The organism is Pedobacter nyackensis, assembly GCF_032678475.1.
GTDB lineage: Bacteria > Bacteroidota > Bacteroidia > Sphingobacteriales > Sphingobacteriaceae > Pedobacter > Pedobacter nyackensis_A.
This window is the reverse complement of record NZ_JAVTSF010000006.1, coordinates 230,687-288,357: the sequence shown is the minus strand read 5'-3', so window position 1 is coordinate 288,357 and position 57,671 is coordinate 230,687. Positions and strand designations below refer to the sequence as shown.

General features: G+C 39.6%; 51 protein-coding genes (2 of these 51 running past the window's edge). 20 read left to right on the top strand and 31 right to left on the bottom strand.

The window, feature by feature from the left end; genetic code table 11:
- The 3 genes in view from chrA to cysQ are tightly spaced (at most 33 nt apart) and all read left to right on the top strand, a layout consistent with a single transcriptional unit that may run on beyond the window.
- Nucleotides 1–85: the end of a chromate efflux transporter gene (chrA, locus tag R2Q84_RS19245; RefSeq protein ID WP_316818223.1), read on the top strand. Its footprint begins 1,139 nt before the window's first position; the window shows 85 of its 1,224 coding nt (coding positions 1,140–1,224); its start codon lies beyond the left edge, outside the window; it ends in the stop codon at nucleotides 83–85.
- A 33-nt stretch (nucleotides 86–118) separates the two neighbouring features.
- Nucleotides 119–1,141, top strand: coding sequence for a sulfotransferase (locus R2Q84_RS19240; protein WP_316818222.1), 1,023 nt, complete (start codon nucleotides 119–121; stop codon nucleotides 1,139–1,141).
- Nucleotides 1,142–1,143: 2 nt separating this feature from the next.
- The gene (gene cysQ, locus R2Q84_RS19235; protein ID WP_316818221.1) at nucleotides 1,144–1,908 is read left to right on the top strand and encodes a 3'(2'),5'-bisphosphate nucleotidase CysQ; all 765 of its coding nucleotides are present in this window, start codon (nucleotides 1,144–1,146) and stop codon (nucleotides 1,906–1,908) included.
- On the opposite strand, the gene cysC is transcribed toward cysQ, so the two are convergent.
- Nucleotides 1,905–2,456, bottom strand: coding sequence for an adenylyl-sulfate kinase (cysC, locus tag R2Q84_RS19230; protein WP_316818220.1), 552 nt, complete (start codon nucleotides 2,454–2,456; stop codon nucleotides 1,905–1,907). The two genes, cysQ and cysC, sit on opposite strands and share 4 nt — an antisense overlap.
- Nucleotides 2,457–2,628: 172 nt before the next feature.
- Here cysC and R2Q84_RS19225 point away from each other — a divergent pair, with 172 nt between their 5' ends.
- The 5 genes from R2Q84_RS19225 (at nucleotide 2,629) to R2Q84_RS19205 (ending at nucleotide 11,141) form a co-directional block, all read left to right on the top strand.
- Nucleotides 2,629–3,201 (top strand): RNA polymerase sigma factor, encoded by a 573-nt coding sequence (locus R2Q84_RS19225; protein ID WP_316818219.1) that lies wholly within the window; start codon nucleotides 2,629–2,631, stop codon nucleotides 3,199–3,201.
- A gap of 71 nt (nucleotides 3,202–3,272) precedes the next feature.
- On the top strand, nucleotides 3,273–4,454 hold the full coding sequence (locus R2Q84_RS19220) for a FecR family protein (protein WP_316818218.1): 1,182 nt from the start codon (nucleotides 3,273–3,275) through the stop codon (nucleotides 4,452–4,454).
- 236 nt (nucleotides 4,455–4,690) lie between these two features.
- Complete coding sequence (locus R2Q84_RS19215) at nucleotides 4,691–7,948, top strand: TonB-dependent receptor (protein ID WP_316818217.1); 3,258 nt, start codon at nucleotides 4,691–4,693, stop codon at nucleotides 7,946–7,948.
- 22 nt (nucleotides 7,949–7,970) lie between these two features.
- Nucleotides 7,971–9,599, top strand: a complete 1,629-nt coding sequence (locus R2Q84_RS19210; RefSeq protein WP_316818216.1) for a RagB/SusD family nutrient uptake outer membrane protein — start codon at nucleotides 7,971–7,973, stop codon at nucleotides 9,597–9,599.
- Nucleotides 9,600–9,713: 114 nt separating this feature from the next.
- Nucleotides 9,714–11,141 (top strand): aryl-sulfate sulfotransferase, encoded by a 1,428-nt coding sequence (locus R2Q84_RS19205; RefSeq protein ID WP_316818215.1) that lies wholly within the window; start codon nucleotides 9,714–9,716, stop codon nucleotides 11,139–11,141.
- Here R2Q84_RS19205 and R2Q84_RS19200 read toward each other — a convergent pair.
- The 15 genes from R2Q84_RS19200 to R2Q84_RS19130 form a co-directional block, all read right to left on the bottom strand.
- The gene (locus R2Q84_RS19200; RefSeq protein ID WP_316818214.1) at nucleotides 11,123–11,476 is read right to left on the bottom strand and encodes a hypothetical protein; all 354 of its coding nucleotides are present in this window, start codon (nucleotides 11,474–11,476) and stop codon (nucleotides 11,123–11,125) included. The genes R2Q84_RS19205 and R2Q84_RS19200 overlap by 19 nt on opposite strands.
- Nucleotides 11,477–11,543: 67 nt before the next feature.
- Nucleotides 11,544–12,989: an NADH-quinone oxidoreductase subunit N gene (locus R2Q84_RS19195; RefSeq protein WP_316818213.1), complete on the bottom strand. Its 1,446-nt coding sequence runs from the start codon at nucleotides 12,987–12,989 to the stop codon at nucleotides 11,544–11,546.
- On the bottom strand, nucleotides 12,986–14,506 hold the full coding sequence (gene nuoM, locus R2Q84_RS19190; RefSeq protein WP_316818212.1) for an NADH-quinone oxidoreductase subunit M: 1,521 nt from the start codon (nucleotides 14,504–14,506) through the stop codon (nucleotides 12,986–12,988). The genes R2Q84_RS19195 and nuoM overlap by 4 nt, the downstream gene beginning before the upstream one ends.
- Nucleotides 14,503–16,392 (bottom strand): NADH-quinone oxidoreductase subunit L, encoded by a 1,890-nt coding sequence (gene nuoL, locus R2Q84_RS19185; RefSeq protein ID WP_316818211.1) that lies wholly within the window; start codon nucleotides 16,390–16,392, stop codon nucleotides 14,503–14,505. Before nuoL ends, nuoM begins: the two co-directional genes overlap by 4 nt.
- 5 nt (nucleotides 16,393–16,397) lie before the next feature.
- Nucleotides 16,398–16,709, bottom strand: coding sequence for an NADH-quinone oxidoreductase subunit NuoK (gene nuoK / locus R2Q84_RS19180; protein ID WP_316818210.1), 312 nt, complete (start codon nucleotides 16,707–16,709; stop codon nucleotides 16,398–16,400).
- A complete protein-coding gene (gene nuoJ / locus R2Q84_RS19175; RefSeq protein ID WP_316818209.1) occupies nucleotides 16,706–17,278 on the bottom strand; it encodes an NADH-quinone oxidoreductase subunit J in 573 nt (190 codons plus the stop codon). The genes nuoK and nuoJ overlap by 4 nt, the downstream gene beginning before the upstream one ends.
- Nucleotides 17,238–17,753 carry an NADH-quinone oxidoreductase subunit NuoI gene (nuoI, locus tag R2Q84_RS19170; RefSeq protein ID WP_316818208.1) on the bottom strand — a complete coding sequence of 172 codons (516 nt, stop codon included), beginning with the start codon at nucleotides 17,751–17,753 and terminating at the stop codon, nucleotides 17,238–17,240. The genes nuoJ and nuoI overlap by 41 nt, the downstream gene beginning before the upstream one ends.
- Before the next feature lie 12 nt (nucleotides 17,754–17,765).
- The gene (gene nuoH / locus R2Q84_RS19165; RefSeq protein ID WP_316818207.1) at nucleotides 17,766–18,725 is read right to left on the bottom strand and encodes an NADH-quinone oxidoreductase subunit NuoH; all 960 of its coding nucleotides are present in this window, start codon (nucleotides 18,723–18,725) and stop codon (nucleotides 17,766–17,768) included.
- Entirely contained in the window at nucleotides 18,722–21,364 is a 2,643-nt protein-coding gene (nuoG, locus tag R2Q84_RS19160; protein ID WP_316818206.1) for an NADH-quinone oxidoreductase subunit NuoG, read from the bottom strand. Before nuoG ends, nuoH begins: the two co-directional genes overlap by 4 nt.
- Before the next feature lie 6 nt (nucleotides 21,365–21,370).
- Complete coding sequence (gene nuoF, locus R2Q84_RS19155) at nucleotides 21,371–22,642, bottom strand: NADH-quinone oxidoreductase subunit NuoF (RefSeq protein WP_316818205.1); 1,272 nt, start codon at nucleotides 22,640–22,642, stop codon at nucleotides 21,371–21,373.
- An 8-nt stretch (nucleotides 22,643–22,650) separates the two neighbouring features.
- Nucleotides 22,651–23,118, bottom strand: coding sequence for an NADH-quinone oxidoreductase subunit NuoE (nuoE, locus tag R2Q84_RS19150; RefSeq protein ID WP_316818204.1), 468 nt, complete (start codon nucleotides 23,116–23,118; stop codon nucleotides 22,651–22,653).
- 9 nt (nucleotides 23,119–23,127) lie between these two features.
- Nucleotides 23,128–24,876, bottom strand: a complete 1,749-nt coding sequence (gene nuoC / locus R2Q84_RS19145; RefSeq protein ID WP_316818203.1) for an NADH-quinone oxidoreductase subunit C/D — start codon at nucleotides 24,874–24,876, stop codon at nucleotides 23,128–23,130.
- Between the two features lie 50 nt (nucleotides 24,877–24,926).
- On the bottom strand, nucleotides 24,927–25,478 hold the full coding sequence (gene nuoB, locus R2Q84_RS19140) for an NADH-quinone oxidoreductase subunit NuoB (protein WP_410478433.1): 552 nt from the start codon (nucleotides 25,476–25,478) through the stop codon (nucleotides 24,927–24,929).
- Between the two features lie 83 nt (nucleotides 25,479–25,561).
- Entirely contained in the window at nucleotides 25,562–25,996 is a 435-nt protein-coding gene (locus R2Q84_RS19135; protein WP_316818201.1) for an NADH-quinone oxidoreductase subunit A, read from the bottom strand.
- Between the two features lie 39 nt (nucleotides 25,997–26,035).
- Complete coding sequence (locus R2Q84_RS19130; RefSeq protein ID WP_316818200.1) at nucleotides 26,036–26,467, bottom strand: CBS domain-containing protein; 432 nt, start codon at nucleotides 26,465–26,467, stop codon at nucleotides 26,036–26,038.
- Nucleotides 26,468–26,737: 270 nt separating this feature from the next.
- Here R2Q84_RS19130 and R2Q84_RS19125 point away from each other — a divergent pair, with 270 nt between their 5' ends.
- Nucleotides 26,738–28,024 (top strand): nodulation protein NfeD, encoded by a 1,287-nt coding sequence (locus tag R2Q84_RS19125; protein ID WP_316818199.1) that lies wholly within the window; start codon nucleotides 26,738–26,740, stop codon nucleotides 28,022–28,024.
- A gap of 27 nt (nucleotides 28,025–28,051) precedes the next feature.
- Complete coding sequence (locus R2Q84_RS19120) at nucleotides 28,052–28,867, top strand: slipin family protein (protein WP_316818198.1); 816 nt, start codon at nucleotides 28,052–28,054, stop codon at nucleotides 28,865–28,867.
- Here the strand turns inward: R2Q84_RS19120 and R2Q84_RS19115 are convergent, their stop codons facing one another.
- The gene (locus tag R2Q84_RS19115; protein WP_316818197.1) at nucleotides 28,868–29,617 is read right to left on the bottom strand and encodes a murein L,D-transpeptidase catalytic domain family protein; all 750 of its coding nucleotides are present in this window, start codon (nucleotides 29,615–29,617) and stop codon (nucleotides 28,868–28,870) included.
- 228 nt (nucleotides 29,618–29,845) lie between these two features.
- Between R2Q84_RS19115 and R2Q84_RS19110 the strand changes: the two genes are divergently transcribed.
- Nucleotides 29,846–31,654 carry an alpha-L-fucosidase gene (locus R2Q84_RS19110; RefSeq protein ID WP_316818196.1) on the top strand — a complete coding sequence of 603 codons (1,809 nt, stop codon included), beginning with the start codon at nucleotides 29,846–29,848 and terminating at the stop codon, nucleotides 31,652–31,654.
- 42 nt (nucleotides 31,655–31,696) lie between these two features.
- On the opposite strand, the gene R2Q84_RS19105 is transcribed toward R2Q84_RS19110, so the two are convergent.
- The 6 genes from R2Q84_RS19105 to R2Q84_RS19080 form a co-directional block, all read right to left on the bottom strand.
- Nucleotides 31,697–32,956 (bottom strand): OmpA family protein, encoded by a 1,260-nt coding sequence (locus R2Q84_RS19105; RefSeq protein WP_316818195.1) that lies wholly within the window; start codon nucleotides 32,954–32,956, stop codon nucleotides 31,697–31,699.
- Nucleotides 32,957–32,974: 18 nt separating this feature from the next.
- Complete coding sequence (locus R2Q84_RS19100; protein WP_316818194.1) at nucleotides 32,975–33,193, bottom strand: hypothetical protein; 219 nt, start codon at nucleotides 33,191–33,193, stop codon at nucleotides 32,975–32,977.
- Nucleotides 33,183–33,665, bottom strand: coding sequence for a hemerythrin domain-containing protein (locus tag R2Q84_RS19095; protein ID WP_316818193.1), 483 nt, complete (start codon nucleotides 33,663–33,665; stop codon nucleotides 33,183–33,185). The genes R2Q84_RS19100 and R2Q84_RS19095 overlap by 11 nt, the downstream gene beginning before the upstream one ends.
- A gap of 130 nt (nucleotides 33,666–33,795) precedes the next feature.
- A complete protein-coding gene (locus R2Q84_RS19090) occupies nucleotides 33,796–35,559 on the bottom strand; it encodes a 7TM diverse intracellular signaling domain-containing protein (RefSeq protein ID WP_316818192.1) in 1,764 nt (587 codons plus the stop codon).
- Between the two features lie 46 nt (nucleotides 35,560–35,605).
- Complete coding sequence (locus R2Q84_RS19085) at nucleotides 35,606–36,241, bottom strand: response regulator transcription factor (RefSeq protein WP_316818191.1); 636 nt, start codon at nucleotides 36,239–36,241, stop codon at nucleotides 35,606–35,608.
- An 18-nt stretch (nucleotides 36,242–36,259) separates the two neighbouring features.
- On the bottom strand, nucleotides 36,260–38,077 hold the full coding sequence (locus R2Q84_RS19080; protein ID WP_316818190.1) for a 7TM diverse intracellular signaling domain-containing protein: 1,818 nt from the start codon (nucleotides 38,075–38,077) through the stop codon (nucleotides 36,260–36,262).
- Between the two features lie 13 nt (nucleotides 38,078–38,090).
- Here R2Q84_RS19080 and R2Q84_RS19075 point away from each other — a divergent pair, with 13 nt between their 5' ends.
- Entirely contained in the window at nucleotides 38,091–38,498 is a 408-nt protein-coding gene (locus tag R2Q84_RS19075) for a Dabb family protein (protein ID WP_316818189.1), read from the top strand.
- 23 nt (nucleotides 38,499–38,521) lie between these two features.
- Here R2Q84_RS19075 and R2Q84_RS19070 read toward each other — a convergent pair whose 3' ends face one another.
- Complete coding sequence (locus R2Q84_RS19070; RefSeq protein WP_316818188.1) at nucleotides 38,522–39,277, bottom strand: carbonic anhydrase family protein; 756 nt, start codon at nucleotides 39,275–39,277, stop codon at nucleotides 38,522–38,524.
- A gap of 407 nt (nucleotides 39,278–39,684) precedes the next feature.
- Here R2Q84_RS19070 and R2Q84_RS19065 point away from each other — a divergent pair, with 407 nt between their 5' ends.
- Nucleotides 39,685–40,200 carry an azurin gene (locus R2Q84_RS19065; RefSeq protein WP_316818187.1) on the top strand — a complete coding sequence of 172 codons (516 nt, stop codon included), beginning with the start codon at nucleotides 39,685–39,687 and terminating at the stop codon, nucleotides 40,198–40,200.
- 52 nt (nucleotides 40,201–40,252) lie between these two features.
- On the opposite strand, the gene R2Q84_RS19060 is transcribed toward R2Q84_RS19065, so the two are convergent.
- Nucleotides 40,253–40,894 carry a hydrolase gene (locus tag R2Q84_RS19060; RefSeq protein ID WP_316818186.1) on the bottom strand — a complete coding sequence of 214 codons (642 nt, stop codon included), beginning with the start codon at nucleotides 40,892–40,894 and terminating at the stop codon, nucleotides 40,253–40,255.
- Nucleotides 40,895–41,086: 192 nt separating this feature from the next.
- Here R2Q84_RS19060 and R2Q84_RS19055 point away from each other — a divergent pair, with 192 nt between their 5' ends.
- Nucleotides 41,087–41,674 (top strand): YceI family protein, encoded by a 588-nt coding sequence (locus R2Q84_RS19055; protein ID WP_316818185.1) that lies wholly within the window; start codon nucleotides 41,087–41,089, stop codon nucleotides 41,672–41,674.
- Nucleotides 41,675–41,768: 94 nt separating this feature from the next.
- Here R2Q84_RS19055 and R2Q84_RS19050 read toward each other — a convergent pair whose 3' ends face one another.
- From R2Q84_RS19050 to R2Q84_RS19030, 5 genes are all read right to left on the bottom strand, one after another.
- The gene (locus R2Q84_RS19050) at nucleotides 41,769–42,590 is read right to left on the bottom strand and encodes a universal stress protein (protein ID WP_316818184.1); all 822 of its coding nucleotides are present in this window, start codon (nucleotides 42,588–42,590) and stop codon (nucleotides 41,769–41,771) included.
- Between the two features lie 135 nt (nucleotides 42,591–42,725).
- Complete coding sequence (locus R2Q84_RS19045) at nucleotides 42,726–43,958, bottom strand: RNA polymerase sigma factor (protein ID WP_316818183.1); 1,233 nt, start codon at nucleotides 43,956–43,958, stop codon at nucleotides 42,726–42,728.
- Nucleotides 43,959–44,009: 51 nt separating this feature from the next.
- A complete protein-coding gene (locus R2Q84_RS19040; protein WP_316818182.1) occupies nucleotides 44,010–44,348 on the bottom strand; it encodes a YciI family protein in 339 nt (112 codons plus the stop codon).
- Nucleotides 44,349–44,361: 13 nt separating this feature from the next.
- Nucleotides 44,362–44,835, bottom strand: a complete 474-nt coding sequence (locus R2Q84_RS19035) for a carboxymuconolactone decarboxylase family protein (protein ID WP_316818181.1) — start codon at nucleotides 44,833–44,835, stop codon at nucleotides 44,362–44,364.
- Nucleotides 44,836–44,918: 83 nt separating this feature from the next.
- Nucleotides 44,919–45,377, bottom strand: a complete 459-nt coding sequence (locus R2Q84_RS19030; protein ID WP_316818180.1) for a MaoC family dehydratase — start codon at nucleotides 45,375–45,377, stop codon at nucleotides 44,919–44,921.
- Between the two features lie 131 nt (nucleotides 45,378–45,508).
- On the opposite strand from R2Q84_RS19030, the gene R2Q84_RS19025 reads away from it, so the two are divergent.
- The 4 genes from R2Q84_RS19025 (at nucleotide 45,509) to R2Q84_RS19010 (ending at nucleotide 52,960) form a co-directional block, all read left to right on the top strand.
- Entirely contained in the window at nucleotides 45,509–46,984 is a 1,476-nt protein-coding gene (locus R2Q84_RS19025; RefSeq protein WP_316818179.1) for an FAD-binding oxidoreductase, read from the top strand.
- 76 nt (nucleotides 46,985–47,060) lie between these two features.
- Complete coding sequence (locus R2Q84_RS19020) at nucleotides 47,061–47,432, top strand: hypothetical protein (RefSeq protein ID WP_316818178.1); 372 nt, start codon at nucleotides 47,061–47,063, stop codon at nucleotides 47,430–47,432.
- 51 nt (nucleotides 47,433–47,483) lie between these two features.
- Nucleotides 47,484–51,815, top strand: a complete 4,332-nt coding sequence (locus R2Q84_RS19015) for a CusA/CzcA family heavy metal efflux RND transporter (RefSeq protein WP_316818177.1) — start codon at nucleotides 47,484–47,486, stop codon at nucleotides 51,813–51,815.
- A gap of 2 nt (nucleotides 51,816–51,817) precedes the next feature.
- A complete protein-coding gene (locus R2Q84_RS19010) occupies nucleotides 51,818–52,960 on the top strand; it encodes an efflux RND transporter periplasmic adaptor subunit (RefSeq protein WP_316818176.1) in 1,143 nt (380 codons plus the stop codon).
- 56 nt (nucleotides 52,961–53,016) lie between these two features.
- Here R2Q84_RS19010 and R2Q84_RS19005 read toward each other — a convergent pair whose 3' ends face one another.
- On the bottom strand, nucleotides 53,017–53,448 hold the full coding sequence (locus R2Q84_RS19005; RefSeq protein WP_316818175.1) for a hypothetical protein: 432 nt from the start codon (nucleotides 53,446–53,448) through the stop codon (nucleotides 53,017–53,019).
- A gap of 104 nt (nucleotides 53,449–53,552) precedes the next feature.
- Between R2Q84_RS19005 and R2Q84_RS19000 the strand changes: the two genes are divergently transcribed.
- Both R2Q84_RS19000 and R2Q84_RS18995 read left to right on the top strand, forming a co-directional pair.
- Nucleotides 53,553–55,940, top strand: coding sequence for a PQQ-binding-like beta-propeller repeat protein (locus R2Q84_RS19000; RefSeq protein WP_316818174.1), 2,388 nt, complete (start codon nucleotides 53,553–53,555; stop codon nucleotides 55,938–55,940).
- A 128-nt stretch (nucleotides 55,941–56,068) separates the two neighbouring features.
- On the top strand, nucleotides 56,069–57,671 hold the 5' portion of the coding sequence (locus R2Q84_RS18995) for an outer membrane beta-barrel protein (protein WP_316818173.1). 767 nt of this gene lie beyond the right edge of the window; only the first 1,603 of its 2,370 coding nucleotides appear in the window; the start codon lies at nucleotides 56,069–56,071; its stop codon lies beyond the right edge, outside the window.

Here is a 57,671-nt window from a genome sequence, read left to right as displayed (position 1 = left end):
CTTAAGTTTCCGTTTTAAATTTAATCCGGTATATTTAATTCTGATAGCCTTAATGGTTGGTGCTGTCCTCCATTTTAGTGTTTAACTGCCAAATATAAATCTCATAGGATAAAGAGGTATGATGAATAATGGAATACAAATTATAGGGACCCAAAGGTCCGGGTCTAATCTTTTAAGAGTGATGCTGGACCAATCAGCAGAAATTGCTTCACCACATCCACCTCATATTCTGGTTACTTTTATGCCACTTTTGGCCTCGTACGGAACTTTAGATGCAGTGTCCTACAGGCAATTGGTAAAAGACGTAGTGGCTTATGTAAATGTTAACCCCGTGCCCTGGGAAGGAGTTGTACTGGACGAGGAGGAAATTTTCAGGCAATCAGAAAGTTATCATCTGTTTACATTGAACAGGCTGATCTACGAGCAGGCAGCGATCAGTAAAAATGCAAAATACTGGTGCTGTAAAAGTATGGCCAATGTGCATTATGCTGCGGAAATGGAGGCCTTCGGACTACAGCCTAAATATGTCTTTCTTTATAGGGATGGCCGGGATGTTGCCTGTTCGTTCAAAAAGGCAATTGTGGGGGAGAAACACATTTATCACCTCGCCCAGCAATGGAAGAAAGATCAGATGGCTTGTATCCGCTTAAGAGAAATCCTTCCGGCGGACCGGTTCTTTTCGCTCAATTACGAAACATTGATTACGGCACCAGAAAATGAGATCCGCAGACTTTGTACTTTTCTGGATATTGACTACCATCCTGATATGTTGCAGTTTCATGGATCTAAAACATCAAAGCTTACAGCCGCTGCAGGAGAGATGTGGAGCAACCTTGAAAAACCCATTATCAGTAACAATACAGGTAAGTTTTTAAACGAGTTTAAAGACAATGACCTCGAGATTTTCGAACTTGTGGCTGGTGAGGTTTTAACGGCCCTCGACTATAAAAGGTATGCGCTTGATGCGGATCAACGTTTGATTGATGCTGCTCAGCTGGCCAATTATGATCAAGAGAATGAAATTTTAAAGCAGGAAGCATTGGCTGTTGCCCGACCAAGTGATCTGGAAAACAGGGCGCCTCAGTTACAAATCCTCAAAGAAATAAAATCAAGAACAACCTGCAAGGTTCAATCAATTTGAAAATGAAAAAAATAGACATAACACAAATTCTTACCATAGCTGTTGAAGCGGGGAAAGCTATACTCGAAGTCTATCATGATCCGAGCCAGGATTTTCAGGTTACGTCCAAAAAAGATAGTTCACCTTTAACGGCGGCGGATAAGGTTTCGCATGAAATCATTATGAAAGGACTTGCTGCATTGCACCCGGACATTCCTGTATTGTCTGAAGAAGGTGCGGAGATTGCTTATGATATCAGAAAAGACTGGAAGCAGTATTGGTGCGTAGATCCCCTGGACGGGACCAAGGAGTTTATTAGCCGGAATGGAGAGTTTACCGTTAACATTGCTTTGATGGAAGATAACGAACCTGTGATGGGGGTGATTTATAGCCCGGTTTTAAACGTAATTTACTACGGAAGTATGGATCTGGGTAGTTTTAAAATGATACCTGGAGCTAATCCGGAGCCTATTTTTGTGGGTAAGGAACTGGATTCCTGGACGGCTATCGGTAGCCGGTCCCATGCAGATCAGGAGGAGGAGGAAGTGTTGAAACAATTTCCGGTAACTCAAAAACTATCTATTGGTAGTTCATTGAAATTTTGCCTGATAGCCGAGGGGAAGGCGCATGTTTATTATAGGAAAGGACCAACGATGGAGTGGGATACTGCTGCCGGACAGGCAATTGCAGTTAGTGCTGGGGCCAGAATGTTAAATGCGGTAAAAGAGAAGTTCTGTTACAATAAGCCTTCACTTTTAAATCCAGGATTTTTTTGCCAGGCCCGTTAAGCAAGCTGTATACTATTTATTTTAGCGCTTACTGTTGTGTATAACTGGTCACAACATTGTTCAGCTGTGAGATTCGCGGTAAGTAAGATAAGGTCTGGATTTTCTGGTTTTTCGAAGGCCGAGCTGATGCCGGTGAAGTTTTTAAGGGTATTGTGCTGCGCCATTTTATAGAGGCCTTTTACATCCCTTTCCTGGCAGATATGTAGAGGGCAGTCGACAAATACTTCAAAGTACATTTCCTGTAATATTTGTTGTGCAAGTGCCCGGTGTTCGTTCAATGGGGTAATAAAGGAGCAAATGACTATTATACCTTTGTTGGCAATAATTTTGGCAGTTTCTGCGGCTCTTCTGATATTTTCTGCACGGTCGTCCATGCTAAAGCCAAGGTTACTGTTTAAACCTTTTCTGAGTTCATCACCATCCAGCTGGATGGAAAAGATATGTTCTTTTTGAAACTGGGCCTCTATTAAATTCGATACCGTACTTTTTCCGGCACCGGATAGTCCCAGCATCCAGATAACCAGTCCTTTTTGATCTGATAATTTCATCTTTCCTAATTTACAGCTTAGTCTTGAATTGGAGTAAATTTAAAAGAATAAATTAGAAAAGATAAGGCAAATGTTCTATTGTAAATTTTAATTTTTAATAGAACAAAGTGTAAATTAAAATAATTATATTCACGTTGTTTCCTTTGGGATAAACTTAGACGCTTTATTGTATATGTTAGAATTGGATGAACAAAATCTTGATGACGACAATTTATTGTTGGAACAGATTGTTTCTGGTGATGAATTTGCTTTTAATCGAATGTATTATCAAACCAACAAGAACATCTATAATGCTGTAATGGCTTATGTAAAAAATGAGCACATTGCGATTGAACTTGTACAACAAGTTTATATCAGGCTTTGGAACAATCGTCAAAAATTAAAAGGCGTAAAAAGTTTGAAGGATTATCTTTTTATCATTGCCAAAAATTTAACGCTTGATCATTTTAAAAAAGTAACCGTAGAAGCGACTTTTTTTGCGGGACTCAGGTTGAAGGAAAATGCATCTGAAAATACAACGGACGAAAAGATCGAACAATTGGAATATGATAAATTATTGAATGATGCGATAGGGCAGTTGCCGCCTCAGCAAAAGGAAACATGGCTTTTGATTAGTGAAGAGGAGCTTAGCTATGCCGAAGCCGCTACAAAAATGAATATCTCCAGGTTAACGGTAAAACGACATTTAGAGTTGAGCCGTAAAAGCATACGCGAATATCTCAAATCCCGTATTTATAGCGGTTAAAATATTTTTTTTCATGGATTGGGCCATTTGGTTTTGTGAATCGTCTTTAGGTAAAACACAATTCCAGGATAATGAGCAAAGTTCGTTTTTATACACTTTTACAATACTTTAAAGAAGACCTCATTTCTGAGGATGAATGGCATGAATTGCGGGGCATGATAAAAAGTGGTCGTTTTGATGATCAGTTGGAAGATGATGTCTTGATTTCCCTGGATAGCAAAGGAAAGAAAGAGAAATGGACAAGGGATATCGAACAGGATATATGGGCCGGTATTTATGCTGAAATTGGTAAAGGTTCGAAAAAAACCAATTATAGATTATGGATGGCCGCGGCGGCTGTACTGCTGTTGGTGCTGACTGCAGGGGTGTTATTCCTTAAATCCAATCATTTACCATCCGGGAAAGTAAATACGATTGCCAAAAATGATGATATTTTGCCGGGAGGAAATAAAGCTACTCTTACGCTGGCAAATGGTGAGCATGTGGCGTTAACCGATTCAACAATGAACCAACTTGCAAATCAGGCAGGCAGTTCTATAAGTAAAACGGCTAATGGCATCCTCATTTATAAGGCAAATGCTTTAGCTAGCAATTCGGGAACTGAAACCGGGGAAGTTGTATTTAATACCCTTAGGACACCAAGAGGAGGACAGTTTCAGATCGTATTGCCTGATGGGACTCATGTTTGGCTAAACGCTGCATCGTCGCTTAAATTCCCTGCTGCATTTAAAGGTAAAAAAAGACAAGTGGAGCTTAACGGTGAAGCTTATTTTGAAGTAGCTAAAAATAAAAAGATGCCGTTTACAGTGCATACCAAAAATCAGGAAATAGAAGTGTTAGGTACTCATTTTAATGTTAGTAGTTATGATGAGGAAACAACAACAAAAACAACTTTGCTGGAAGGCTCTGTTAAAGTTGTAGCTCAGAATAACCAAAGAGTTCTTGTTCCTGGCGAACAGGCTCAGATTAATAACAGTACTAAGAAGATTAAGGTTCAGTTAGCTAATGTTGATGAAGCGATAGCATGGAAAAATGGTTATTTCGTGTTTAATGATGAAAAACTGGAAAGCATAATGCAACGGGTATCCAGATGGTACGATGTTGACTGTCAGTTTGAAGGCGACCTGGGTAATTTGTCATTTTTAGGTGAAGTAGAGCGGTCAAAAAATATATCATCTTTATTAAAGGTGTTAGAATCAACAGGAAATGTTCATTTTAAAATAGAAGGGAGGAAAATTATCGTTATGCCATAAAACTTACAGAACTAACGGTAGTTTAAACGAAGTCAGGGATGCTGTAACACCCCTGACAGATGTTTGAATGTACTATGATAAAATCAGCTAAACAACTAATCAATTATCCACGTCGTTTTTCTCTATAAAAGAGAAGAGACTTCGTCGCGTAACCAAACAAAAACAAATGTATGAAATTTTACGGGCAATTCAGATTTAAGCTATTAGCTTGGAATTCTGGACAAATAATACGTATAATGAGGCTAACCATTCTCATATTAGTAACATGTTTACTCCAGGTAAGTGCTTCAACCAAGGCACAAAGGATATCTTTGAGTGAAAAAAATGCATCGCTGGAAACCATTATCCGGAAGATCAGAAATCAGAGTAATTATTATTTTGTCGGGAATACAAAATTAATCCGGCAGGCGAAGCTCATAGATATTAGTGTCAAAAATGTAACAATTGAAGATGCGCTTAATCAGTGCTTTGCAAACCAGCCACTGATGTATTCCATTATTGATAAGACTGTGGTGATTAAAACCAAAACGGTGCTAAGCCCGACGCAGATTGCCGAGCAAAAGGTACCTGTAAAAGGTAAAGTTATGGACCAGAACGGAATGGGTTTGCCTGGTGCTTCTGTAAAGATAGAAGGCTCATCCGTGACAGCCAGTACCAATGCAAAAGGTGAATTTGAAATCGAAGCCCCAAATAAGGAAGCCTTTATATTGGTCTCTTATGTAGGGTATGAAGTCTCCCGGCTAAAAGTTGAAGAAGGGGCTTTTATGAATATTCGTCTAAAGCCACAATTACGTGATTTATCTGAAATCGTGGTTGTAGGTTATGGTACTAAACTTAAATCAGAAATCTCAAGTTCCATTTCATCGGTAAATGTAAGTCAACTTAGCGCAAATGCATCCAACAATGTAAGTGATGCACTTCAGGGGCGTGTTGCCGGGGTATCTGTTGAATCAAATAATGGTACGCCTGGAGCAAAGGCATCTATCACTATCCGTGGTTCCAGTACGCTTGGTGCCAATGGTCCATTGGTTGTAATTGATGGAATGCCTTTTGGTAGTCTGGACGGATTAAATCCTGCTGATATACAGAATATAGAGGTGTTAAAAGACGCTGCCGCAGCCAGTATTTATGGATCAAGAGCTGCTGGAGGTGTTATTTTGGTTACTACAAAACTGGGTAGAAAAAATACAGAGCCTACAATTCAGGTTAATGGAGTTTATAGCAGCCAATCGATTCCTAAGCGTATGCCCGTATTAAACGGGGAGCAATGGACTAAATTATTTAATTCTCTGGGAGGTACAACCTTTCCTGCCTATAACGGAACAAGTACTGACTGGCAGGAAGCAATTTTCAGAACTGCTCCAATTTACAAGGTCAATGGTGATGTTACCGGTGGATCAGAACATTTTCAATACAGTTTATCGGGAAGTTATTTGAACCAACAAGGTACTGTTGAGAAAACCGACTTCAAAGCGACTAATTTCAGGGCGAAATCAGTTTACGAAAAAGGCCGTATCAAAATTGGCGAGACATTTATATACAATAGAGAAAATGGAAGGTCATTACCTGCAGGGAACGATCAAACCCATAGTGTTATACTGAGCTCATTAGTTCTGCCTCCTACGGTTCCTATTTATGATCCTAAAAGACCATTAGGTGGCTGGGGAGGAATTGTAACAGGTATGAAAAATCTTTCAAATCCAGTGGCTGATTTACATTCGTTTGATAATCAGTTTAATAGCAGTAGTATAACAGCAGATATCTTTGCCGAAATTAGATTGGTTGATCAATTAAAGTATAAAGTAAATGCCGGACTATCGGAAAGTAGAGGATTTAACAATAATTACGTCTTTGCGTTTGACGATGGAAATGGAAAACAGGCTTTACCGAGTTTATCTATGGGGTCAGGCCTTTCAAATTCATGGTTACTTGAACATACCCTGAGTTACGATAAGAAAATAGGTTTACATAATATTTCATTGTTAGCTGGTTATACTGCTCAAAGAGATACCACTACTTCGTTTAATGGAAGTGGAAAACAACTTCCAAATGGGACTTACAATCTAGGTTCTGCAACTACAGATAAGAATGTAGGAGGTAGTTTAGGGGATGTCAGAAGAGAATCTCTTATTGGAAGGGTTTCTTATTCATACGATTCGAGATACCTGATCAGTGCATCTATTCGTAGAGATGGATCATCTATATTTGCTTCAGGTTATCGTTATGGAGTTTTTCCCTCTGTATCAGCGGGCTGGACTCTTAGCAATGAGAAGTTTTATAGCGCTTCAGGAATTTCAGCATTTATGAACTACTTAAAGTTCAGGGGTAGTTATGGCTTGTTAGGAAATGACCAGATCTCGAATTATTCCACCATTAATGGAATTCGCAGTAACTTAAATTTTCTTACCGATGCCGGGATGGTATTGGGATCTATTCCTAGTGGAAATGCTTCTCCGGCAGATTTAGAGTGGGAAGAGACGAAAACAATTGATGCAGGTCTTGATGCGGCATTTTTTAATAATAAACTTTCATTGGTTTTCGACTGGTATAAAAAAGAATCAACCGGCGTATTGTTAGCGGTTCCAATTCCACTTAGTACAGGAACTGGTGGTGCACCAATCGTAAATGCGGGTACCGTTAGTAATAAAGGGATAGAATTATCTTTGGATTACGCAGACCAGGCTGGCGACTTTAATTATAGAATCGGATGGAATATGAGTGCCAACCGAAATAAGATGACAGCCATTACCATAGGAAGTGGTAAACAGCAATTTGGTGATATACAGCGTGCAGTAGTGGGATCTCCATTAGGTAGTTTCTTTTTAATAAAAACTGACGGTCTGTTTAAAACACAAGCTGAGATTGATAATTATAAAGGCCCAAATGGTCAAAAAATACAGGGTAATGCTGCACCTGGTGACATTAAATTTGTTGATTTCAATAATGATGGTATAATTGATAATAATGATCAGCAATATGTAGGAAGTCCGATCCCAACTTTTGAAACCGGTGTGTCGGGTAGTTTGTCGTGGAAAGGTCTTGATCTGAATTTATTAGTACAAGGTACTTTTGGGAATAAAATATTTAACGGAGGCAGATATTGGTTAGAGTCAATGAACGCATATGCTAATTTATTTACAACTGTTTTAGACGCCTGGACACCTCAAAATAGTGGTTCAAGCTTCCCAAGGTTTACTTTAAATGATCCAAATTTAAATGCCAGGGAGAACAGTGATCGTTGGTTGGAAAGTGGTGCCTTTGTTAGGGTGAAAAGGATTGAGGTAGGGTATACGCTTGATGCAAATACCTTGAAAAATCTAAATGTTGGAAAAGTAAGAGGATATGTTTCAGCTCAGAATCTGTTTACGTTTACAGACTATAAAGGGTATAATCCCGACCTGGGAAATGGCGGTGGTCCATTATCAAGAGGTAGGGATGGTGGATATTATCCGCTTCAAAGAATCATCTCCCTGGGCGTTAATGTAACTTTTTAATTAAAATATAATTAGAGAAATCATGTATAAAAATACTATAAAAACAATGATACCGGTGTTACTGGTTACTTTGTTTATGACATATGGTTGTAAAAAGGATTTTCTTAAAACATCGGATCCAAATCGGATTACAGAAGAACAATTCTGGAAAACTGAAGGCGATGTTATGTCTGGGGTCGCATCAATTTATAGCGCTATGCGACAACCTTTGTATGGCTATTGGGGGGCATTTACGGGGATCCAGAACATCAATTCACTTGGGGACGATGTACTTACGTTTCCGGGAGGCGAGGCTGCGACTATGAATATCGCTTTGTTCGCAAATGAACCTAGAAATTCTGATGCGAGATCTACGTTTGAGGTGCTTTATAAATCTATTTATCGTGCTAATCAGGTGCTGGCTAATATTGATAAAGTGCCTTTGTCTGATGATAAAAAAGCAGCCTTTATTGCTGAGACCAAATTTTTGCGTGGATTATGCTACTTCGAACTGGCATCTAATTATGGAGATGTGCCACTGATTATTGCCGCTGCGAAAACAGCAGCAGATCAGTTCGTTAAAAGTTCCCCGGTAAATGAAGTTTATGCGCATGTCATTCTTGATTTTACAGAAGCTAAAAATGGATTACCTCCTACCCGGGCTGCCGGAGCTAAAGGCAGACCAACAAGCGGAGCTGCTATTGCTTATCTGGGTAAAACATATCTTTATATTAAAGATTATCCTAAGGCTGAGGCTACCTTGGCATTATTAAAAGCAAGTCCTTACAGCTACAGTTTGACCCCTGAATTCTCAGATAATTTTACCAGTAAAAATGAGTTTAACAGTGAAGCTGTTTTTGAGTGGGTTTATGGCGCTGCCGGAGATCCAACGAATCCTTGGGGAGCGGAAAATGCAAATGCGGGGATGTACAATTATTTACCTCAATTGATTGGTTCACGTGCTGCAGGTGGCTGGTTTAAATACATGCCGACTAACTATTTTGTTGATCAGTTTATGTTGGAGCAAAGGGTGGCCGGTTCGGATACTAAATTTGATAAAAGGATGTATTTTACTTTATCCTGGAAGCGCTCGGATTACGGTGAAACCAATATAACTTATTATGGTGATAAAACTTTTGATGATCTTTGGGCGGCTGCTCAAGCTAACATATCTAAACTTCCTGCTACCGTACAGCCTAAAAAGTTCTTAATTCAGAAGTTTACTAATGGTTGGGATACCAAGTCAGAAGGAGATAATTATTGGGGTGCAATACCTTCTACCGCAAACAATGTAATTATGCGCTATGCAGAGGTACTGTTGATGCATGCTGAGGCAGCTGCGAAAAATAATAATTTAGGGGCAGCTATTGCCGATCTTAAGTTAATCAGAGATAGGGCAGGTTTAAAAGAGAAAACGTCTGCAGACCTTCCGGATTTAACAAGTGTAATGGCTGAAATTAGCCATCAAAAACTGTTAGAAATGTTTTTTGAACAAAACAGATGGCAGGATTTAAAACGTTGGTATACTCCTGATCAATTAAAAGCACATTTTACAGCCATAGGCAAAGAAAGGGCAGCATATTTAGAACCTAAACACTATATTTTCCCTATTCCGGCAGAGGAGTTACAAACTAATAGCAAAATTGAACAAAATCCTTTGTGGAGAAACTGATTTTAAATTAATCTCTAAATTGATCTCTAAATTTAAGTAATACCCTTAACCGGGTATTACTTAATTTATTTTTAAAGGTTTAGGACTCGAATTTATGATTTATAATTATACTCAATGTTTTCAAAAATAAACCACTCAAAAATATTTGTTACTGGAATAATGCTAATCGCAATCTGCGCTAGTGCATGTGTTGACAGTGTATTTGGTACCTTCAGAAACATTAAATTAAATGAAACTGCAGATAGAAATTCATTGAGAGTTTCTGTTGATTTTTCGTCTGCTAAAGTTGAAGACGCATACGTGGAGTACTGGCTGGATGGGCAGAAAGATAAATTATTTAGGACTCCTGTTACCACTCAAAAAAAGGATTTCAAAATAGTGCTTACCAATTTAAAGTTTAATTCAACTTATCAATATCGTATTGTGTTGGGGAATGGAGATGTGAGGACTGAATCTGAGGTATATTCTTTTATAACAAAGGATATTCCTGACCAACTAATAGGATTGTATCATGTAGATCAAAAAGATGAACAAGCGCTGCCAGCTGAATTTAAAGAAGGCAGCATGTTGGTTTATAACAGGGAAACACCAGGGTGTATTGCTATGCTGGACTATCAGGGGACTTTAAGGTGGTATCAGCGTTTTAACAATACCGGGGTTAAAGTAGCCCATTTTACCAAAAACCAGACTGTTCTCGCGATTTTGGCACCAATGGATTATCCCACCAGTTATGGGAACGAAATTTTGGAATTGTCGCTGACGGGTGATACAATTTTTCATTTAAAAAAAGGAGAGCAGGATTTTAAGCAGACTATTCATCATGAAATATTGCGTAACGAAAAAAATCAATATCTGACCTTATGTGCAGAGGAAAGAATTCTCGACTTAAGATCGGTAGGTGGTAAAGCCGCGGATACTGTAAAAGGAGATGGGATTTTAGTGTTAGATAAGTCTGGCAAAAAAATATGGAGCTGGAGTGTATTCGAAGCACTTGACCCCTTAAAGGAAAAAAATATTTTAAAAGAAGCAAAAGATTGGATGCATGCCAATAGCCTGTTTATTGATACCGATGGGAACTACATCATTTCATTTTATAACAACGGACAAATCTGGAAAGTTAATGCCTTAAATAAAAAAGTGATGTGGAAATTTGGAAAGGGAGGGGACTTCCCGTTACCTAAGGGGGATGAGTTTGATCAGGGACATGCTGTACACGTGAATAATCAAAAAAGCCTTATTCTTTTTGATAATGGTACAAGCAAAAAACGTTCGCGGGTATTAGGCTTTGATTTAAACGAGATTGCCAAACAGGTATCCTTGAAATTACAGGTGCAATTAAAAGATGGAATCTTTACAGATAGAATGGGAAGTGCTTACATGATTAATGCTAATACTATTTTAACCTGCATTTCGAAACAAAACCAGGCTTTATTGACCGATAAAAATGGAGCTGTATTATGGAGTATGATGTGTGCAAATATTCCTTACCGTGTAGAGTTTATTCCATTTAGTGATTCAAAGCCTTACATAGACGAATTGTAGATTAATTCGACTCCTGTTAAACAGTAATAAAGATTTTGCAGCTGGTGAACATATTCTAACTTATAGTCTAACATGGCAATTTCGCCATCCATCGGCTGGAAATCTTCACTTAATACAAACTGATGCCCATTTTTCTTTTCAAGAACATAAGTAGTTTCAAAACCTTCATCGTATTCATATTCAAATTTCTCAAATCCAAATTTAAGCAACCATTCTTCATCTAATCGTATTGGTTCCATTAATCCGGCAGAATCAATGTCAGACCCATATGGTATTTGCTCCGGAGATCCATGATCCATTGTGTAATTCCCTATTCTTAGTTCGCTTGAGTCCATAATTAATTCTTTGGGCGCAAAAATAGGATAATATCTTTGAGATATGGTGAGCTGATAACAATTCTGTCTAATGTCCGATTTGAAGCTGTTCAATAAGTTGCATCAGCCCGGATGGGTAAATTCCGAACCATACGATCATTAGGGTCAGAACCGATAAAACAATACTGCTGATCAGGTAAAAAACAGGATGTGCTTTTTTGTCTTGTGGAGCAATACTTTGTTCTCCGGAAAACATGGCAGTGATGATCCGGAGATAATAATATAAACCAAAAATGCTACTCAGGACCAGTACTAAAGCCAGCGCCCAAAAACCGCTCTGTATCCCCGCGCTTAGCATATAAAACTTGCCCACAAAACCCGCAGTGAGCGGGATTCCAGCTAAGGAGAGCAGGGCGGTACTAAATATACAGGCCAGAACCGGATGGTCCCAAAACAGCGCTTTAAAATTGTTTATACTTTCAGCGTCCTTCTCTGTATTTGATAGAACAGTAATCACGCCAAACGCTGCAAGGCTGGTTATAAAATAAGCTGTTAAATAAAAGCTGACGGCCTGCAGGCTCATGGCCGTACCGGGAATAAAAGCCACCAATAAATAACCCAGATGTGCAATGGAAGAATAAGCGAGGATGCGTTTTACATTTTTTTGCTGTAATGCAAGTAAGTTGCCAACAATCATCGAGGCAATGGCAATGCTGATCATAACAAACATAACCGTCTGGTACCGGAAGCCATCAATTGCTATAAAAAAGCGAACAAGCACGGCAAAAACAGCTCCTTTGGAAGCAGTAGCTATGAATGCTGTAACAGGACTGGGCGCTCCCTGATATACATCGGCAGTCCACATATGGAATGGCACTACTGCAAGCTTAAATCCTATACCTACCAGCATTAGTCCTAAACCGGTATGAAATAAAAGGGGGAGTGATTTGAACGGTTTAAGGGCAACGGCTAATGTTGAAAAATCCATTGTTCCTGTCTGAAAATATATTAAGGCAATTCCGAAAAGAAGAAAGGCAGAGGAGAATGCAGCCAGAACCAGGTATTTAATTCCCGCTTCAATGTTATGCTGACGGCCACGTAGATAAGCAATTAGGGCATATAGACCAACAGTAAGAATTTCGAGCCCGAGGAATAAAGAAATGAAATGTTTGCTTGTAGCCAATACACATGCGCCAAGGGTACATAAAAAAAGCAATACATAGTATTCCTTTGGGCTTTCCTCTTTTTCTTCAAAATAAACGTACGAAATCATGTTGACCACTAAGCCGGAAAAGATGATCAGTCCCATAATGAATAGTGAAAAGTTATCGATCACGAAAAGAGGTTCTATGTAATGAGGAATTAGGTTGTGAACATAAAAAATAGAAGAAAAACTGATCACAAATAATAGAAGGCTGGTTATCTGAATACTTCTATGACTAAATTTTATGGCGATAAGCATCATGACCAATACCGAAGATCCGGCTAGTAGCAGTAATGGAGTAAGTACGGAAAAGTCAATAGATGTAATCATTTGTCAGGTTTTATATGCTGCGTGTTATCGCTGTTTCCACTTGCTAATAACTGTTCTAATTTGTGAATCATGGGTTTGCTGGTATTAATCACCAATTGAGGATATAAACCAAGCCATATAATGGAAAGTGTTAGCACCACCATTGTGGTCATTTCCATCCATGAAAGATCTTTAACAGGTTCTCCTTCTTTTTGCTGGCCTAAAAAGACTTTCTGCAAAATCCTTAGCGCATATATAGCAGAGAATATAAGGCCGATTGTGGCGAATACAGTAAACCAGATATTGACTTTGAAAGTACCGAGTAAAATGAGGAACTCAGCAACAAAATTTCCAAGGCCGGGCAGGCCTAATGATGCCATGGCAAATAATATGGCTGTAGTGCCCAGCCTTGGCATAGGCAGCCATAGTCCGCCCATCTGGTCAATATCTCGTGTATGGAGACGTTCTTTTAGCATGCCAGCCGTGATAAATAATGCACCAGTGCTAATTGCATGGGTAATGAGTTGCAGGACAACGCCCTGAAAAGCCAATTCATTAAAAGCGAAAATGCCTAAGCTTACAAAGCCCATATGGCTTACACTGGTGTAGGCAATGAGTCGTTTAAGATCGGTTTGTGAGTAGGCAAGTATGGCTCCGTAAATAATTCCAATTACCCCCAGAAACATAGCCCATGGCGCGAATTCCCTGGCGCCTTCAGGGAATAAAGGGAGCACAAATCTCAAGATGCCATAGGCTCCGGTTTTCAATAACAATCCGGCAAGGATTAAACTTCCCGCGGTGGGAGCTTCACTATGCGCGTCGGGAAGCCAGGAGTGAAAAGGCACAACAGGTAGTTTTACTGCAAACGCAATCATAAAACCCATCATCAGCCAAAAGCCCACATTTGGAGAAATGGCGGTTCCTAATAATTCAAAATAGTTAAAGGTATAAACACCAGTTGTTTTACCGTGGATAAAATATAAGCCAAGAATAGCAAGAAACATGAGCAGGCCACTAGCCTGGGTGAAAATGAAAAACTTGTAGGCCGCGTATTCCCGGTTTTTGCTTCCCCATATCCCAATAAGGAAATACATAGGGATTAACATCACCTCCCAGAAAAAGTAAAATAAGAACAGGTCCATTGCCATAAATACCCCGGATATCCCCGCAAGTATCCACAGCAGATTGAAATGATAAAAGCCTACACGTTCCGTAACCTCTTTCCAGGAACAGAGTACCGCCAGGATGCCCAGGAAAAAAGTGAGCACCAATAGTAGGAGACTTAGGCCATCGATTGCGAGATGAAAGCTGATACCGAATGAAGGGATCCATTCGTGTTGGAATTCTTCCAGCCAGGGACTGGCAGTTTGAATGCTGATCGTATTGTAGTGTTCAATCCAAAAAGATATCAGGCCAATAAATCCAGTTAACAGGGTGTATAAAGTAATCCACCTTGGCAAGGTCTTGTTCCACCTTCCAAGGATGAGTGCCAGTAGGCCTCCCCCCATTAATAAACCGATGAGCCAAACTAATATCATAACATAATTTGTAAACCTAATATGATGATTACACCTATAACCAGCCCCATGGCGTACCACCTTAGGGAGCCCGACTGCATTAATGATAAGAACCTGTAAAAACCAACAGTGATGAAGGTGATCAGCTGATATATTTTATCCACGACATCATTTTTATTAATATGGGCTATAAAAACAATTGGTCTCAGGATCAGTGTATCGTATAATTTATCAAAACCCCATCCGGAATGCCAGAAATTGTATAGGCCGGTCATAAAGTTAGATTGTTTTAATTTTTGAATATGTTCTGGCCGTTTATGCCATAGCAGATAAGCGGTGTATATCCCTGCAAAAGTGGCCAGCGCTGCGAGAAGCTGGAACAGTAGTTCTTCATTCGCGACCGATCTTAAAACTGTTTCTGGTAGTACCTGATGGAGCAGGTCTGAAAAAAGTGTGAGATGGCCTAAATTATGAGGCAGCTCAATAAATCCTGAACAAATAGAAAAAAAAGCCAGGATAATTAATGGAATGGTAATAAACTTATCGGAACGGTATTCGACCTGGGTTTTAGCTTCACCGAAAAAGGTGAGTATAACCATTCTGGTGGTATATGTTGCGGTAATAAAGGCACCTAGAAAGGCCACTGCCCACAATAACGGTGTACCATTTTGGCCAGCCCAGGCATACCATAAAATCTGATCTTTGCTATAAAATCCGGCAGTGACTAAAGGTATTGCTGCCAGAGAGGCCGAGCCGATAAGAAAGGTCCAGAAGATTACAGGGAGTTTGTCCTTTAATCCGCCCATTTTAAACATATTGTGTTCATGATGTAATGCGTTTATGATGGCGCCGGCAGCGAGGAATAAAAGTGCTTTAAAAAAGGCATGTACCATGAAATGAAAAATTGCAGCCGTCCAGGCACCCAATCCCAATGCGAGAAACATGTAACCGATCTGGCTGATGGTAGAATAGGCAAGAACCCGTTTAATGTCATATTGTGTAAGTGCACTAAAACCGGCAATCAACAAAGTTGCTGTACCAATAATGGCAACGATAAGCTGGGCTGTGGGGGAAAGCTGGAAGATGACATGCATCCTGGCAATTAGGTAAACCCCTGCGGTTACCATGGTAGCTGCATGAATAAGTGCGCTGACTGGAGATGGGCCAGCCATGGCATCTGGTAACCAGGTTTGCAGCGGGAGTTGTGCAGATTTTCCCAAGCCTCCGGCCAATAGTAGAAGAGCAGTTATCGTAGCTATGGAGGTCCCCGGATGCCATATGGTAGGGGCTTTCACTAAGATTTCCGGAATTACTAAGGTGCCAAACTGGTAGAAGATAACGAAAAGTCCTATGCCCATAGCTGTATCGCCAATGCGGGTAATGATAAAGGCTTTCCGTGCTGCGTAGCCATTGTCAGGGTTTTCATACCAGAAACCGATAAGCAGATAACTACAGAGTCCTACACCTTCCCATCCCAGGTATAAAAGCAGTAAATTGTCTGCCATAACTAAAATGAGCATAGAAAAAACAAAGAGGTTCATACAGGCAAAAAAACGAGCATAGTCTTTGTCGGATGCCATAAAGGCAATTGAGTAGATATGTATAAGGGCTCCGATGAAAGTAATTACGAATACAAACACAAGGGACAAGGAATCTATGTAGAGTGTGATTTTTGGATTGAAACCTGCGACATCCATCCAGGTCCATAAAGTCTGGGCATAGTAGCCGTTTTCGGGAGGGGAGGACAGAAAGTTAATGCCGGTAACAATCATCAAAATCGCAGAAAAGCACACGCTTCCTGTACCAGTTATGGCTACCCAAATTGGCGGCATACGTTTCCCTGCAAATGTCAGGATTAAAAATCCGGCAAGAGGAAAAGCGGGTATGAGCCATAATAGGTTATCCATGATCGTTATCCTTTCATTTCTTTTAAAGTGTCAATATCAAGGGATTTATGCTGGTGATATGCCTGAAGTATGAGCGCAAGTCCGACGGAAACCTCTGCTGCAGCCATTGCCAGGATAAAGATGAACATGACCTGTCCATCTGCTTGTCCCCAATGTGATCCGGCAGCAATAAAGGCCAGTCCGGAGGCATTTAACATCACTTCGACGGAAAGCAACATAAAAATGATGTTTTTGCGGATGATGACCCCGATAATACCCATTACAAAAAGTAAACCGGCCAATAGAAGGATCATTTCTATGGATACAGATGTTGTCATGATGGTTCCTCCTCTTTTAAGAATCTATGTAAGGTTGTTTTTTTATGTTGTCCTATATGTGCAGCACCTATTACACCTGCCATTAACAACATGGCGGCAAGTTCAACACCAATAAGGTAGGACCTGAATAATGAAACGGCTACTGCTTTAGAGTCGACAATATGGGAATTGGATGATGTGTTGCCGGAACTGCTGATCAGGAAAAATAATTCCGCAAAAAGAATCAGCGATAGTAGCGTTGGCCCCAGCCAAACTTTCGGCTTGAGCCATTTTTTCTCTTGTTCTGCAGTTTTTTTACCCAGATTTAAGAGCATGATCACAAAAATGAAAAGTACCATTATTGCCCCTGCATAGATGATAATTTCCAATAGTGCAGCAAAAGGTGCACCCAATAAGAAAAAGATCATTGATAAAGAAAGGAATGAAACAACAAGATACAGCAAGGCATGTACGGGGTTATGTCGGGTTATGACCATAAGTGTTGAAACCAGGGTCACAGTTGCAGTGATATAGAAGAAAATATCCATTTTAAGGTAATAAGCTGTGTATATCAATTGGCGGTTCTTCATTATCGCCTTCTCCTTTTCCTTTTACACCGGCATCCAGTCCGGCAATTTTATAATAATTGTAACCAGGGTATTTACCCTGGCTATCAATCAATAAATCTTCTTTTTCGTAAACCAGGTCCTGTCTTTTGTATTCGGCCATCTCAAAGTCGGGAATAAGCTGTATGGCATAGGTCGGGCAGGCTTCTTCACAATAGCCACAAAAGATGCACCGGGAGAAATTGATACGGAAAAACTCAGGATATCTTCTGCCGTTCTCATCTTCAGTAGCCTGTAAGGAAATACAATCTACGGGGCATGCAGCGGCACATAGATAGCAACCCACGCAGCGTTCGCCCATATCCGGGTCTCTGGTTAGCACAATCCGTCCACGCCAGCGTGGGTGTAACGATACCTGTTCTTCAGGATACTGTATCGTTTCTCTTTTTGCGAACATCCGCAGAAAAGTGAGTCCTATTGTTCTGAGCAGGCTGATCATGGTTTCTTTGTTTTAATTATTTATCATCAATATAATTGCACCGGTTATCAGTAAATTCAATAAAGCCACTGGTAATAGTATTTTCCATCCGTATTCCATGAGCTGATCATACCTGGGGCGAGGAAGTGAAGCCCTTAGCAGAATGAAAAACAAGATGAAAACAAATGTTTTAAGTATAAACCAAACTACGCCCGGAAGGAATGCCGGGCCTAACCAGCCTCCAAAAAAGAAGATTACTGTCATAGCCGAAATGAGGGTAATTCCAAGGTATTCGCCAATAAAGAACATCCCGAATTTCATCCCTGAATATTCTGAGTGAAAACCTGCAACAAGCTCACTTTCCGCTTCCGGAATGTCAAAAGGTAGCCGGTGTGTTTCTGCAATACCCGCGATCATGAAAACCACAAATGCTACAGGCTGGGTAACGATAAACCAGCAATCTTTTTGCGCCATTATGATATCTGTGAGCCTGAAGGAGCCTGAAATCATAACAACGCCCATTAGGGAAAGTGCCATAAAAACTTCATAACTGATCATTTGTGAAGCACCACGCAGTGCCCCCAAAAGCGCATATTTATTGTTGGAAGCCCAGCCGCCAAGGACAATGCTGTATACGCCCAGAGATGACATAGCCAGGAAGAAAAGTAGCCCTACGTTCAGATCGGCGATCAGGATGCCTGGCGCAAAAGGAATAATGGCAAAACTCATGAGTACAGTAGCAGCAACAATAGCCGGCGCAATCACAAATATGGTTTTATCTGCAAAAGGAGGTATCCAATCTTCCTTGAAAAATAGTTTGATCGTATCGGCAACCACAATGAATAAGCCAAAAGGTCCTGCACGATTTGGCCCGCAGCGGTTCTGCCAAACGGCCAGCATTCGCCTTTCGAGCCAGATGAGCCAGGCGGCAATGGTGGTTAATACAAACAATACCACCACAATCATGATTACATATTGAAATACAGTGTTCATGTTTTTCCTTTCGTTAAAATTCCCTTAGCCGGCCAGGCAATTCTGCTTAGTTCTGGAATGTTGTAAGGTATTCCGGCGACACCTTCGGCGAGTTCTTTTTTTATCACTACAGACAGTAAGTAATTTTGATCCTGTATCTGAACCTGCAGAAAATCATCTTCCTTGATATTTAGCGTTTTTGCATCCTTTTTGCCAATGGCGATGTAAGGTTTCGGAATACGCTCAGCAACTCCAGGTGTATAGGTGCTGAGTTCTTCGGTACCAAAAATGTGTGGTAGTGGCAGGATTTGCCATTCTTCGGCTGATGGTATAAATGGAGGAGGAATATGGTTCATGAATACATTTTCCGGAGCTGGAACTTCTGGAAATAACCGCTTTCCAGGGTTTCCTCCACGTAAGGGGCCGCCTACTTCCTCCTGATATTTGTTGATCGCCTGTACGGAATTCCATCCGGGAGTCCAGAAAAATGGGGTTAAAGGAGCCGGTGGGATGCCTTTGTATCCTTCCATTGTAAATGATAAAGGGGAATCAGGATCTTCAGCTGGTTTCGGTTCACTCACATTGATGTTGGCCAGCATCGCTGTGCGGCCACTGTAACGATGTGGCTCACGAGGGATTTTTTGTCCGGCAATGCGGAAATCTTCTGCCGGAGTAACGGTTTCGGCGCCCTTAAACTGAGGCATGGATGCGACCATTTCTGCCAGCAAATCGCCTGGTTTTTTTAATTCTTCAGGACTTACTCCATTTTTAAACTGCCTGAACTCATCCAGCCATCTCCAGCTTTCTCTAAAGTTTTCGTTTTGCGGACTAAATACCTGGAAGAAACATTGTGCCCTGCCTTCATTGTTAACTACTGTTCCGTCTGCTTCTGCAAAAGTGGCAACGGGGATCAATGTACTTGCCTTATTGGTAGTTTCATTGTGTAAATGATCTAATACAATAACTTCTTTGGACAACGTTAAAAGTTGATCTATTTCTTTCTTTTCGTTGTTACGGTAAAGGTTATTTTCGAGTATAATCAGGGTATCGGCATGGCCTTTTTGTATTGCGGAAACTGCGTGCATTAGAGATAGTGCTTTCATCATGGCCAGCCCCATGGAGTTGCATTCCGGTAAAACAAAAGATAAACCTGCTTTTTTATCAGCAGTGCCCAAAGCGAAGGCTATGTTGGCTGATGCTTTAATAATGGCTTCACTACCCAGACTTGTTCCACTAATAATTAATGGTTTTTTTGCTTTTTTCAGCAGAGCTGCAATCTGTTTGGCCAGTTTTAAAGTCTGTTTATCCAGATCATCTGGTAAAGGGGCAGTATTGTTTATCAGGTTAGCGATGGCATAGCCTAACCGCGCAATTTCGTCAGGTGGTAAATATATTCCCTTATTTGCCAGCTCATCAAGCTTAGTTTGCGTAGGATAAGCGATACATACGGCATGGTTTTCAAAAGCAGTTTTACGTCCTGTTTGTCTCACTGCCAGGGCCATTAATGGAGCAGCATTGGTTAAATCTTCTCCAAGTATTAAAACCACATCACTATTTTCAATTTCTTTTAAAGATGGAGAATGGACATGCCCCGTGTCGTATATGTAAAGAATACAGCGCATGAGCAAGGCTTCCATTTCGGAAATCCCCTGGTAAAAATTTTCTTTTCCTACCAATTGCCTTAATGCAAAATTGGCTTCCAGTGAGGCTCTTGCAGAACCGATGCCAATTGTTTTATGCGTTGTTAAGATATGCTGAAGGTGCTGATATAAACTTTGTTTGTCTGCAGCATCAGGAACATTGTAGCGTATCAATGGACGTTGAACCCGGTTAACGCTATTTACAAATTCATACCCAAAGCGACCACGGTCGCAAATGAAGTACCCATTAACGTCTCCGTTAAAACGACTGGTAATCTGGCGGAGCTCGCCATATCTTTCAGCCGCAATAATATTACATCCCAGGCTACAATGCTGGCAAATGGAGGGAGCCATGGTCATATCCCATTTCCTGGTATAATGTGCCTTGAGACTCTTATCGGTAAATACCCCTGTAGGGCAAATTTCAGCCAGATTGCCGCTAAATTCACTTTCGAGCACACCATCCCCGGCTCTCCCAAAGTAAACATGGTTATGAGCAGCGAATACATCAAGGTCTTTTCCCCCTGCATAATCTTTATAAAAGCGCACACAGCGGTAGCATTGTATACAACGGTTCATTTCATGGTTGATGAAAGGCCCAAGGTATTGGTTTTTATAACTGCGTTTTGGGTAATTGAAACGCCGGTAGTTATGGCCGGTCATAACGGTCATGTCCTGCAAATGGCAGGAACCACCTTCATCACATACTGCACAATCATGTGGATGATTGGTCATTAGCCATTCAATTACCTGAGCACGAAAAGCTTTTGCACCGGGATCATCAATCGACAAATACATGTTGTCTTTTACGGTTTCCATACAAGACATCACCAAACGACCCCTGGTGTCCTGTTCATCGTTGAAGATTTTAATGGCACATTGTCGGCATGCACCTACGGACCCCATAGCGGGATGCCAGCAAAAATAAGGGAGATTAAAACCTAATGTAAGACAGGTTTCCAGCACATTTTTGCCTGGTGTTACTTCGTATGCTTTATGATCAATATATATGATAGCCATTTTCTTTCACCTCCAGGGACATTTTTTTTCCTTAATATGTTGTTCAAAATCTGCTCTGAAATATTTTAAGCCACTTTGGAGAGGTTCCATTGCTCCAGGTGCAAGGGCACAAAAAGTGCGGCCCGGCCCCATGTGTTGGGTATGCATTTCTAATAAATCCAGGTCTTCCATACGCCCTTTTCCATTTTCAATGGAAAGCAATAGTTTTTCTGTCCAAGGTAAACCTTCCCGGCAGGGGGTACACCATCCGCAGGATTCCTGTGCAAAAAAATGTTCCAGATTATGTACAAAACCAACCGGGCAGGTCTGATCGTCAAGAATAACCATCGTACCCGTTCCCAAGCGACTCCCTGCTGCGGAAATAGACTTATAGTCCATTTTAACATCAAGATGTTCTTCAACCAGGAAATCAGTAGAAGCACCTCCCGGCAAGGCTCCCCTGAATTTGAAGCCTTTTATCATCCCACCCGCATAATCGTCAATAAGTTCACGAACTGTGGTACCCATGGGTAGTTCCCATATTCCAGGTTTGTTAACTTTACCACTAACGCCATATAGCTTTGTTCCTGCATCAGAATCCGGACTTAGTGCTTTAAACCAGTCGGCCCCATTGTTAATAATATGAGGGATATTACATAGTGTTTCTACATTATTTACTACAGTAGGTTGACCGAATAAGCCACTTATCTGGGGGAAAGGAGGTTTTGCACGCGGCATGGCACGCTTTCCTTCTAATGCATTTAATAAGGCAGTTTCCTCGCCGCATATATACCTGCCGACGCCGGTATGGAGGTGCATTTCGAGGCTAAAGCCTGATCCTAAAATGTTTTTTCCAAGATAGCCGGCGGCATAAGCTTCTTCAATAGCGTGTTCAATAATCCTGGCTGCCTTTTTATATGCCCAACGCAAAAATACATAGGAAATATTAGCCTGTATGGCATAGGCAGAAACAACCATTCCCTCAATTAACTGATGAGGGTTACCTTCCAGTAACATGCGGTCTTTGAAGGTTCCGGGCTCCATTTCATCAGCATTAGCGATGAGGTATTTTGTTTGTCCGGGTATACCCATAGGTACAAAGCTCCATTTCATACCAGTATTGAACCCTGCTCCGCCGCGACCTTTAAGATCGGCCTCCTGTACCAGCTTGGTAACCTCCTGAGGTTCCATGGATCTGAGCACTTTGTGCACAGCCCGGTAACCACCAACACTTTCATAATCCTTAAGATGAAGTGCTGTACTGTTAAAATTGATATGTTGTGTCAGCGGCCTTTCCATAACACGGTTTATTTGTATTCTTTTAAAATATCATCTAGCTTGTCAATGGTTAAATCTCTATGGGTATCCTGATTGATCATGAATGTCGGGGCACAATCACAACAACCCAGGCAAGGGTTAGGTAAAAGTGTAAACCGTTCATCATTAGTTGTTTCTCCGAATTTGATATGTAGTAAAGTTTGCAGGTGCGCATAAATTTTCTCATAACCCATTACGTAACAGCTGATACTATCGCATAGCAAAATGATATTTCTGCCAACCGGCTTGCGAAAAATAAGGTTGTAAAAGGTAGCAACACTATCCAGTTCCTCCGTCGACATCCCCATGTATACTGCAATATCCTGAAGACTGTCATCCGAAATCCATCCGCGATGGTGCTGTACGATTTTTAACGCTTCAATACAAGCAGCCTTTCGCATCGGAACCAGCGCAATTTCATGGTCTATTTTTCTTATTTCTTCAGCTGATAGCATCATTTTTTGTTTTTATCTGTCGATATCTGCGAGTACGTAATCCATACTTCCTAAAATGGAAAGTAAGTCGGCAATGGTATATCCTTTACTGATATAGGGGAGCATTTGCATGTGTGGAAATGACGGGGTACGGATCCGAACTCTGTAGGCCGAAGTATTGCCATCACTGGTTAGGTAATAGCTATTAGCTCCTTTTGTGGCTTCTATACAGCTCATGGCTTCACCTGAAGGAATTACAGGCCCCCAGCTTACATTTAAAAAATGATTAATGAGGGTTTCAATGTCCTGCATAGTGTTTTTTTTAACGGGAGGGGTGGTTAATGGATGATCAGACTTATAACTTCCCTCTGGCATATTTTTTAGGCATTGCTCAATAATGCGCAGGCTTTGCCACATTTCTTCTTCCCGTACCAGGGCCCTGTCGTAGCAGTCTCCATTTTTTGCGGTAGGAATATCAAATTCGAAATTTTCATAACCTGAATAAGATTGTTTTTTTCTAAAATCCCATGCTAAACCACAAGCCCGTAAGCCCGGACCAGTTACACCCCATTCCAGTGCTTCTTCTAAAGTATAAATGCCTATTCCTACTGTTCGGGCTTTAAAAATGCTGTTGCGCATAACCATCTGGTGATATTCTTTTAGGCGTTGGGGGAAATAGGCAATGAATTCACTCACCGGTTTATCCCATCCGACAGGTAAATCCTGAGCAACTCCACCAATCCTGAACCAGTTTGGATGCATTCTGGCCCCGCATATCGCTTCTACAATGTCGAATATTTTCTCCCGGTCAGTAAACATGTAAAATACAGGTGAAAGCTGACCTAAGTCTTGCGCAAAAGTGCCGTACCATACCAAATGACTGGCAATGCGGAAGAACTCACATAGCATCACGCGCATCACTTTTACCCGTTCGGGGACCGTGATACCCGCGAGTTTTTCAACTGCCAACAGGTAAGCAAGGTTATTCATTACACCACCCAGGTAATCTACCCGATCGGTATAAGGAATATAGGTATGCCAGGATTGGCGTTCACCCATTTTTTCGGCACCACGATGATGAAAACCAATATCTGGTATGGCATCAACAATGTCTTCACCATCCAGTTGAAGAATGATGCGTAGAACCCCATGTGTGCCAGGGTGTTGTGGTCCCAGGTTTAGAAACATGAAATCTGCATCTTCACTTTTTCTTTTTAAGCCCCAGTCTTCAGGGCGGAATTGTAAGGCGTCCTGCTCGAGGTCCTGTTTTTCATCCCAAAGTTTAAAAGGTCCCATTTCAGTAGCCCTGGCAGGATGTTCTTTTCTTAAAGGATGTCCTTGCCAGGTAAGTGGCATCAGAATACGGCGCAGATAGGGGTGACCGTCGAATTTTATACCGAACATATCATAAATTTCACGTTCATACCAATTTGCATTTTTCCATAGGCCTGTAATGGAAGGTATAGACGGATATTCGCCATGTAAGGCAACCTTTAAACGGATAAAACAATTTCTTTGAAGAGAAAGGAGGTGATAAACAATGGTAAAATCTGTTGAGGTGGATCCATTGTTTTTAGCACGGCTTCTTTCATCGATAGCACAGAGGTCATATAATAATTCAAAAGGCTGAGGTATATTTCGCTTGAGGTATTGAAGCACCTCCAGTATGTTTTCTTTTGCAACCCATAAGGTAGTCACCTCGTCAACTGTAAGTTGAGGAGTGAAAGAAGAGGCGCCGAATCTGGAAGCCAATTCATTGATCAAGCTTGAATCGTTGTTCATGCCTTTGGTATTATGGGTTTATGTAGTGCTATTTCATGTTTAAATCTTATTTATATCTGATCTGGGGTGCGGAAATTGATCATTTTTTTACGTGCTTCTCTCTTTTGTTCTTTCATAGCTATTTGTTCGGGCCTGATTACTCCTTGAGGACCAATAGCCCAGCTTAGTGGTCTTTGTTCCTTGCCGACAGCATCGGCGAGGAGCATTAACCCTTGCATAAAAGCATCTGGCCGGGGCGGACATCCGGGTACGTATACATCTACAGGTAAAAATTTATCTACCCCTTGTACTACGCTATAGATATCGTACATGCCACCAGAATTGGCGCAGGACCCCATAGAGATGACCCATTTAGGTTCCATCATTTGTTCATGAAGACGTTTGATGATGGGTGCCATTTTTACAAAAACAGTCCCTGCAATTACCATGACGTCGGCCTCTCTGGGGGTGCCCCGTATCACTTCAGCACCAAATCTTGCTACATCATATTTACTGGTCAGACTGGTTGCCATTTCTACAAAACAGCAGGAAAGTCCGAAATGAAAAGGCCAGATTGAGTTTTTTCTCCCCCAGGCCAGCAAACCCTGTACGGTGGTCAGCATTACACTTTGGCCAATAGATTCTTCAAAAGAAGAAGTTCCCTTTATTGCATTTGCCGGTTCGGCCGGGTTACTGAGCCACCATTTCATAATTCAGTTTTTTTTAGTGTGAACTTGTGGTAGGCCCTAAGTATTTTTTTGCCATTGGGACCAAAATCGAGGGCACCAATACTCCATTCATAAATCAATACCGCTACGAGCAGACCGATAAAAACACAGATGCTGAGGTAGCCTGTCCATCCTAATTCGTTAAATGCGAGGGCCCATAAAACAATAAAAACCACCTCGATATCAAAAATTACGAATATCATGGCGACCAGGTAAAATTGCGCAGAAAAGCGCAACCTTGCCGATCCGGTAGAAAGTATTCCTGATTCATAAGGTTGAATGCTGGCCTTGTTTTTATGTCGCTGACCTAGAAAATAGGAAAGTGATATGATCAGGGTCAGCAAGGCCAATACAAAAAAACCGTAAACAAGAAAAGGCCACAGTAGTGTGTCCGGTGTGTTTGAAGAATTCATAGCGTACCTTATTTAACAAAGCACTAAGAGAAAATAATACTAGCTGCTTGTGATGTAATGTTCCAGACTTCCAATGATAAACTTTTGCTCATCAATGATGTACTTCACTACATCTCCAATGGAGATAATACCTGTTAGTTTACCATTGTCAATTACCGGTAAATGCCTGATAAATTTATTTGTCATTAGCCACATACATTCTTCGATAGTATTGTCAGAACATACGGTTGCCGGATTTTCAGTCATGATTTCACTGATTGGAATTTCTTTTGAAGACTTTCCTTTCAGGATTACCTTTCGGGCGTAATCTCTTTCCGTAAAAATTCCAATGAATTTTTCACGATCCATAACCAGAAGCGAGCCGATGTTTTTATCAAACATTAATTCCAGCGCTTCAAAGACTGTGGTGTCTGGGCTTACAAAGATGTAGGGGTTTTTTTTTCCTTGTAAGATATTCCTAACTTTTCCCATAATTGAACTCCTTTCTGTCGCAGATTGCGTTAAATTGTTTCAATAGGTTGGTCATATTAAAGTTAACTTAATTTTTACTAAAAAAAGAATAATTATTTATTAATCTTAAGGATTAATGTTTGTGTTTTTATTGATTGTTTCTCGTTGATTTTCAGTATATTTAAGTGTTTTTATTCGCGGCCTCTTCTTTAGGTTTCCTGCAATGCAGCGTATTGGATCAACAACTAAAACAGGATTCAATTGTTTTCAGTCTTATGCTATAAATTGAGTATGAAAAAGAGCAGTTTATTCTTGATTTTTTTGTTCTGCTTCCCTTTGTTCTCAGCTGCCCAAAAGGTTGTAGTAATAAAGATAGACGGCGCAATCAATCCTGTTTCTGCTTCTTTTATCCATGATGGAATTGCAAAGGCAAATAAGGAAAAGGCGAGATGTCTGATTATACGTTTGAATACCCCTGGAGGACTATTAAAATCTACACGCACTATAGTGAGCGATATTCTGGTTTCGACAGTTCCGGTAGTGGTTTATGTTTCTCCATCAGGGGCACATGCAGGTTCTGCCGGAGTTTTCATTACCCTTGCTGCTCATATCGCAGCTATGGCACCGGGAACCAATATGGGTGCAGCACATCCTTTGAACCTGACCCAACAGGCCGATTCGGTAATGAACGAAAAAGCTACGAATGATGCAGCTGCTTTTATTCGAAGTATTGCGGAGAAAAGAAAAAGAAACCTTGAATGGTCGGAAAATGCAGTCAGAAACAGTTTGTCAATTACAGCGAATGAGGCGCTAAAAGAAAATGTTGTCGATTATATTGCATTAAATGAAATCGACTTATTAAACCAGATAGATGGACATAGTGTTGAATTAAGCTCTGGTAGTATCATCTTACATACAAAAGGCGTAAAATTGGAATACGTAGAGATGAGTGTAGCGGATAAACTGCTTGATTTTATCAGTAACCCTGATATTGCCTATGTTTTGTTGATGCTTGGGATGGTTGGGATATATTTTGAACTGTTTAATCCCGGTGCAATATTACCGGGAGTAGTTGGCGTAATTAGTCTGATCCTTGCCTTTTTTGCGATGAATACCTTACCGGTTAATTATGCCGGACTGATGCTGATTATCTTTGCTTTAGTTTTGTTTTTGCTGGAAATTAAGGTGGTGAGTTATGGGATTCTGGCCATTGGTGGTATGGTCTCTCTTTTCCTTGGCTCAGTGATGTTGTTTAAATCGAGTTCTTCATTAGATATGATCAGAATATCTACAGGAATTGTTGTTTCAGTTACCATTATCAGTACCATATTTTTTCTCGGTATAGTTGTAATGGGGTTACGGGCCCAACGACGAAGAACGGTAACAGGGCTCCATATTTTGTTGGGAAAAACGGGAGCAGCATTAAGTCCATTAGATCCTTATGGGCAACTGATGGTGAACGGAGAGGTTTGGATTGGCGAATCAATAAAAGGAAAAATTAAGAAAGGCGAACTGGTAAAAATCATAAAGGTTAAGGGGCTTACTTTATTTGTGGAGCCTGTTGAACATACCGTATAATTCTATTTTTAACTAAAAGGAGGTTTTATGTATTACAATGTGTTTATTTTGGTGCTCTTTTTTTTTATCATCATGGTGCTTTCGGGCGCTATACGTGTACTTCGTGAGTATGAACGAGGAGTTATTTTTCGTTTAGGTAGGGTGCTTGATAAGGGGGCCAAAGGTCCGGGGTTGATTCTGTTGATTCCTTTTATAGATAAAATGGTACGGATATCACTACGGATTGTTGTTATGGATGTACTTCCACAAGATGTGATTACCAGAGATAATGTATCTATTAAGGTTAATGCGGTAATCTATTTTAGGGTTGTTGATCCACAACGGGCCGTGGTTGAAGTTGAGAATTATTTAACCGCTACATCCCAGTTTTCGCAAACTACATTGCGTAGTGTACTTGGGCAATCGGAGTTGGATGATTTGCTTTCCCAACGGGATAAAATAAACCTGCATCTTCAGCAGATCATTGATTTAAAAACCGAGCCATGGGGGATAAAGGTAACGGCTGTTGAAGTAAAACAAATAGATCTTCCTCAGGAAATGCAAAGGGCAATGGCGAAACAAGCTGAAGCAGAACGGGAAAGACGCTCGAAAGTAATCTCAGCTGAAGGAGAGTTCCAGGCATCGCAACGCTTATCTGATGCTGCTAAAATTTTAAGCGAGCAGCCGAGTGCACTTACCCTGCGCTACCTGCAAACACTTAGAGAAATTGCTACGGAAAATAATTCAACAACCATTTTTCCAGTTCCGATAGATCTGTTGAAACCTTTTATGCAACCTGCTGTTGAAATTCATCCAAAAGAGGATAAATCAGCAAAAGAAGATGAATTAACAACAGACAGCTGATTATTTACTGGCTAAAACCCCAGGTTCTGTGTCATTAAGGTATTTTGAAGTATAAAACTGTTCTGTATTATTGATAAACAGAACAGTTTTACCTCCCATAGCAGCCACTACTGTTTTGACCTGGTTTTGAGGAACTGCAGGGCAACCCTGACTCCGTCCTAACCTTCCAAGGGCATTAATGGTGCCCTGACTTACGTAAGATGCGCCATGTACTACGATGGCTCTTTTTCGTGCATTTGAATTGAAATCCTCATCCATGCCATCTAATCTTAAAGAAAGACCATGTTTGCCGTAATAAGTTTCTCCCGTAATGTAAAATCCAATACTGCTTTTAAATGACGATACTGCATTGGAAAAATTCGTCGCCTTATCTGCACCGCTAAATTCTCCATGTGCCACCCATGTATTTAGAATTAATTCTTTTTTATCAAGATCGATGATCCATAGCCTTTTTTCTGTACTGTTCTGATCAAAATCTGCGATGGTCAAAATAGACTTATCTGTTGCGGTTTTACCATCGTTTTTGAGGTTATAAAAGCCGGTAACCGCTTTTTCGAAAAGCGGGAAACTAAGTCCTGTTTCCGCTAATCCCACACTATCGTAAAGCGTTTTGAACAGGTCGTTGCCTACAGAATCTATCGATTTGAAAGCGTATTGTGCTGGTTTTTCTTCAATGGGTTTCCAGCTGATCAGGGTTAAGGCAAGTGCAATTATAACTAATCCCGCTCCTCCTAAAATTCTTCTCCTCATAAGTTATTATCGGTACTTTCGTTTACTGTCTGGTATTGATTTCGTTTAATATTTTTGTTATCAATTTTTACTAAGATAGAGGAAGTTATTTTTTAAACACATTCATTGATAAGGTATTACGTTTTTATGACTAAACGGGATTTGACCAGATTTCGTATAAAATGATTTATTGTAACCAGTAATTTGCTATATTCATTTTCAAGAAAATTTTAGGTTAGCACTTTAATAATGAAAAAACACACTTTATTACTTATTCTGCTGTTAGGTACAGCATCGTATAATTTTGCCCAGGAATCAAAGCCCTATGAGGGAGTTGCAGGTTGGGCTGAAACTAAAGATCAACGTTTGAAATGGTTTAGAGAGGCTCGTTTTGGTCTTTTTATTCATTGGGGGCTCTATAGTGCAGCTGGAGGTTCATGGAATGGCAAAGTTTATCCTCAGCATTATGCAGAATGGATTCAGAACTGGGCAAACGTTCCAAGTAAAGAATATGGTGAAACGCTGAAACCTAAGTTTACAGCAGCAAAGTTTAAACCGGAGGAATGGGCATCGTTGGCAAAGGAAGCAGGAATGAAATATATGGTCATTACTTCGAGACACCATGAAGGCTTCAATATATTTAACAGTAAAGCACCATATTCACTGAATAATCCGGTGACGGGTGGTACCAATATTTCTCCGAAGGGGAGAGATCTGTATGGGGAAACCATATCTGCTTTTAGAAAGGCAGGATTGAAAACCGGTGCATATTATTCGCTGATCGATTGGCAGCACCCAGATGCTTATCATACATTTAAAATTAATCCTGTTATTTCTGGAAGCAAACCAAATCATGAGGTTTATAAAAATTATTTGTACGACCAGATTAAAGAACTGGCCACCAATTATGGAAAAATGGATGTGTTGTGGCTGGACTATAGTTCGAAGGATACCCAGGGCGAAACCTGGGGAACCAAAAGGATTCTGACGGATCTTAAAAAATGGCAACCAGGTATTATTGTAAACAACCGTTTCTGGGATGGTTTGGAAAACAAAAATGGAGATATAGGTACACCGGAAAAATATGTTCCGCCAGCAGGTTTACCCGGTATGGACTGGGAAGTTAATCACACAATGAACGAAAGTTATGGTTATAGTGACCATGATCAGAATTGGAAGTCTTATGATAAAATGATGAACCTTTTCCTGGAAACAGTGAGTAAAGGAGGTAACCTGTTGTTAAATATTGGCCCCGATGCAGCAGGTCAGATTCCTGCGCCGGCGGTAAAAATATTGAAGGAAATAGGAACCTGGATGAAAGTGAACAATGAAGCAGTTTATGGTACGTCCGCAAGCCCATTTCAGTCGACGGACTGGGGGTACTGTACGCAAAAGCCCGGAAAGTTATACCTTGAGATTTTTAATGCACCCGCAAACGGAGTATTGGAGGTGCCTTTGTCCAGCGCTATTCATAAAGCCTATGTGTTAGGTGCAAAAGGTAAAATGTTAACTGTTAAAACAACGGGCAATGGTAAAACGATTCAATTACCTGCAGATTTCCAGGGACCTAAACCAATGGTGGTTGTAGCTGAAATCAAAGGGGCTCCTGCTGTACTTGCAGATAAAGTAAATTCGCTAAAAGATGGAAGTATTGTGCTTACGGCTAATAATGCGAAGTTAACAGGTACGGGTGGGATTAAGTTGAAAGGTGCATCTACGCATGACCCAAACCGGCCAAATACAATTGCTTTCTGGACGGATAAAAATGATCATGCTTTTTGGGATTTAAAAATTCAGAAACCGGGAAAATATAAAGTGTTGGTTAACTATTTCTCAGCAGCAAATGCAGCAGGAACATTCTCACTGAGTCTGGAAAATAATATGTTGAATTGTATTGTTCCAGCTGGAGATGAAGGTTTCAAGGAAATGGAGGCTGGAGTGATAGAAATATCACAACAGGCTTTAGGTACTGCTTCTTTGAGACTTGAATTAAAGGCGGGCAAGGTTGATGGTAAGTCGATGCCAGAAATTAGTAGAATTACATTAAAACCAATTTAATTTTGGAAACAGCAGGGGATTACTTCCCCTGCTGTTTTCTGTTTATATTTTTATAAACTCCACTCTTCTGTTTTTGGTTTTCCCTGCTTCATTTGAATCTTCACTAACTGGTAACGTAGATCCTTTTCCGTCTGTTTCAATCTGGGAGGCTTTGATTTTATAATCATTAACCAGTACATTTCGTACGGATTCAGCTCGCTTTTTCGATAATACCAGGTTTGCCTCTTGTTTACCGTCAGCGTCGGTATGACCTATAATTTTGATTTTTAAATCAGGGTTTTCGCTCAGGACACCGGCAACCTCTTTTATCGTTCCTTCACTGTCAGATTTTACTTCTGCCGAGTTCGTTGCAAAGAGGATTCCGCTGGTTTCCAGCTTACCATTGGTCAGTAGTTTTGAACGGCTGTCGGCACTTCCTTCTGCAAATAGGAAATTAGATACGTAGTAACCCAATTGTTCATTGGTATAGTTCGAGCTCGACATATCCAGTTTAAGCTGATTTAAATTGCCATTTAATGGGGCTGCCTGGGGCAGATCAAATACCTTTTCCTGATCCAGCCAGATCCTGACTCTTTCCTTCTGAATACTGATGGCCACATGTATGACATTGCCCACTTTTCTGTCGAAGTTAGCGACTTTGTATTTATCTGTTTCAAGCTTTTTCGCTACGTTTTCATAAGAAGTTAGCTGTACAGCTGCTTCAGACCGATAAGGGGCGATGCCAAATTTCAGGCAGTTCTTCAGTCTGTAATCATACGAGAGGATCTCGCTCTTGTTTCCCCGGTCATAAAAGGCAAAATTAATGGCTGGCACCATGTAGCCGCCTGCCAATGGCCAGTCCATAATCAGATCAAACTCAATTGTGGCATTTTCACCTATGTTTACAACAGGACTAACAAAAGTACCTGGATAGAGCCTTAGCCATTTACCTTTAGCAGTATTTAACGTGACAATTTCTCCTTTACTTCTGGTATACCATTTTAAGGGAAACTGGCCCAGGGCGTCCTGTGAAAAATCATCAGCAAGGAGGACTTTTGAGCCCGGAACAAAGTCATAACTGGTGGTGCTACTTAGGGAAGTCTTTTTACTACTGGTGTTGTTTTCATTGTTGGGAGATCCATCATTTGTCTTTCCTGTTTCTGAAGAAACAGCTGTGGTTTTCTTCGTTTTCCCTTCAATAGCATTTTCTACTGTTTTGGTTGCTATGTTCTCTGCTTTCTGTTTAAGTTTGTTTAAAAAGCCCTGGGCCATTAAATTGCTGCCGGCCAGTAGCATGGCCGACATGAAGATTAATTTTTTCATAATGGTTGTGATATGTGTTTAATATTGATTGGTAAAAAGGGAAATTTCGAGACTGATTTTTCGCACCTGACAGCCTTTTTTAGGTGTTTCATTTGTTGTGCCGGCAATAACTTTAAGACCCGCTGGCTGGAGGTCGGTATTGCTTTTCTGTGGCTCAAAATTTAACTGCCCACAGGAGCAGGCCAGCAGGAAAAAGGCACCTGCGGCGTATTGCGTAAATCTGTTGCTAATGTTCATTTGAATATGTTTTTAAAATTTCAAGTTCCGTGTCGGTGTATTTGATCCACAATAAGGGGTTGATCAGCTGATCTTCCATATTCATGTGTTTGAAGTTATAGGCGATAAACTCTATAAAGGCGCAGAGGATGTTATTTGCCGCTGATTCCTTTTGGGCATCGGCTTTCATTTCTTCAAATTCGCAGATCAGAATGTCCAGACTCAGCGTTAAAGTATCATTATGGTAATGCTGGCTGGTAAAATAATCAGTCATACTCAGACACTCTTTTCCTAATGCGGGGAAAATAAAATCATTTTCCCATTTGCTATGCGCCTGAACCTGCTGTAAAACCACTCTTACACGTTCAATAGCTGCTGCGGCTTCCTCCGCTATTGAAAAGTCTGTTTTTTGAAGTTGTATCAGCGTATCGGCAAATAAGGCCCTTAGTCCTCTATGTGCACTCTTAAACAGGTTAAATTGTGTTGCCTTCATTTATTGTAGTTTTAATGTTTTTAAGCATCGTTCATCCTGATTTAAATCAGTTGAACATACAATTCAAAATTAGGCTGGAATAACGGGGAATGAAATAGGGGATATTGTTCAACTATCTAGGTATTACTACCTAATTTTTGCTGCTGTATGGAATACACACGTTGATACTGGTACCTGTCCTGTTAAGGGTACCATTGAGCAGTTCCAGTCTGTTGTTGATATCCGGGAAGTTACCTAATGGCTGTTGATGACCTGTAAGGTCAAACTGGAACTCGACATAGGAATCCAGGCGGGTTATTGTGAAATTGATTTGATTAAAAGGAACACTGCTAAGGATACCATCTGTTAAAAGCTGGATGATCCTAAAAATGTGCATGGACTCATCGCTATTGAAGAGCTGATTTATATCGTCTGTTTTTTCATGTTCCAGGTGATAATCTGCAAAGGCTTCAGCGATCATTCCGTTGATGCTTTGAGTTAAGCCCAGCAGATCCATTTGATAAGGTCTTAAACGATGAAGTATACTGCGTACACTGACCATAATCTCTGCTACATGATCGATGGAATGGGTTACTTCTTCTTTTAATGGCTGTTCACTAAGTTGTTGTAATCTCCAGGATTTGTTTTTGATCAGGATCAGTTGCTGACCAATATTGTCGTGCAATTCCATCGCTATCCTTTTCTTTTCCTGTTCTTGCCGTTTCAAGAGTTCTTTCAGGAAATTTCTTTTTTCCTCAATGGATTTTATCTGGATCTGTTCTTTTTCTCTCTGGTAGAAGTTAAGCCTGCTGGCCAGGGCGAAGGAAAGAATTAATGCTTCCAGCAATGTTCCCCAATGCATACTTGTACGGGTAAACAGATTGTCGGGAAGGACATCCAGGTCTTTTAAACTATATACCGCATTACCGAGCATCAGACAACCAAAACCAAGTATGAAATAAAGAGCGGGTTTGTAGCCATTTCTTAGACTTAATATGCCTGCACCAAACCAGTAAAAGAAAAATGGGTACATTAAATATTGTATGAGTATAAAGGAGTAAGCTCCTTTCCAAAAAATGTCGGTAAATAGTATCAAAAGAGAAAGGAAACTCATCAGTCCTCTGATCTGATAGAAAAACGGACTGTTTTTTTTTGTCTGTAGAAATGAATTGGTAAAAAAGACACTCAAAAGACTGGCAATGGATATAATTGTACCTGCACTGTTTAGCCAGATTAATGAAGTGAAAATATCTGGTAAGAAACCATTGTAAAAAAACAGGTTCAGGCTCCAGAAAAGAATGTAACCTAAATAATAGAGATAAGGTTGCTCTTTTGTAAGTATGTAAACGAATAAATTGTAAAGGGCAAAGGCCATTAACATACCGAATGTGATGCCATTCAGTAAATCGGGCAGATATTCTTGTTCAAAGGTCTTTTGTAGAGTAGTGATCTTTAAAGGAAGTCTCAATATATTATTGCTGGTGGCCCGGATATAATACTCTGTTTCCGAACCTGTTGGTATAGATATTGGAATCAGTAAGTTATTTACTCTTACGTCGCCTGCCGATTTCGGCTTGTTGGCATAAGAGGTGAATATTTTGACAAGTTGATTGGACTGTTTCTGATAAACTTCTACCAATTGCAATACAGGGGGACTGTTAATTTGGATATGCCAGTCTGTTTTTTTACTGTGGTTTACAATATGGGTTTTAACCCAGACTGAAGCTGTTGTTGCACCTAAAGATAGCGTAGGAAATTTAGCGGGTTTAAAGTTTGTATTATTTAGTATTTGTCCGGGCTTTAAATTGTTATTTTTATCAACTAAGTATAAGGGATAGCTGATCACGTAGCTTTTTTCGCTATCCTTAAGCTCTACTTGCTGCGCATAAGCTGAGCTCACACTGTATAACAGCAATGTGGACAGTATTAACAAAAAAGCGCTAAAGGGACCTTTACCCATATTATCTTTGTTCGATGGCAAAGCGCAGCAAGCTGTTCTTACCTGTAAGATTGAGTTTTCTCAAAATATTCATCCGGTGATTGGATACGGTCTTCTCACTGATGAACAGTTCATCTGCGATAGCTTTTGTACTTTTATAACTACCTACCATTTTCAGTATCTTCATTTCCGAGGGAGTCAATGTACTTAGCAATTCATTTGAGTTTGGATTGTGGCTTGCTCTTCGCTGACTCAGCAGAAAGGAACTCATTTCCGGGCTGATATAAGAATTTCCACTTGTGACAGCCTCTATTGCCTGAATAATGTCTACTACGGCATTTTCCTTCAGTACATAGCCGGCAACTCCAACGTCAAGTGCACGCAAAAATGTATCTTTTGCCTTGTGCATGGTGAGCAGGATTACATTTGCATCCGGAATTATTTTGATCAGTTCTTCTGCAGCAATTAAACCATTCATTTCTGGCATATCTATATCTAATATGGTTACCATAGGATGACGGGTACGAGCGATAGCCAATGCTTCGAGTCCATTTTTGGCTTCGAAAATAACTTCGTAATCCTTTTCTGATTCTATCACTTCTTTGAGCCCTTTGAGAAATATGGGATGATCGTCGGCTATTAATATTGTTGTTTTCATCTGTCTGTAATTATTTATCTACAATGAAGCTGTCGTGATTTTATGAGGTATTTTAATATTAATCTTTGTTCCTGAACCATGTTTGCTAGCCAGGCTTATACTGGCATTTATTACAGTACATCGTTCCCTGATCCCAGATAAACCAAGTCCGGATGAAATGGTGCTGGGATCAAATCCTTTTCCATTATCGCGATAGAAGAATGTTAAATAATCTTTTCCGTTTTTAATGTTAATCCAGCAATGTTTTGCAGATGCATGCTTGATCAGGTTGTTGAGTAGTTCCTGTATCATTCTGTAAATGTTCATTTCCGTCACTTTATCCAGTATCTGACCAGTCTCATCAATATCGAGATGAATGGCAGTTTCTGTATCGGTCTCAATATCCTTAGCAAGGCGTTCAACCGAACATTTTAGTCCCAGGGCATCCATTTGATAAGGTCGTAGAGAGAAAGAAACATTGCTTACCTCTTCAATGGCTTTTCCGATGTCTTTAGTTATGCTGTTAAAAAGTGCCTGCTGTGTGCCATGTGCTCGCTTTTCCAGTACAAACATTTCGTTTTTGAGTAATACAAGTTGCTGGCCTATGCAACTATTCAACTCGTTTGCAATGTTTTCTTTCTCATTGTCCTGACCGATGATGAGGTCTTTTGAAAATCCGGCAGTTTGCGCTATCATAGCTTTTTGCAGATGCATGGTTTCTTTTTTCAAATTATTCAGGTCTACGGCCAGCGCAAATGACAATGTCAGTGCTTGCAGGCAGAGTCCCATTTGAAGACTCATAGAAGAATGGAATCCTTCATAAAACAGATAACTCATCAGTAGAAAACCTAAAGCTACCAGGTAATAAGCTGCTGGTTTAAAGCCTTTTTTTAAGCTAAAGTAGCCTGCGGCCAACCAGTACGCAATGGCTATGCATAAAGAAGCTTGTAACAACTGAAAAGCAAATACATAAAAACCTGCCAGATCAATTGCTACGGGAACAAGAAAAGCCATGATCAGCCATTTTCGGAAGTTGAAAAGGATAGGGGCATAATGTGCGGTACGTAAGTAACCATTGGTAAACAGTATGCTAAATATCAGTACAGCGGCAGAGGAACCCGTTAGTATCCGCAAGCTCCAAGTAGGCAACCAATGTGTAAAATAGCCATTCCAGATCATTAAAAAGACAATACTGAAAAAGATATACCCTAAATAGTAAATGTAAGATCTGTCTTTGATGGCGATATAAATGTAAAGGTTGTAGATCATCAATGCCAGTAAAGCACCGAACATAAATCCGTTTATTATATTCTTGAAATGCTCTTCCTCATAAATCGCTTCCAGTGTGCCTGCATAAATCGGAACTTTAAGTTTATAATTGTTTTTGATGCGCAAGTAGTAATGCCTGTTTTCTCCCTTACTTAAGCTGAGTGGCAGGATAAATCCATTCACTTTTACAGGCCTGTTGGGATATAGCGTTTTGTCGTTTAGTTTTATGTGGTTAAATCCACCGTCTTTGCGCTCAGTGTATAAATCCACTTCATTTACAGGAGGAGGGACTTGAATGTACCAGTCATTTGAGGCGGAATTGTTTTTCAGTCTGATGTCCAGCCATACCGCGTCTTTGCTGAGGCGTACATCTTTAATCTTATAGAATGCTTCGGAATTGGTCAGTATAATATCTTTTGCCACAACATTTCCTGTTGCAGTTAACCATAAAAATATGCAAAAGATACATCTTAGAAACATATTCAAATATAAATAACATAAAGCGATAGAAAATGGGTAGTAGTACCTATAAATATGAAGATTTCCTGTAACACCAACTGTAAAACAAATGATCGATTTATTTTTCATAGATTTATGAAATATGAACAAGTCTAACAGAAGAAAATTTATTGGAACTGCAGCTGCGCTTTCCGTTGGGACAATCGCAACTGCAATGCCATTAGCTACTATGAAAAAGAAATATCCAGTGATACATCAGGTGTTTTTCTGGTTGAAAAATCCAGGTTCAAAAGAAGATCGCGATAAGTTGGTCGCAGGTGTGAAATCACTTTCAAAAATACCAATGGTACGCGAAATACACGTTGGCATTGTTGCCAGTACGGAAAAACGTGATGTCGTGGACAATAGCTGGGGTGTATCTGAGTTAATGTTCTTTAGTGATCTTGAAGGACAACAAGCTTATCAGACCCATCCAATACATCTGGAGTTTATTAAGAACTATAGTCACTTGTGGGAGAAAGTGATCGTTTATGATATCATGGAAGCCTAAAAAGTCAGTTTGATTTTATACGCTTATAGAAAATCGACTTTCCCGGTTTCCATTTTATAAATAGCGCCAACGATTTTAATTTCAGCTTTTGCTTCCATTTCCTTTAAGATTGGGCTCTTTTCTCGAATGTTGAGGATACTCAGTTTAATGTTTTCCAGGCAAACGTGTTGAACATAAGCTGCATTTTTAGCCGTCTTTTCTCCTTTAAATATATTGTCGGAGGTTATTGCGGGGCGAATTTTTGATAGCAGAGATGTAATGTTCCCAAGCTTTACATCATCTATTGCTGATTTTATAGCTCCGCAATGCTCATGTCCCAAAACAACAATTACCTTAGCTCCTGATACCTTACAGGCATACTCCAGGCTGCCTAAAATATCCTCGTTTATAATATTTCCTGCTACTCTTGCTACAAAGAGATCTCCAATTCCCCGATGGAATACATCCTCTACCGGTACACGTGAATCCAGACAGGATAGAATTACAGCTTTGGGGTATTGTCCAAGTGCAGCTTCACGAATTCTAACTGAATTATTACGGACTGTTAAGGCGTCGGAAATGAAATCCTCATTGCCATTTTTTAAAATGGTTAAGACCGTATCAGGCGTTAATGCAGCTTGTTGTTCAGCTGTTAAAGTTTTTTCAGAAAGCACATCAGCGCTATCAATTTCAATTTGATCATCCATTTTTGCCATGCCATTTGAGGAGTTGTTCTGGCATGCCGTTAAACCAGTTGCTCCGAAGATCAGAAAGGTTATAAATAGTTTTGAAATGTTCATTGTCTTAAGATTAAGAACTGTTTTGTTTGATTTTAACTTGTTGTTTTATTGTGTGTTAGATTGTGTTTTGCTTTTGTTAACGAAGGGTTTGGCTTTATCTCATTAGGAAGGTTAATAGTACATTACCCGTATATCACAGGTACCTTGTACGTAGTTACACCTACGATGTACCTACAATGTACCTATCATGTAGGGTTGAGGTACCTGTTTGCCCCAGACCTAACCTAAAGTTTATCGAACCAGAATCATATCCCTTTCTTAGTAAAGATACGATGATATTTTATTAATAATCAACTTGTTCTGTGTTTTTTTTGGAGTGGGTGTTTGCAGTTCGATTGCGCTCATCTATATGATGAAAACTATATCTGTTATAGACTGTTTTAAAACTATAATTAAAATAATTCAAAATGAAAAAGTCACTTAGTATTACAGTTATGATAGCCGCTTTTGCATTTACCCTAAGTTCATGTGGTGGTGGTAACGTTAACAAAAACCAAACAACCAGTCCTCCTGTAGAAGAATTAGCTCCACCGGCTGAAGAGACCATAAGCAATGTGTTAACCTTGTCGGCCCACGACCAGATGAAGTTTGATAAAACAGAATTAAAGGCATTGGCCGGAAAACCGATTACATTAACATTTGCACATATTGGTACAATGGATAAAAATGTAATGGGCCATAACTTTGTGCTGCTGAAAAAAGGTACAGATATTGAAGATTTTGTTAAAAAAGCTTTGACAGCAAAAGACAATGATTATATACCTAAATCTGAAAGTGATAAAATTATTGCTCATACAGCATTGCTTGCTGGCGGTGCAACTGATACAATCGAGTTTACTGTGCCTGAAAAAGGTACCTATGATTTTATTTGTACTTTTCCTGGTCACAGTGCTACAATGAGAGGTAAGTTGATTGTTGAGTAAAATTCCGACAGAAAAAACCAGCCGGAATTTTAGTTCGAATTAAGCGATATTCTTATTCTGATTTGTCGTAGGAGAACTGAATGCCGGCTGTACCACCTGTCTCAATAAATAATTTCATAAATCCGGGAACTGTTTCTGATCTTGCCCAGTCTCTCTGAAGCTCGCAGAATAGCTGGGCCACACTTACCGGCTGTGCGCCGGCCTGTTCCATTCTTCTCAAAGCAGCATCATGAGCGGCTAATGAAGTTCCACCAACGGCATCTACAACCGGATAAACTTCAAAACCTTCTTTTAAAGCATCTAATGTTGGGAAAGAAAGACATGCTTCGGTCCATAATGCTGTCATAATTAATTTTTTTCTCTTTGTGGCTTTAATAGCTTCCAGGAATTCTGCATCTTCCCATGCGTTGATGGTGGTACGGTCGTAGGAGGGAAGCCCCGTCATTTCTTTGCGCAACTGGGGAATGGTTTCGAAATTTAGGCCCGTTTTCACGTTAACTGTAGAAAGAATAATAGGCAGGTTATAAAGCCTGGCCATTTTTGTTACACCGACAATGTTGTTAATTAACAATTGTCTATCCATCGAGGCTATAGAATTTACCTGGACCGGTTGATAATCGATGATAATTAACGCGGCATTCTCAGGAGTTAAAAGCTGATCTTTTTTTTGATCTCTGATTGGTAAGCTACTCATGATATTTGTTTTTAATAGTGAAAAAAAATGATGTTCAAATCTGCTATCTAAAACAAATTTATTGGGTAAGTGGATGAAAAAAAGCAAAATAAATACGCCGGAAATATTCGGATATTTTAAAATCTTAACATAGGTCAATGGCACAGGTTACACTTTGGGCATATCTTTGACTCAAATTTAATAACCCAGAAAATGAAATTAAAAATCAACATGATCTTAATGTTAGCAGGTGTGGTTGCATTGTCAGCTTTTAAAAATCCTACTAAACCAGTTCCTTACACTGTAGATGCAACAAAATCAACCATTACATGGCTTGGTAAAAAAGTAACAGGTGCACATAACGGAACGATTGCTTTAAAATCAGGATCGTTAAATGTTAACGGTAAAAACGTAACAGGTGGTACTTTTGTTATCGATATGACTTCAATTAAAGATGCTGATGGTAGTGATAAGTTAGAAGGTCACCTGAAAGCCGATGACTTTTTCGGTTCAGCTAAATTCCCTACTTCGACTTTTGTGATTACCAAAGTTGCGGGTAAAGGAGCGAATGTAACTGTATCAGGTAACTTAACGATCAAAGGTATTACTAAACCTTTAAGTTTCCCTGCAACTGTTGCCGTTAATGCTGATGGTACTGTTTCAGCGCTTGCTGGTAAAATCACTGTAGATAGAACCAAATATGATATCAGATATGGTTCAAAATCATTCTTCGATAGCATTGGCGACAAAGCAATTGACGATACGTTTGAAATCGGAGTGAAATTGGTAGCTAAAAAATAATCATCCTTAAAATGGAATAAAAAAAGACCCGTTCATTTTTTGAACGGGTCTTTTCGTTTTTAAAGGGTATTTGTGTGTGTTAAATATTTGTAAGTTAGAGTGGCAGTGAAAGCAAAGGAATACTGTTGTTGGAAGCCATTACTCTCGTTTTGCTCTTGTGTACCAGTGAAGCCCAGAATCCATAACGGTACGGAACCATTACCAATAAATCAGCTTGTATCAATTCTACTTCGTCTTTAATTGCTTTTACGATTTCATGTGACTGAACATTTTTATACTGATAACTAATTCCATTAAACTCCTGTTTTATTTCTTCCAGATGAGCTTTAGATGTTTTTTCCTGGATCAATTCTGCGACTTTATTGGATACATGGAAAACCTCAACTTTTGACCCAAAATCCTGCGAAAAAGATTTTACATTCTCCATTACTTCTTTATGAACGCCTCTTACGATGTCACATGCAAATAGGATGTTTTTGATTCCTTTGTATTTTGCAGACAAGGGAATGGCCATGATCGGAAATGTTAGGCGATGTAAGGATTGGGTAGTTGTGTTTCCCAGTAAATCCTGTTCCAGTGATTTTTGAGCCATTCCCAGAATTACTATATCTGCCTTGTAAGCTTCGAAACACTTTGGAAGCTCTTCGTAAAAATCACCCATTGCAAAATATGGAGTGACGGTAATTCCATAGTCGGCTGCCAATTTCTCAGCAATTTTATCAAGTCTTTCCTGATATTTTTTTATAAGTTGATCTAGTCCTTCAGCAGAAATTCTTGAATTGAGTGCATGAATGGAAATGTTTTGTAAGGTGAAAAGTATCACTTCATAATTCCTTTCAGCGGCTGCAGCAGCTGCGTAATGCATCGCATTTTCAGCTTCTACAGAAAAATCAGTGGCAATAATTATTCTCTTCATTGTGTTGATAGTTATTTCTAAAAATACAGGTTGTATTTATGCGATTAGGAATAACTATACCCAGATGAATTAATTTGTGATTGAAACGTGAAAAAGTTCGTCCGAAGTGAAATTTAGATAATTAATAATGATTACTTACTGATAGAGTTGATTTATTTTTTGCCGGATAAGCAGTTGTTCCTGCGGTGTTTTTGCCATCGCCAGTGATTTTTCAAAACAAATTCCTGCCTTTTTCTTATCTGTTTTTCTATAAAGTTCCCCGAGTAATACAAAATAGAAATGGCTGTTTTCAAGTTTTAATTTTTCTGCTTCTTTTAAAGCAATCTCTGCTCCATTGGCTTTATATAAAGCAAATGTCCTGTTAAGTGCTGCAGCCGGGGAGTAATTAATTGTCAATAACTGATTATATAGCTGTAAAATCTCTTCCCATTTTTCGGGAGTATCTTTTTTTGTACAGTGGCAATAAGCAATTTTAGCTTCCAGATGATAAGTGCTTAATTCTTCGCCACCGGCGGATAGCTTCAAAAAATGAACACCCTGACTGATAAGCTGCTGGTCCCATAAATTTTCGTCCTGTTCTTCGTATAACACAAACTCACTTTCATTACTTTGTCGCGCTTCAAAACGTGAGGAATGGAAGCACATTAAAGCAATTAAGGCATTTGTTTTAGGTAGGTTGGTTTTCAAATATTCAGTGAGCATTACCCCGAGGCGTAATGCTTCTATACAAAGGTCTTTTCGTAGAATCTGGTTTTGTGTTTTGGAGTAATAACCTTCGCTAAAAAGCAGGTAAATGATATGAAGTACATTATCCAGGCGTTTCGGGATTTCATTTTCGGTCGGTAATACCAGTTCTACCTTTTCTGTACGCAATTTCTCCTTTGCCCTGAAGAGTCGTTTGTTGATGGTTTCTTTGTTAGATAGAAATGCTTCTGCGATTTCATCGATACCGAAACCGCAAAGAATACGCAATGCCAATCCTATTTGCGCTTCACTGGCAATTGCAGGCGTACAGATGGCAAAGAGCATTTGTAGTTGACTGTCCTTAATATTTTGTTGTGAAAAGCTTAAATCCCCGGGAGGATCAGACAAATCCTGTTGCCGGTTAATCGCCGGGATGACCTTATCTTCAAAAATCTTGTTTCTTCGGAAGTAGGAGAGTGCCTTTTGTTTGGCAACAGTGTAGAGCCATGCTGCAGGATTTACAGGGATACCTTTTGTTCCCCAGCTCTCTGTAGCCAGTAAAAATGTTTCACTCACTATATCCTCGGCTATCTCTATATGTTGCAGACCAAAGCGTTTACTGATTACAGCAACCATCTTAGTAAATTCCTGTTGAAATAAATGCTTTAGAAAATCCTGTTCCATAAGTTATGGTAAGAGCAGCTGTATTAAAGTGCAGCTGCTCTTGTTAATGTTTTAGCCCAATATGGGTCTGATTTCAACACTACCATCTGCCTCAAGTGCAGGGCAGCCATGCGCCAGCGTAGTTGCTTCTTCCAGACTATCTGCTGTAACAACGATAAAACCGCCCAGTCTTTCTCTGATCTCAACAAATGGACCATCTGTAACTACGCCACCTGGTTTGAGTACTTTTCCAGCAACTTCCAGACGGGCGCCAAGGGGTTTTAATTTTCCTTGTGCAGCTATTCCACCTATCCAATCGTTCCATTTTTTATTTAATGCATTTGTTTCATCAGTAGAAGTATTGCTAACGTCGTAACTGGCCTGTCGGAATATGAATATGAAATCTTTCATTTTACTATGGTTTTTATTTTACCTGAACTTTATGTTGACCAACTGTATAGCTTCCTGCTACAGTCCGAAACGCAATGTTGATTCTGTTGTAACTGTTGATAGTTGTAATAGCCAGTGTCAGATCGATTAGCTCTTCTTCAGAAAACTGAGACCTGGCGCTTTCAAATACACTATTGTCTACATTGCCATCCTTAATTTTTGTTACTGCTTCGGCCCATTCCAGTGCAGCGCGCTCACGTGCACTAAAAAAAGGCGCCTCCCGCCATGCATCTAACAGAAAAAGACGTTGTGGCGTTGTTCCTGTTGCAAGTAAGTCCTTTGAATGCATATCCAAACAATAGGCACATCCGTTGATTTGTGATACTCTGAAATAGATGAGGTGTAGCAGTTCTTGTTCAATTGAACATTTCCCAAGATAGGCTCCGATACCGTACATTGCTCTCATTGCATTTTGACCTTTTTCAAAGGCATTAATTCTCTGTTCCATTTTTATTATTATTTTAAGTGTTATTGATTTACACTACAATAATGCATGGGCTTGAAGAAATTGGACAGGAAGCTTAATTTTTTTTATATAAAATGATAAAGGAATTGTACTTCTCCGGTATAAGCAGGTTTGGTTTGACCTTTTATAACCAGGACAGCTTCAATACCAACCTTGGTAATTCCCCTTAAATTTACTATTGAGTTCAATTTAGCTTTCAATTGAACCTCATCATTTACCAAAACAGGCTGGCCAAATTTTAAACCGTCTACACCGTAGTTTATTTCCATTTTAATGTTGCGAACACTCGCAATCTGTTTCCATAAATATGGAATCAATGACAATGTTAAATAACCATGTGCAATTGTAGTTTTAAAAGGACTTTCGGTTGCTGCTTTTTCTGTATCACAATGTATCCATTGATGATCTAATGTGGCATCAGCAAATTTATTAATCTGGTCCTGATCTATTTTATGCCAATTAGAAACACCTAATTCTTTACCTAAATGTGATTGATATTCTTCGAAGTTGTTGATTATTAACATGTTTTAATTATAGATTAAGAATTGTTTTAAAATTTGTCTTTTGACACCCAATGTATCAACTTATACCAAATTGCCAATATAAACTTTAAATAGCAAGATGTATTTATCAATTTGATTATTTTAGATGCCTAATGAGAGTTAACGCACGCAAAATTATTTGGTTTAGTCTTCTGGGATTGTTGCTATTTGCGCTCAGCCCGGTCTTTTTTCTCGTGTCGGTTTATGTAAAGGAAAAAAAGATTCCAATAGAAAAAAAATCCAGTCTAATTCGGGATGCCAGTAATTTAAACGAAGTAATGGTGGATACAGTTGTTCAGGTAGCTAACAATATTACTGAAGGTACTTTGCAAATTCAAGAGCTGATTAAAATAGCCTCCGAACAAAGAAAGTCCATTTCAATTGCTGGTGCCCGGCATAGCATGGGTGGACATACGATTTACAAAGATGGGATAGTTCTGGACATGAAAAGTTTCAATTACATGAAACTGGATACGACTAACAATTTACTTCTTGTTGGCGCTGGAGCATTGTGGTCTGATGTATTGCGCTATTTAGATAAGTACAATAGATCGGTTAAAGTGATGCAATCGAATAATTCCTTTTCAGTTGGCGGATCCGTAAGTGTAAACTGTCATGGTTGGCAAGCTAATTCACCACCAATTGCGTCAACAGTAATGTCTTTTAGATTGATGGATGCAGGCGGACAAATCTTAACATGCAGCAGAACTGAAAATGCTGAATTATTTTCCTTGGTTTTAGGAGGGTACGGCCTTTTTGGTGTGATCCTGGATTTAAAACTGAAAGTTACAGATAATAAAGTGTATGTTGTAAAACAGTATGTCGTTCAGAGTAAGGACTATTTCAATGCATTTAAAAGATATGTTGAAAATGGTTCAAATGTTGAAATGGCCTATGGAAGGATTAATATAAATCCCAGACATTTTATGGAAGAGGCAATTCTGTCGACTTATACTGTGAAAGGTGGAGTACTTAAAGAAAATGCAGATCAGTTTAGTTTTGTGGCTTTGAGAAGAACCCTGTTCAGGGGATCTGTAAATAGCGATTACGGTAAGGATTTACGATGGCGTATAGAAAAAATGGCTACCAAAGCCATCAATGGTAAGGAGTTTTCCAGAAATAGACTATTGAGCGAAGGTGTGGAAGTATTTCAAAACAGAGACTCAAATTATACAGATATTTTACACGAGTATTTTGTGCCGGGTGACTCATTGGCTGGGTTTATTGGAGCGGTTCAAAAGATTATACCAGATTTTAAGGTCGATTTACTAAATATCACTGTTAGAAATGTAATGACTGATAAGGATACTTTTCTCTCTTACGCGAAAAAAGATGTGTTTGGCCTGGTGATGTTGTTCAATCAAAAAAGAGATAAAACTGCGGAGTATGAAATGAAGGCGCTAACGCAAAAGCTAATTGTGACAGTGATTCGCTATAATGGAACATACTATTTGCCTTACAGGTTACACGCCACCAAAGAATTGATGGACAGAGCCTATCCGAATGCGGAATCTTTTTTTGAATTAAAACTTAAATACGACCCATTGCTGGTTTTTCGAAATCAGTTCTACGAAAAATATAAACGATAGATCTCAAACTTTAAAGAAAGAAAGTTATAAATTTGCTGTCTTGAAAAAGCAGGTCTCCATATTTATAGCATTAATAATGCTTCTTTTTTCTACGGAATTACAGGAGCTAATTAAGTTGCCTTTACTTTTTCAGCACTATTTCGAACATAAAGCTATAAATGAAGATATTAGCTTTTCCCGGTACCTTATTGATCATTATAATTCTGTTCCTCATACAGATAATGATGAAGAACGTGACAGTCAACTGCCTTTTAAGTCAGTTGATAAAAACTCTGTCTTAACAAGCCCGGCTGTTCCTCCTTCCGATAAATTCGTCATAAAAATGCCAACGATCATTGTCTTTAATTCCTTATCAATCTACAATGATGATGATGTTCCGGCAGCATTTTCCGGCAGTATCTGGCAGCCGCCTAAGTCTTTGATTTATTCTTCTAATCCATTGGTATAGCCCATTGGGTTAGCTTTTATTGTATTTAGAGTAAATCAAACTTAATTTTTTATGTTGAATAAAATCATTGGGTTTTCTGTAAAGAATAAACTCATAGTTGCGCTGTTTACCATTGCGTTAGTCATATACGGTGTTTTCGAATTGACAAAACTCCCGGTAGACGCGGTACCTGATATCACTAACAACCAGGTGCAAATTATTACCTCGGCTCCGTCGTATGGAGCAACAGATATTGAAAGACTTGTAACTTTTCCAGTGGAACAGGCCAGCAGTAATATTGCTGGAATTAAAGAGATCAGGAGTTATAGCCGTTTTGGGCTTTCCCTGGTAACACTGGTTTTTAACGATGATGTAGATATTTACTGGGCCAGACAACAGGTATCTGAACGGTTACTTACTGTTCAGGCAAGTATTCCGGATGGCATTGGGAAACCTGAAATGGGACCTATTTCTACCGGGCTAGGTGAGATCTATCAGTATGTTGTAAAACCAAAAAAGGGTTATGAGGATAAGTATAACATCACAGAACTGCGTACTATTCAGGATTGGATAGTAAGGCGCCAGCTTTTGGGTGTAAAAGGAGTGGCTGAAGTGAGTAGTTTTGGCGGTAAGCTGAAACAATACGAGGTAGCGATTAACCCTAATAAATTACAAGCTCAGGGTATTACCATTGCTGATGTGTTTAATGCACTCGAAAGTAACAACCAAAATACCGGAGGCTCTTATATAGAAAAACAATCTACTGTCCTTTATATTCGGAGCGAGGGACTCATAGGTAATAAAGAAGACATTGAGAATGTGGTGATTAAAAATACGAACAGCAATGTTCCTTTATTGATCCGTGATGTTGCTGAAGTGAAAATCGGTGCTGCAACAAGATATGGTGCATTGATTTACAATGATGAAGGTGAAGTTTCAGGAGCTATTGTGATGATGTTAAAGGGGGCGAATAGCAATGTGGTTATTGAAAGTATCAAAACAAAAATTGCAGAGATTCAGAAAACCTTGCCTGAGGGGGTGGTGATTGAACCGTTCCTTGACCGGACAGATATGGTAAGTAACGCCATAGATACGGTGCAAACAAACCTGATGGAAGGTGCATTGATCGTGATATTTGTATTGGTCTTGTTTTTAGGAAATGTACGTGCGGGTCTTTTGGTCGCTTCTGTTATTCCACTTTCTATGTTGTTTGCCATTATCATGATGAACTTATTTGGTGTAAGTGGAAACCTGATGAGTTTGGGAGCACTTGATTTCGGACTAATTGTGGATGGTGCGGTTATTATTGTAGAAGCTGTAATGCACCAGCTGACCCACCATAAAAAGTTTGCAGGACTTAGGACATTATCCCAGCAGGAAATGGATAAAGAAGTAAAAAGTGCTTCTTCTAAAATGATGAATAGTGCTGTATTTGGACAAATCATAATCCTTATTGTTTACCTGCCTATTTTTAGCTTGCAGGGAATAGAAGGCAAAATGTTTAAGCCTATGGCACAAACTGTTGCTTTTGCACTTTTAGGAGCTTTCATCTTGTCATTGACTTACATTCCAATGGTGAGTAGTATCTTTTTGAATAAGACGGTCAGTGATAAGAAAAACTTTTCAGACCGACTGATGGAAAAGGTAGAAAAAGGCTATAAGAAGATGCTTGAACGTGCATTGACCATTCCTAAGGCCATTATTGCGATGGTTATTACTTTGTTTATTATTGCTGTTTTCTTACTGACCCAATTGGGAGGGGAGTTTATACCTTCAATTGAAGAAGGAGATTATGCAGTAGAAACAAGGGTACTCTCAGGAAGTAGTTTAAATACCACAATCGAAAATGTAGAGAAAGTGGCGGCTATTCTGAAATCCAGATTTCCTGAGGTGAAAAATATTGTTACAAAGATAGGTAGTAGTGAGGTGCCTACGGAACCTTTGCCAATGGATATGGGGGATATGATTATCAACCTTAAAAAGAAAAGCGAATGGGTTTCTGCAACTTCTTTTGATGAACTTTCTGAAAAGATGGGGAAAGCGGCCAGTGAAGTCCCGGGAGTAACCACGAGTTTCCAATTCCCTGTTCAAATGCGTTTTAATGAGCTGATGACGGGTGCTAGACAGGATGTAGTTTGTAAAATATTTGGTGAAGATTTGGATACTTTAGGTATTTATGCCAAACAGCTGGGCAATATCGTAAGGAGTGTTGAAGGAACTACGGAGCACTATGTAGAGCAGATTAGCGGTACACCGCAAATTGTAATTAAATACAACAGACCTGCCATAGCGAAATATGGATTGAATATTTCTGATGTCAATAGAAATATCAATGCTGCATTTGCGGGACAAAGTACAGGCCTGGTGTTTGAAGGTGAGAAACGTTTTGAACTGGTGGTAAGGCTCGAAAATGAAAATAGAAAGGACATTACTGATGTGCAGAACTTGCTGATTCCGACATCGGCGGGCAACCAGATTCCTTTGAGCCAGGTAGCGACCGTAGAGCTTGTTGATAGTCCTAGTCAGATACAGCGTGAAAATACCCAACGCCGTGTCCTGGTCGGTTTTAATGTGAATGGACGTGATGTTGAAAGTATTGTGAACGAGTTGCAGGAGAAGGTAAGCCAAAAAATTAAGCTGCCAGCTGGATATACCGTTAGTTACGGAGGATCTTTTGAAAATCTGAATGAAGCTAAATCACGCCTGTCAGTTGCTGTTCCGGTTTCGCTTATTCTTATTTTTCTACTGTTGTACTTTGCATTTGATTCCATAAAATATGGTTTGTTGATCTATACAGCTATTCCATTATCTGCTATTGGCGGGATTTTCCTGCTTGCGCTAAGGGGAATGCCTTTCAGTATTAGTGCCGGCGTTGGTTTTATCGCCTTGTTTGGGATAGCGGTTTTAAACGGAATTGTACTGGTTGCGGAGTTTAACCGGATAAAGAAATCGGGGGAAACAAATATGAGGGATGTGGTGATGCAGGGAACAATAACGCGATTAAGACCTGTTTTAATGACCGCATTTGTGGCTTCGCTGGGATTTTTACCAATGGCTTTAAGTAACGGAGCGGGGGCATCTGTACAGCGCCCACTTGCCACTGTGGTTATCGGAGGTTTGATGATTGCAACGTTGCTTACACTTTTCGTTTTGCCAATACTATATATCGCATTTGAAAAGGGGTTGAAAACGGGTAAACATAAAAAACAAATTGTTACTGCAGCACTGTTAATCTTTGCCTTTTTACCATCTGCTGCACAACGACCAATTGGTTTGACTGAAGCGCTTGACAGTGCTGCTTCAGGAAATATGTTGATTAAAAATCAGAAGTTAAAAGCAGAACAGGCCAGACAGCTTATAAAGACAGGTGTTGATATTCCGCAGGCTAGTTTAAACGGCCAGTATGGGAAGTTCAATAGTGATTTAACAGATGATGCTATTGGTATCAGTCAGAGCCTCAGTTTCCCAACCGTGTACCGCCGGCAAAAAGAAAAATTATCCGAAGATTGGAAAATGGCAATGCTGGACATAGATTTAAAACAGTCGGAGATTAAAAAAATGACCACAGCTATTTTTTATGAAATGCTGGTTATAGATCAGAAGCAACTTTTATTGTTGTCTATCGATAGTACTTACAGGGAATTCTTAAGGATTGCAGATCTGCGTTTCAAGGTGGGTGAAACAAATATGCTGGAGAAGGCCAGTGCTGAAAATCAATTGACGCAGATTAGCCGACAGAAAAAAGAGTTGCAAAGGGAATTTATTGGGCTTCAGCAACAATTTATGTTGCTGATTAACAGTGAGGAAATACGTTTGCCAAAGTCGGGACAATACAAAATAGAGTTAAGTACTATCGATCGGTCAGCATTAGACAACCATCCATTTCTTAAGCTTCAGTTGCAAAAGGAGCGTGCCGCAGCTGCTGCTATAAAAGTAGAAAAGTCAAAGTTGTTGCCGGAGATCAATCTAGGATATAACAACATGAGTATTCAGAATGGCCTTAATTACGATAGGGGAGCAAGGTTTCATTCTTTTCAGCTGGGGCTTGGTATACCGATTTTTTATGGTGCACAAAAGGCAAAGATTAAATCGGCAGAGACACAGCAGTCTATTGCTGTAAATGAAAGTACCTACGCTGGAAAACAGTTGCAGGCAGAACTGGCCGATGCTGTAAATCAGGTTGAGAAAAATAAAGAGATCGTAAATGATTTTGAAAGTAGCGCTTTAAAAAATGCCAGGGAGATTACCCAAACATTGAACAAGCAGTTACAAAAAGGAGAAATCAATTACCTGGAGTGGACAGTGCTTAATCAACAGGCTTTATCGCTTGGCCTTGATTATTTAAATGCGATTAATGATTTGAACAACAGTATTATTCAATTGAATTACCTTTTATCAAAATAACAATGAAACTTACAATTTTTAAATTTTTAACTGTATTATCAATTTCTTCACTTATTTATGGGTGTAGCAGCAGTGCTAAAGAGGAGCCGAAGGTGGAAACCAGCACTGATGAAAGCAGGGTACAGATTAGTCCCGAGCAGCTAAAGCAAATTGATTTGCAGGTTGAGAAAATTCAAGCTAGAAATATCAGTACAATATTGAAACTAAATGGGCAAGTTGATGCTCCCCCACAAAACATAGTATCGGTAAGTGTGCCGTTGGGTGGGTATTTGAAATCGACTAATATGCTTCCTGGTACGCAAGTAAAAAAAGGACAGGTTTTAGCAATAATTGAGGATCATCAGTATATTCAGTTGCAGCAGGATTATTTAGGCGCAAAGAATAAATTAAATTATGCACTTAAAGAATACCAAAGACAAATGGAATTGAATAAAGCTAAAGCTGGAAGTGATAAGGTGTTACAACAAGCTGAAAGTGACTTTAAAAGTTTAAGTATTGAAAGTAACGCTTTGGCTGAAAAACTAAGGCTTATAGGACTTAATCCTGCAAAGCTGACTGAACATAGTATTAGTCGTACAGTTTCGATTTATTCGCCTGTTAATGGGTATGTGAGTAAGGTGAACGCGAACGCGAACATTGGAAAATATGTAATGCCTTCGGATATAATTTTTGAATTGGTAAATCCTGATAAAATATATCTGAACCTTACTGTATTTGAAAAGGACCTTAACAAGATGGAGATTGGACAGCCGGTCCTGGTTTATAGCAATTCAAGTCCTGATAAAAAGTACAGAACAAAAATTATACGTATCAATAATGCTTTAAATGATGAAAGAACCACTACGGTTCATTGTAATTTTGAAGAATACGACAAGACACTGGTTCCTGGTATGTATATGAATGCAGAGGTAAATGTCAATAGTGATCAGGCTGATGCGTTACCTTCCGATGCTTTTGTTAACTATGAAAATAAGGACTATGTTTTTGTAAGTAATGGGAATAATACGTTTGAAATGACTGAAGTAAATAAAGGCAAAACCGAACACGGTTTTACTGCTGTTACAACTGATTTAAAAGGTAAGGAAATTGTGGTGAAAGGCGCTTATTCATTACTCATGAAATTGAAAAATACAACCGAAGAATAGGTATATCAATCGCCCTTTAAGCTAATGGTTTAAAGGGCGATTTGTTTTTTATGGGATTACCTCTTCTCCTTTTTAAATACAAATTTTGGATTGTCATAGCGGATTGGTCTGTTCTTTTTAAAATATAGCATGTTCATGTAAATTTCCATATCACCATCGCCCATAATAAGCTTTCCATCTTTCTTTAACAAGGCAATTGGCATATTATGCCATTTATCTATTCCATAGTGTTGAAAACGATAGGTACCTTTAAGTGTATCGCCTTTAACAATCCCGGTTACATCGCCAGAATCTTTGTAGGCACCACCATAGTTTATTTCAAACTGTCCGTAAAACTCCTTATCGCTGAGTTTTATTTTAAATATCGCGGTATCAGTTTTATTTATTGCTTTATATAAAGTTTTGGTCTCTTTTTTTTCTACACTTGCATTGCTACATCCATATAGCACTATTGCTAAACTAACGCACAGGTTCTTAATCACTTCCATTTCGCTTTAAAATTGAATCGCTTTCTTCATAAAATAAATTTTTCCTATTTATGGCCAAATTAAGATAATTATCATTATGCTTGGATTAAAATTATTGATAGGTTATGAAGAAATTGTTATTGGCTTTTGGTACATTATTTTTTTGTCATTATGTTCAGGCCCAACACACAGGACACGTTTATGTTGATCAGAATCAAAATAAGCAAATGGATGGACAAGAAATTGGATTGCCTGGTGTTAAAGTTTCCGACGGCTATGAGGTGGTACAGACTGATAGTAAAGGACAATTCAATATTACTGCGCATTCAAAAGCCAGATTTTTCTTCATTACCATCCCGTCTGGTTATAAGGCTAGCCGTACGCACTATGTAAAGGTTGATAGTAAAGAGAAAGTTATAGATTTTGGTTTAATAAAAGATGAAAGTCAAAATCCTGATCTACTTCGATTTATTCAAGTGACCGACACAGAAACTCCTTTGTATGGAAGTTGGATAGACAATGTTCGTAATTATGCCCGTAATCAGCAGGCTTCTGTAATCTTACATACCGGAGATATCTGCTATGAGCCCGGTATGCAGTTTCATGCGCGCCAGGTTAATTCGGACCTGATGGGCCGTTCCACTTACTATGCAGTTGGTAACCATGATTTGGTTAAAGGAGAATATGGCGAGAAGCTATTTGAAGACTTGTTTGGACCAACCTATTATTCCTTTGAAGCTGGTCCGGCTTATTTTGTTGTAACACCTATGGGGGGCGGTGATTATGCACCTAGTTATACATCAGACCAGGTGATTGCCTGGCTTAAAAAGGATCTTGCTTTAAAGGATAAGAATAAACCTTTGATCTTTATCAATCACGATCTCATAGGTGGTAAAGGATTTGTTTACAAAGGCAAGACAGAATCTATTGATTTAAAACAATATAATCTGAAAGGTTACCTGTATGGACACTGGCACAATAACTACGTGTTTGGAAAACCAGATGATGTTATGGTGATTTCAACCAATGCACCTAATAAAGGCGGAATTGATAATTCAGTAGGGCAGTTTATGGTAATTGATGTGGATAAGACAGGGATAAAGAAAGTAACACCCAAATATCCCAATTTAAAAGATCATATTGAATTGATCTATCCAACATCCAATAGTATGACTATGGCTGAAGGAGGAAAATGGATGATCAGTGCCAATGTGTATGACAGTGAACGTGATGTAGCGTCTGTGAAAGTATCATTCATTGATGAGAAAGGAAATCGTTTGGCGCTTACCGGATTGTCTCAAAAGAGTGACTGGAATTGGAGAGGTGCTGTGCCGGTAGCTATTCGCTCAAAAAAGAATTTAGAGCTACTACTGGAAGTCAATTATAAGGATGGTAGTCAAGCATTGAAGAAGAACCATTTTGTGGTCGATACGAAACCAAAAAGTAATATTCGTCTGGCATGGTCAGCTAACATTGGAGCTCATGTTTGGAAAACTGCGCCTTTGGTTCAGGAGAATCGTGTATTCGTGGCAACTATTGATGATGCCGGAAGTGGTAAAAGTAAGATCGTAGCGCTTGATAAAAACTCCGGAAAAACCATCTGGGAATTTGAAACGAAAAATTCCATCAAGCAAAAACTAGGATATAGTAAGGGTGTCGTTGTAGCTACAGATGCAGGGGGCGAAGTGTATGCACTTAATGAAACAGATGGTAAATTAATATGGACGAAAAATTTAAGTGGTGGGAGATTACCAAGTTATGTATCTGCCGGGGTTGTTAAAGATGGGTATTATTATACCGGTTCTCATGATTATTTATCAGCAATACAGGTAAAGGATGGAAAGGTTTTGTGGCAGAATAAAGACTGGAACAGTGGTGAAGGAATGCCGGGCGAGCTGTTGGCCACTAAAGATCATCTGGTAACAGGTGCCAATTGGAACAACTTGTTTGTACACGATTTAAAGACCGGAAAGTTAATTTGGAAAAAGGGAGATGATGGATTGAGATTTCAGAGTGGGGGGGCAAGCGTAGCTAATGAAGGGTTATATGTGACTGGCTTGAATGGTTTGTTTTTATTGAATGAAAATTCTGGAGATGTTTTAAAAAAGAAGATCTACACGGATGAATTTAAGGTTATGGCCAGGCCTTTAGTGCTCAAGGACCTAATCGTTATGCCTACATCGTTGGCGGGACTTAAAGGATATGATAAAAACACTTTTGAAGAACGTTGGAACTTTAAAACAGGCGAAGCTTTGGTTTACACGTCTGCATATACCAGTCCAGATCTGAATAAGCTGGTAGGGACAATTGAGTCCGGGGTGCTGGCGCATGGGAATAGATTGTTCTTCGGAGCTTCAGATGGTTATTTCTATGTGTTAGATTTTGAAGGTAAATTGATTGATAAGATCAATTTGGGAGCGCCGGTTTTAGCTGAGACAACCTTCGGTGAAGATCGTTTTTATATAGCCGATTTTGCAGGTAATGTTTATTGCTTTGATTGGAAAGATAAATAATATTCCTACCGTTCACCCAGTAAAATCTGCAGTTCGTCAATCTGTTTTTAACCGATTGCTGAATAGCTCTAATATTGATTTAGAAATAAATCGATATGCAGTTTTTAAAGACCTTAATTTTATGCTTGATGTCAGGCGCTCTATTTGCACAACAATCTGGAAGTAGCATTTCAGGCAAAGTTACCGACCGGAACAAGGTTCCGGTGGAAGGAGTTACAGTATTTGTATTGCGTCACTCTGATTCAGTCCGTATAGCCACAGCCGTAACGGATTCAGATGGAGTCTTCAGTATATTGAAAATGCAACCAGGTGATTATCAGCTGGCTTTTTCTATGCTGGGATTTCGAAAAAAATATTTTTCAGTCAGTTTGGTGCAAAATCAGGCAAAGTACATTGGTTTGCTGACTTTAGAAAGTACTGTTCAGGACCTCTCTGTTGTTAGTGTGGAGGGAAGGCGTAGGTCGGTGAAAACGGAAGCTGGTTCCACAACTTTTCAAATAGACGGCGAGACCCTGGGTTTAAAACCGAATGTTTTGGAAATCCTGCGCAGTTTACCAGGTGTTACAATGAATGAGGAAGGAGTTTCCAGTCTGAATGGTCAGCAAGGGGCCAATATCCTGATCAATGGGAAAAGTACTTTTCTCGCAGGTGATCAATTGATCAACTACCTGCGTGCGCTTCCCGCATCATCGGTTAAGGATATACAGTTGATCACCGCACCCTCAGCCATGCATGATGCAGAAGGTAAAGCCGGATTGATCAATATTCAAATGCAAAAAGTATTATTGGAAGGTTGGGCCTTAAACTTCAATACAGGTTTTGAACAACATCAGAATGGAAGAGGTAATGCTTCTGGACGTTTTACTTACCAAAAAAATAAAATAGGAATATTTGCCGATTATGCTTATCAGTCTGGCAGGTATTCCTCTACATTGAATACGCTTAGATCATATGCAAGGTTGGGCAATAATATGAACCAAACTGCCTTTGTGAGACAGAATTCGGGGCTTGAGGAGGATCACACAGGAAACCGGCTAGGTATAGGACTTGATTATGCAGTTAATAAAAAGATTATAGCAGGTCTTTCATCAAGTGGAAATATTTTCAGTAAAAAGACTCCAGGTTATGCAAATGCAGCTTTTAATATCGGTGAAAACCCCGTGGATTCTATTTTACGTACCAGGAGACAGTCAAATCAGAAACAGAAAATTTTCGCTGGCGGAGCATATCTGAATTATAAAGATGATAAAAATACTGCTGCAGACTTGTCTTTTGACTATTTGGATCATTTACATAAAGAAAACATGCTACTGAATGATGAAATTGAAAAAAATGCTGGGGGAGATCCGGATAGGAATACGATGTTGGGGAATGTGAGGGGAGATATTCAGATGTTCTCCATGCAGATGAATGGAGCTACAATGGTTTCATCTGCAGTTAAAATAACGGGAGGTGCAAAATTTGTATGGGTGGATGTTACCAATGATGCATTGTACAAAAAACAGAGATTGAACGGTTGGGAGACGGACGACATATTAAGCCGCAGGTATAATTATACAGAAAACATCAATTCTATATACATACAAACTAATGTAAAGGCCGGTCATTTTGATATTGAAGGAGGTCTTCGTCTCGAACAAACCAATGTTCAATATCGGGATTATTCTCATCTTTTTCCAACCTTAAAGATTCAATACGCCAGGAGCAGTGAGGGTAATAACCTCTCGTTGT

Coding starts and splice junctions, on each gene's coding strand:
- R2Q84_RS19240 (WP_316818222.1), top strand. CDS start 119: ATGATGAATAATGGAATACAAATTATAGGGACCCAAAGGTCCGGGTCT.
- cysQ (WP_316818221.1), top strand. CDS start 1,144: ATGAAAAAAATAGACATAACACAAATTCTTACCATAGCTGTTGAAGCG.
- cysC (WP_316818220.1), bottom strand. CDS start 2,456: ATGAAATTATCAGATCAAAAAGGACTGGTTATCTGGATGCTGGGACTA.
- R2Q84_RS19225 (WP_316818219.1), top strand. CDS start 2,629: ATGTTAGAATTGGATGAACAAAATCTTGATGACGACAATTTATTGTTG.
- R2Q84_RS19220 (WP_316818218.1), top strand. CDS start 3,273: ATGAGCAAAGTTCGTTTTTATACACTTTTACAATACTTTAAAGAAGAC.
- R2Q84_RS19215 (WP_316818217.1), top strand. CDS start 4,691: ATGAGGCTAACCATTCTCATATTAGTAACATGTTTACTCCAGGTAAGT.
- R2Q84_RS19210 (WP_316818216.1), top strand. CDS start 7,971: ATGTATAAAAATACTATAAAAACAATGATACCGGTGTTACTGGTTACT.
- R2Q84_RS19205 (WP_316818215.1), top strand. CDS start 9,714: ATGTTTTCAAAAATAAACCACTCAAAAATATTTGTTACTGGAATAATG.
- R2Q84_RS19200 (WP_316818214.1), bottom strand. CDS start 11,476: ATGGACTCAAGCGAACTAAGAATAGGGAATTACACAATGGATCATGGA.
- R2Q84_RS19195 (WP_316818213.1), bottom strand. CDS start 12,989: ATGATTACATCTATTGACTTTTCCGTACTTACTCCATTACTGCTACTA.
- nuoM (WP_316818212.1), bottom strand. CDS start 14,506: ATGATATTAGTTTGGCTCATCGGTTTATTAATGGGGGGAGGCCTACTG.
- nuoL (WP_316818211.1), bottom strand. CDS start 16,392: ATGGATAACCTATTATGGCTCATACCCGCTTTTCCTCTTGCCGGATTT.
- nuoK (WP_316818210.1), bottom strand. CDS start 16,709: ATGACAACATCTGTATCCATAGAAATGATCCTTCTATTGGCCGGTTTA.
- nuoJ (WP_316818209.1), bottom strand. CDS start 17,278: ATGAAGAACCGCCAATTGATATACACAGCTTATTACCTTAAAATGGAT.
- nuoI (WP_316818208.1), bottom strand. CDS start 17,753: ATGATCAGCCTGCTCAGAACAATAGGACTCACTTTTCTGCGGATGTTC.
- nuoH (WP_316818207.1), bottom strand. CDS start 18,725: ATGAACACTGTATTTCAATATGTAATCATGATTGTGGTGGTATTGTTT.
- nuoG (WP_316818206.1), bottom strand. CDS start 21,364: ATGGCTATCATATATATTGATCATAAAGCATACGAAGTAACACCAGGC.
- nuoF (WP_316818205.1), bottom strand. CDS start 22,642: ATGGAAAGGCCGCTGACACAACATATCAATTTTAACAGTACAGCACTT.
- nuoE (WP_316818204.1), bottom strand. CDS start 23,118: ATGATGCTATCAGCTGAAGAAATAAGAAAAATAGACCATGAAATTGCG.
- nuoC (WP_316818203.1), bottom strand. CDS start 24,876: ATGAACAACGATTCAAGCTTGATCAATGAATTGGCTTCCAGATTCGGC.
- nuoB (WP_410478433.1), bottom strand. CDS start 25,478: ATGCTGACCACCGTACAGGGTTTGCTGGCCTGGGGGAGAAAAAACTCA.
- R2Q84_RS19135 (WP_316818201.1), bottom strand. CDS start 25,996: ATGAATTCTTCAAACACACCGGACACACTACTGTGGCCTTTTCTTGTT.
- R2Q84_RS19130 (WP_316818200.1), bottom strand. CDS start 26,467: ATGGGAAAAGTTAGGAATATCTTACAAGGAAAAAAAAACCCCTACATC.
- R2Q84_RS19125 (WP_316818199.1), top strand. CDS start 26,738: ATGAAAAAGAGCAGTTTATTCTTGATTTTTTTGTTCTGCTTCCCTTTG.
- R2Q84_RS19120 (WP_316818198.1), top strand. CDS start 28,052: ATGTATTACAATGTGTTTATTTTGGTGCTCTTTTTTTTTATCATCATG.
- R2Q84_RS19115 (WP_316818197.1), bottom strand. CDS start 29,617: ATGAGGAGAAGAATTTTAGGAGGAGCGGGATTAGTTATAATTGCACTT.
- R2Q84_RS19110 (WP_316818196.1), top strand. CDS start 29,846: ATGAAAAAACACACTTTATTACTTATTCTGCTGTTAGGTACAGCATCG.
- R2Q84_RS19105 (WP_316818195.1), bottom strand. CDS start 32,956: ATGAAAAAATTAATCTTCATGTCGGCCATGCTACTGGCCGGCAGCAAT.
- R2Q84_RS19100 (WP_316818194.1), bottom strand. CDS start 33,193: ATGAACATTAGCAACAGATTTACGCAATACGCCGCAGGTGCCTTTTTC.
- R2Q84_RS19095 (WP_316818193.1), bottom strand. CDS start 33,665: ATGAAGGCAACACAATTTAACCTGTTTAAGAGTGCACATAGAGGACTA.
- R2Q84_RS19085 (WP_316818191.1), bottom strand. CDS start 36,241: ATGAAAACAACAATATTAATAGCCGACGATCATCCCATATTTCTCAAA.
- R2Q84_RS19080 (WP_316818190.1), bottom strand. CDS start 38,077: ATGAAAAATAAATCGATCATTTGTTTTACAGTTGGTGTTACAGGAAAT.
- R2Q84_RS19075 (WP_316818189.1), top strand. CDS start 38,091: ATGAACAAGTCTAACAGAAGAAAATTTATTGGAACTGCAGCTGCGCTT.
- R2Q84_RS19070 (WP_316818188.1), bottom strand. CDS start 39,277: ATGAACATTTCAAAACTATTTATAACCTTTCTGATCTTCGGAGCAACT.
- R2Q84_RS19065 (WP_316818187.1), top strand. CDS start 39,685: ATGAAAAAGTCACTTAGTATTACAGTTATGATAGCCGCTTTTGCATTT.
- R2Q84_RS19060 (WP_316818186.1), bottom strand. CDS start 40,894: ATGAGTAGCTTACCAATCAGAGATCAAAAAAAAGATCAGCTTTTAACT.
- R2Q84_RS19055 (WP_316818185.1), top strand. CDS start 41,087: ATGAAATTAAAAATCAACATGATCTTAATGTTAGCAGGTGTGGTTGCA.
- R2Q84_RS19050 (WP_316818184.1), bottom strand. CDS start 42,590: ATGAAGAGAATAATTATTGCCACTGATTTTTCTGTAGAAGCTGAAAAT.
- R2Q84_RS19045 (WP_316818183.1), bottom strand. CDS start 43,958: ATGGAACAGGATTTTCTAAAGCATTTATTTCAACAGGAATTTACTAAG.
- R2Q84_RS19040 (WP_316818182.1), bottom strand. CDS start 44,348: ATGAAAGATTTCATATTCATATTCCGACAGGCCAGTTACGACGTTAGC.
- R2Q84_RS19035 (WP_316818181.1), bottom strand. CDS start 44,835: ATGGAACAGAGAATTAATGCCTTTGAAAAAGGTCAAAATGCAATGAGA.
- R2Q84_RS19030 (WP_316818180.1), bottom strand. CDS start 45,377: ATGTTAATAATCAACAACTTCGAAGAATATCAATCACATTTAGGTAAA.
- R2Q84_RS19025 (WP_316818179.1), top strand. CDS start 45,509: ATGAGAGTTAACGCACGCAAAATTATTTGGTTTAGTCTTCTGGGATTG.
- R2Q84_RS19020 (WP_316818178.1), top strand. CDS start 47,061: ATGCTTCTTTTTTCTACGGAATTACAGGAGCTAATTAAGTTGCCTTTA.
- R2Q84_RS19015 (WP_316818177.1), top strand. CDS start 47,484: ATGTTGAATAAAATCATTGGGTTTTCTGTAAAGAATAAACTCATAGTT.
- R2Q84_RS19010 (WP_316818176.1), top strand. CDS start 51,818: ATGAAACTTACAATTTTTAAATTTTTAACTGTATTATCAATTTCTTCA.
- R2Q84_RS19005 (WP_316818175.1), bottom strand. CDS start 53,448: ATGGAAGTGATTAAGAACCTGTGCGTTAGTTTAGCAATAGTGCTATAT.
- R2Q84_RS19000 (WP_316818174.1), top strand. CDS start 53,553: ATGAAGAAATTGTTATTGGCTTTTGGTACATTATTTTTTTGTCATTAT.